36 protein-coding genes and 2 pseudogenes are annotated in these 43,106 nt (G+C 70.4%); 18 read left to right on the top strand and 20 right to left on the bottom strand.

Annotated features, from left to right (window positions below; translation table 11 throughout):
- Positions 1-733: 733 nt before the first annotated feature.
- The 3 genes and pseudogenes from purL to purS all read right to left on the bottom strand — a co-directional run.
- A pseudogene (gene purL / locus ACGFIO_RS24700) lies at positions 734-3,076 on the bottom strand (phosphoribosylformylglycinamidine synthase subunit PurL); the annotation flags it as partial.
- Positions 3,073-3,786 carry a phosphoribosylformylglycinamidine synthase subunit PurQ gene (gene purQ / locus ACGFIO_RS24695; RefSeq protein ID WP_392829036.1) on the bottom strand — a complete coding sequence of 238 codons (714 nt, stop codon included), beginning with the start codon at positions 3,784-3,786 and terminating at the stop codon, positions 3,073-3,075. The gene purQ and the pseudogene purL, both read right to left, overlap by 4 nt.
- Entirely contained in the window at positions 3,783-4,031 is a 249-nt protein-coding gene (purS, locus tag ACGFIO_RS24690) for a phosphoribosylformylglycinamidine synthase subunit PurS (RefSeq protein ID WP_392828987.1), read from the bottom strand. Before purS ends, purQ begins: the two co-directional genes overlap by 4 nt.
- Before the next feature lie 286 nt (positions 4,032-4,317).
- On the opposite strand from purS, the gene ACGFIO_RS24685 reads away from it, so the two are divergent.
- Positions 4,318-5,004: a S1 family peptidase gene (locus tag ACGFIO_RS24685; protein WP_392828985.1), complete on the top strand. Its 687-nt coding sequence runs from the start codon at positions 4,318-4,320 to the stop codon at positions 5,002-5,004.
- A 69-nt stretch (positions 5,005-5,073) separates the two neighbouring features.
- On the opposite strand, the gene purB is transcribed toward ACGFIO_RS24685, so the two are convergent.
- Genes purB through ACGFIO_RS24670 form a run of 3 tightly spaced genes read right to left on the bottom strand, consistent with a single transcriptional unit; the run spans position 5,074 to position 8,269 of the window.
- Positions 5,074-6,495 (bottom strand): adenylosuccinate lyase, encoded by a 1,422-nt coding sequence (purB, locus tag ACGFIO_RS24680; RefSeq protein ID WP_392828983.1) that lies wholly within the window; start codon positions 6,493-6,495, stop codon positions 5,074-5,076.
- Positions 6,492-7,748: an MFS transporter gene (locus ACGFIO_RS24675; protein WP_392828981.1), complete on the bottom strand. Its 1,257-nt coding sequence runs from the start codon at positions 7,746-7,748 to the stop codon at positions 6,492-6,494. The genes purB and ACGFIO_RS24675 overlap by 4 nt, the downstream gene beginning before the upstream one ends.
- Entirely contained in the window at positions 7,745-8,269 is a 525-nt protein-coding gene (locus ACGFIO_RS24670; RefSeq protein WP_392828979.1) for an ArsR/SmtB family transcription factor, read from the bottom strand. The genes ACGFIO_RS24675 and ACGFIO_RS24670 overlap by 4 nt, the downstream gene beginning before the upstream one ends.
- A 189-nt stretch (positions 8,270-8,458) precedes the next feature.
- Between ACGFIO_RS24670 and ACGFIO_RS24665 the strand changes: the two genes are divergently transcribed.
- A complete protein-coding gene (locus ACGFIO_RS24665) occupies positions 8,459-8,911 on the top strand; it encodes an SCP2 sterol-binding domain-containing protein (protein WP_392828977.1) in 453 nt (150 codons plus the stop codon).
- 49 nt (positions 8,912-8,960) lie between these two features.
- Here the strand turns inward: ACGFIO_RS24665 and purD are convergent, their stop codons facing one another.
- Positions 8,961-10,208 carry a phosphoribosylamine--glycine ligase gene (gene purD / locus ACGFIO_RS24660; protein ID WP_392828975.1) on the bottom strand — a complete coding sequence of 416 codons (1,248 nt, stop codon included), beginning with the start codon at positions 10,206-10,208 and terminating at the stop codon, positions 8,961-8,963.
- 84 nt (positions 10,209-10,292) lie between these two features.
- Here purD and ACGFIO_RS24655 point away from each other — a divergent pair, with 84 nt between their 5' ends.
- The 3 genes from ACGFIO_RS24655 to ACGFIO_RS24645 all read left to right on the top strand — a co-directional run bounded on the left by ACGFIO_RS24655 (position 10,293) and on the right by ACGFIO_RS24645 (position 14,656).
- Positions 10,293-11,576: an adenylosuccinate synthase gene (locus tag ACGFIO_RS24655; RefSeq protein WP_392828973.1), complete on the top strand. Its 1,284-nt coding sequence runs from the start codon at positions 10,293-10,295 to the stop codon at positions 11,574-11,576.
- Between the two features lie 2 nt (positions 11,577-11,578).
- Complete coding sequence (locus ACGFIO_RS24650) at positions 11,579-12,526, top strand: hypothetical protein (RefSeq protein WP_392828971.1); 948 nt, start codon at positions 11,579-11,581, stop codon at positions 12,524-12,526.
- Between the two features lie 300 nt (positions 12,527-12,826).
- The gene (locus ACGFIO_RS24645) at positions 12,827-14,656 is read left to right on the top strand and encodes a MinD/ParA family protein (RefSeq protein ID WP_392829035.1); all 1,830 of its coding nucleotides are present in this window, start codon (positions 12,827-12,829) and stop codon (positions 14,654-14,656) included.
- 30 nt (positions 14,657-14,686) lie between these two features.
- Here ACGFIO_RS24645 and ACGFIO_RS24640 read toward each other — a convergent pair whose 3' ends face one another.
- The gene (locus tag ACGFIO_RS24640; RefSeq protein WP_392828969.1) at positions 14,687-15,310 is read right to left on the bottom strand and encodes a TetR/AcrR family transcriptional regulator; all 624 of its coding nucleotides are present in this window, start codon (positions 15,308-15,310) and stop codon (positions 14,687-14,689) included.
- A 109-nt stretch (positions 15,311-15,419) separates the two neighbouring features.
- Here ACGFIO_RS24640 and ACGFIO_RS24635 point away from each other — a divergent pair, with 109 nt between their 5' ends.
- The 3 genes from ACGFIO_RS24635 (at position 15,420) to ACGFIO_RS24625 (ending at position 18,097) form a co-directional block, all read left to right on the top strand.
- Positions 15,420-16,442, top strand: a complete 1,023-nt coding sequence (locus ACGFIO_RS24635; RefSeq protein WP_392828967.1) for a medium chain dehydrogenase/reductase family protein — start codon at positions 15,420-15,422, stop codon at positions 16,440-16,442.
- A gap of 276 nt (positions 16,443-16,718) precedes the next feature.
- Positions 16,719-17,342 (top strand): ABC transporter permease, encoded by a 624-nt coding sequence (locus ACGFIO_RS24630; protein ID WP_392828965.1) that lies wholly within the window; start codon positions 16,719-16,721, stop codon positions 17,340-17,342.
- Positions 17,333-18,097, top strand: a complete 765-nt coding sequence (locus ACGFIO_RS24625) for an alpha/beta fold hydrolase (protein ID WP_392828964.1) — start codon at positions 17,333-17,335, stop codon at positions 18,095-18,097. Before ACGFIO_RS24630 ends, ACGFIO_RS24625 begins: the two co-directional genes overlap by 10 nt.
- Before the next feature lie 9 nt (positions 18,098-18,106).
- On the opposite strand, the gene ACGFIO_RS24620 is transcribed toward ACGFIO_RS24625, so the two are convergent.
- Positions 18,107-18,529 carry a DUF3151 domain-containing protein gene (locus ACGFIO_RS24620; RefSeq protein WP_392828960.1) on the bottom strand — a complete coding sequence of 141 codons (423 nt, stop codon included), beginning with the start codon at positions 18,527-18,529 and terminating at the stop codon, positions 18,107-18,109.
- 19 nt (positions 18,530-18,548) lie between these two features.
- Here ACGFIO_RS24620 and ACGFIO_RS24615 point away from each other — a divergent pair, with 19 nt between their 5' ends.
- Positions 18,549-19,727 (top strand): LOG family protein, encoded by a 1,179-nt coding sequence (locus tag ACGFIO_RS24615; protein WP_392828958.1) that lies wholly within the window; start codon positions 18,549-18,551, stop codon positions 19,725-19,727.
- 153 nt (positions 19,728-19,880) lie between these two features.
- On the opposite strand, the gene ACGFIO_RS24610 is transcribed toward ACGFIO_RS24615, so the two are convergent.
- Positions 19,881-20,411 carry a hypothetical protein gene (locus tag ACGFIO_RS24610; RefSeq protein ID WP_392829033.1) on the bottom strand — a complete coding sequence of 177 codons (531 nt, stop codon included), beginning with the start codon at positions 20,409-20,411 and terminating at the stop codon, positions 19,881-19,883.
- 121 nt (positions 20,412-20,532) lie between these two features.
- A complete protein-coding gene (gene fbaA / locus ACGFIO_RS24605) occupies positions 20,533-21,558 on the bottom strand; it encodes a class II fructose-bisphosphate aldolase (protein WP_392828957.1) in 1,026 nt (341 codons plus the stop codon).
- A 208-nt stretch (positions 21,559-21,766) separates the two neighbouring features.
- Between fbaA and ACGFIO_RS24600 the strand changes: the two genes are divergently transcribed.
- Genes ACGFIO_RS24600 through ACGFIO_RS24590 form a run of 3 tightly spaced genes read left to right on the top strand, consistent with a single transcriptional unit; the run spans position 21,767 to position 26,743 of the window.
- Positions 21,767-23,167 carry a 3' terminal RNA ribose 2'-O-methyltransferase Hen1 gene (locus tag ACGFIO_RS24600; protein WP_392828955.1) on the top strand — a complete coding sequence of 467 codons (1,401 nt, stop codon included), beginning with the start codon at positions 21,767-21,769 and terminating at the stop codon, positions 23,165-23,167.
- On the top strand, positions 23,164-25,617 hold the full coding sequence (locus tag ACGFIO_RS24595) for a polynucleotide kinase-phosphatase (RefSeq protein WP_392828953.1): 2,454 nt from the start codon (positions 23,164-23,166) through the stop codon (positions 25,615-25,617). Before ACGFIO_RS24600 ends, ACGFIO_RS24595 begins: the two co-directional genes overlap by 4 nt.
- A gap of 55 nt (positions 25,618-25,672) precedes the next feature.
- Positions 25,673-26,743: a DedA family protein gene (locus ACGFIO_RS24590; RefSeq protein ID WP_392828951.1), complete on the top strand. Its 1,071-nt coding sequence runs from the start codon at positions 25,673-25,675 to the stop codon at positions 26,741-26,743.
- A gap of 12 nt (positions 26,744-26,755) precedes the next feature.
- On the opposite strand, the gene ACGFIO_RS24585 is transcribed toward ACGFIO_RS24590, so the two are convergent.
- The 4 genes from ACGFIO_RS24585 to ACGFIO_RS24570 all read right to left on the bottom strand — a co-directional run bounded on the left by ACGFIO_RS24585 (position 26,756) and on the right by ACGFIO_RS24570 (position 31,220).
- Positions 26,756-27,460 (bottom strand): class II aldolase/adducin family protein, encoded by a 705-nt coding sequence (locus ACGFIO_RS24585; RefSeq protein WP_392828950.1) that lies wholly within the window; start codon positions 27,458-27,460, stop codon positions 26,756-26,758.
- A 241-nt stretch (positions 27,461-27,701) separates the two neighbouring features.
- Positions 27,702-28,079: a helix-turn-helix transcriptional regulator gene (locus tag ACGFIO_RS24580; RefSeq protein ID WP_014440216.1), complete on the bottom strand. Its 378-nt coding sequence runs from the start codon at positions 28,077-28,079 to the stop codon at positions 27,702-27,704.
- Between the two features lie 1,006 nt (positions 28,080-29,085).
- The gene (locus tag ACGFIO_RS24575; RefSeq protein ID WP_392828948.1) at positions 29,086-30,189 is read right to left on the bottom strand and encodes a hypothetical protein; all 1,104 of its coding nucleotides are present in this window, start codon (positions 30,187-30,189) and stop codon (positions 29,086-29,088) included.
- 116 nt (positions 30,190-30,305) lie between these two features.
- Entirely contained in the window at positions 30,306-31,220 is a 915-nt protein-coding gene (locus ACGFIO_RS24570; protein ID WP_392828946.1) for a hypothetical protein, read from the bottom strand.
- Positions 31,221-31,567: 347 nt separating this feature from the next.
- Between ACGFIO_RS24570 and ACGFIO_RS24565 the strand changes: the two genes are divergently transcribed.
- Positions 31,568-31,744 (top strand): hypothetical protein, encoded by a 177-nt coding sequence (locus tag ACGFIO_RS24565; protein WP_392828945.1) that lies wholly within the window; start codon positions 31,568-31,570, stop codon positions 31,742-31,744.
- 34 nt (positions 31,745-31,778) lie between these two features.
- On the opposite strand, the gene clpB is transcribed toward ACGFIO_RS24565, so the two are convergent.
- Positions 31,779-34,370 carry an ATP-dependent chaperone ClpB gene (gene clpB / locus ACGFIO_RS24560; RefSeq protein ID WP_392828943.1) on the bottom strand — a complete coding sequence of 864 codons (2,592 nt, stop codon included), beginning with the start codon at positions 34,368-34,370 and terminating at the stop codon, positions 31,779-31,781.
- Positions 34,371-34,472: 102 nt separating this feature from the next.
- Between clpB and ACGFIO_RS24555 the strand changes: the two genes are divergently transcribed.
- From ACGFIO_RS24555 to ACGFIO_RS24540, 4 genes are all read left to right on the top strand, one after another.
- On the top strand, positions 34,473-35,693 hold the full coding sequence (locus tag ACGFIO_RS24555) for a sugar efflux transporter (protein ID WP_392828941.1): 1,221 nt from the start codon (positions 34,473-34,475) through the stop codon (positions 35,691-35,693).
- Positions 35,694-35,703: 10 nt separating this feature from the next.
- Positions 35,704-36,201, top strand: a complete 498-nt coding sequence (locus tag ACGFIO_RS24550; protein ID WP_392828939.1) for a cation:proton antiporter regulatory subunit — start codon at positions 35,704-35,706, stop codon at positions 36,199-36,201.
- A gap of 3 nt (positions 36,202-36,204) precedes the next feature.
- Entirely contained in the window at positions 36,205-37,410 is a 1,206-nt protein-coding gene (locus ACGFIO_RS24545; protein WP_392828937.1) for a cation:proton antiporter, read from the top strand.
- Positions 37,411-37,547: 137 nt separating this feature from the next.
- On the top strand, positions 37,548-37,994 hold the full coding sequence (locus ACGFIO_RS24540; protein ID WP_392828935.1) for a hypothetical protein: 447 nt from the start codon (positions 37,548-37,550) through the stop codon (positions 37,992-37,994).
- A gap of 7 nt (positions 37,995-38,001) precedes the next feature.
- Here ACGFIO_RS24540 and ACGFIO_RS24535 read toward each other — a convergent pair whose 3' ends face one another.
- From ACGFIO_RS24535 to dnaK, 4 genes are all read right to left on the bottom strand, one after another.
- A complete protein-coding gene (locus ACGFIO_RS24535) occupies positions 38,002-38,433 on the bottom strand; it encodes a heat shock protein transcriptional repressor HspR (protein ID WP_392828933.1) in 432 nt (143 codons plus the stop codon).
- Positions 38,434-38,471: 38 nt separating this feature from the next.
- Positions 38,472-39,662, bottom strand: coding sequence for a molecular chaperone DnaJ (dnaJ, locus tag ACGFIO_RS24530; RefSeq protein WP_392828931.1), 1,191 nt, complete (start codon positions 39,660-39,662; stop codon positions 38,472-38,474).
- Positions 39,663-39,741: 79 nt separating this feature from the next.
- Positions 39,742-40,413, bottom strand: coding sequence for a nucleotide exchange factor GrpE (grpE, locus tag ACGFIO_RS24525; protein ID WP_392828929.1), 672 nt, complete (start codon positions 40,411-40,413; stop codon positions 39,742-39,744).
- The gene (gene dnaK / locus ACGFIO_RS24520) at positions 40,410-42,290 is read right to left on the bottom strand and encodes a molecular chaperone DnaK (protein WP_392828927.1); all 1,881 of its coding nucleotides are present in this window, start codon (positions 42,288-42,290) and stop codon (positions 40,410-40,412) included. Before dnaK ends, grpE begins: the two co-directional genes overlap by 4 nt.
- Before the next feature lie 107 nt (positions 42,291-42,397).
- Here dnaK and ACGFIO_RS24515 point away from each other — a divergent pair.
- Positions 42,398-43,106 (top strand): annotated as a pseudogene (locus tag ACGFIO_RS24515) (hypothetical protein); the annotation flags it as partial.

Genomic DNA, 43,106 nt, shown 5'->3' with positions numbered 1-43,106 from the left:
TGAGACGACGAGCCCTGAGACGACGAGCCCTGAGACGACGAGCCCTGAGACGACGAGCCCTGAGACGACGAGCCCTGAGACGACGAGCCCTGAGACGACGAGCCCTGAGACGGAGCGGCGCAAAAGGACCGCGCCGCCTCCGATGATCCGGGGGCGGCGCGGTCGTTCGCTGATTGAGCTACTTGGACTCGTCCTTGGGCGGGCTCTGGTTGAGGTCCGCGGTGGGGAAGTTGTCCGGCGGGGTGGTCGGCTCGGCCTTCGCCTCGGCCGGCGGCTTGACCGCGGCGACCGCGGTGACCGGCTCGCCCGCCCGCGGTTCGGTGCCCGTGCCGGGCGCCGCGGCAGACGCCTCCTCCGACGGAGCCGCAGCGGTCGCGGCCGCCTCGTCGGAGGCCGTGGGCGTGGCTCCGATCGACGCCGAGCCGTCGGGCGTGTCGCCGGTCGGCGCCGAGCCGGCAACCGGAGCGTCAGTCGCGGAGCCGGCAACCGGCGCGTCGGCCGCAGAGCCCGTGGTGGCCGGAGCGTCAGCCGCGGAGCCCACAGCCGGGGCGTCGGCCGCAGAGCCGGCGATGGTGACTGTGGTGTCGGTCGGCGCTGAGCCCCTGGCCGGGGCGTCGGCCGGCGCTGAGGTGTTAGCGGGGGCGTCGGCCGGCGCTGAGGTGTCGGCGGGGGCGTTGGGTTCGGGGTGCGCGGCGTGCTCCGGGTCGCCGTGGCGGTTGGCCAGTTCGGCCGTGCCGCCGAAGAGCCTGGGCAGGGTCTCGGTGTGCGCGGTCCGCAGCTCGTCGAGCTCGATCGAGAACTCACCGACGACCTCGAGGACCGCGTCGGGGGAGGTCGCGCCGATCGCGGTGACCGGAACGCCGAGCTCGCGGGCAGCCGCCTCGAACGCCTTGTCGTGGCCGCGCGGCACGGCGACCAGCACCCGGCCGGCCGACTCGCTGAACAGCCAGACGAACGCCGGGTGGTCGGCGGGCAGCGTCACCCGGGCGCCGATGTTGCGGCGCAGGCAGCTCTCGGCCAGCACCTGCGACAGGCCGCCGTCGGACAGGTCGTGAGCGGCGGTCACGTGCCCGGCCCGGGACGCCTGGGCCAGCAGCCGGCCGAGGGCCTGCTCGTGGGTCAGGTCGACGCGTGGCGGCTTGCCGCCCAGGTGCCCGTGCTCGACCCACGCCCACTCCGAGCCGCTCAGCTCGCAACGGGTCTCGCCGAGGAGGTAGAGCAGGTCGCCCTCGGCGGTGGGTGGCGGCGGGAAGCCCATGGGGGTACGCCGGGCCACGTCATCCAGAATTCCCAGCACACCGACCACCGGGGTCGGGTGGATGGCGGCCGCGCCGGTCTGGTTGTAGAAGCTGACGTTGCCGCCGGTCATCGGGATGCCGAGTTGCTGGCAGCCGTCGGCGAGCCCGCGGACCGCCTCGGCGAACTGCCACATCACGGCCGGGTCCTCGGGCGAGCCGAAGTTGAGGCAGTTGGTGACGGCGGCCGGGTCGGCGCCGGTCACCACGACGTTGCGGTAGGCCTCGGCCAGCGCCAGCTTGGCACCCTCGTATGGGTCGAGCCGGGCGTAGCGGCCGTTGCCGTCGACTGACAGGGCCACGCCGAGGCCGGTGCGCTCGTCGATGCGCAGCACGCCGGAGTCTTCCGGCTGGGCCAGCACCGTGTTGCCCAGCACGTAGCGGTCGTACTGTTCGGTGACCCAGGTCTTGTCGCAGAGGTTGGGTGACGCGATCATCCGCAGCAGGGTGGCGCGCAGCTCGTCCGGTGTGGTCGGCCGAGGCAGCGTCTCGGCCCGGTCGGCCTGCAGCAGGATCAGGTCGGCGGGCTCGCGGATCGGCCGGGCATACACCGGACCGTCGTCGGCGAGCGAGCCCGGAGGGACGTCGACGACGACGTGGTCGTTCCAGCTGATCACCAGACGCCCGGGAACGGTGTCGGATTCGCTCGGGGTGACCTCGCCGATCGCGGTGGCCCAGACGCCCCACTTTTCGGCGACGGCCAGCACGGCTTCCAGCTTGTCCGGTGCCACGATCAGCAGCATGCGTTCTTGCGACTCGCTGGCCAGGATCTCGGTCGGCGACATGGACGCCTCGCGCAGCGGCACGCGTTCGAGCCAGACCCGCATGCCGGTGCCGGCCGCGGCCGCGGTCTCGGTGAGCGCACAGGTCAGGCCGGCGCCGCCGAGGTCCTGAATGCCGACGATGAGGCCGGCGTCGTACAGCTCCAGACAGGACTCGATCAGCAGCTTTTCCATGAACGGGTCGCCGACCTGCACCGACGGGCGGCGCGCCTCGGCGCCCTCGTCGAAGGTGGCCGACGCCAGCACGGAGACGCCGCCGATGCCGTCGCGGCCGGTGCGGGCGCCGAGCAGCACGACGACGTTGCCGACACCGGCCGCCTCTTTGTGCTGCAGGCGTTCGACCGGCAGCACGCCGATGCTCAGCGCGTTGACCAGCGGGTTGCCCTGGTAGGTGGGGTCGAAGACGATCTCGCCGCCGATGTTGGGCAGGCCCAGGCAGTTGCCGTAGCCGCCGATGCCGCCGACCACGCCGGGCAGCACCCGGGCGGTGTCGGGGTGGTCGGCCGCGCCGAAACGCAGCGGGTCCATCACCGCGACCGGGCGGGCGCCCATGGCCAGGATGTCGCGGACGATGCCGCCGACGCCGGTGGCCGCGCCCTGGTAGGGCTCGACGAAGCTGGGGTGGTTGTGCGACTCGACCTTGAACGCGACCGCGTGCTCGTCGGAGATCTGCACGACGCCCGCGTTCTCGCCGATGCCGGCCAGCATCCGGGTGTTCTTCGGGGTCTTCTCACCGAACTGGCGCAGGTGCACCTTGCTCGACTTGTACGAGCAGTGCTCGCTCCACATGATGGAATACATGGCCAGCTCGGAGGCCGTGGGACGGCGGCCGAGGATCTGGCGGATGCGGTCGTACTCGTCGTCCTTGAGGCCGAGCTCGGTGTGCGGCTGCAGCTCCTCGGGGGTCTCGCGGGCCTGCTCGACGGTGTCGGGGCCGTCGCCGAACTCGTTGATGAGCACGTCCGTCGCGGCGAACCCGGACTGTTGCTGCGCCGTCATCGGCTCTGTCCCCCTGAGAGCTGACCGCCCGCGGTCGCCCCAGCCAGGGCCCGCAGGACGGAGGTGAAGAAGCCCAGGCCGTCGAGTGACGGGCCGGTCAGCGCCTCCACCGCGTGTTCCGGGTGCGGCATGATGCCGACGACGTTGCCGGCCTCGTTGGTGATCGCGGCGATATCGCGCTGCGAACCGTTCGGGTTGCCGCGGGTGTAGCGCGCGACCACGCGCCCCTCGGCCTCGAGCTGGTCGAGGGTGCGCTCGTCGGCCACGAAGCAGCCCTCGCCGTTCTTCACCGGGATCAGGATCTCTTGTCCGGCGGTGAAGGCGCCTGTCCAGGAGGTCGAGGTGGACTCGACCCGCAGGAACTGGTCACGGTTGCGGAAGTGTAGGTGCTGGTTGCGGGTCAGCGCGCCGGGGAGAAGGTGTGCCTCGCAGAGGATCTGGAAGCCGTTGCAGATGCCCAGCACCGGCAGGCCACCGCGGGCGGCGTCGGCCAGCGACTCCATCACCGGGGCGAACCGGGCGATGGCACCGCAGCGCAGGGCGTCGCCGTAGGAGAAGCCGCCGGGCAGCACGACCGCGTCGACGTCGTGCAGGTCAGGGTCGCCGTGCCAGAGCCGGACCACCTCGGCGCCGGCGATGCGGGCCGCGCGGGCCGCATCCCCGTCGTCGAGCGAGCCCGGGAAAGTGACCACACCGATACGCATAGTTATGCGACCTCGGCGTCCGAGGTAGTGACGACGAAGTCCTCGATGACCGGGTTGGCGAGCAGCTTGTCAGCGATCTCACGGGCCGTTTCGAGGTCGGGTTCGCCGTCGAACTCGATTTCGATCCGGCGGCCGATGCGAACCGAGGAGACACTGGTCACGCCGAGGCGAGGCAGCGCGTTCGCGACCGCCTGGCCCTGCGGATCCAAGATCTCCGGCTTGAGCATGACGTCGACGACGACGCGAGCCACGGGCACTCCTGACTGTGTAGGTGCGCAGTTTGGGTGTGCCCCTGATAAGGGGCGAGCAGCCGAAAGCCTACCCTGTCGCCCCCGCGGCACGTCCGTCGGCAGGTGTCGCGCAGCCGACCCGAACGGCCCTGACCTGCGAGGTCAGCGAGCCGGCGGTGGCGCAGTGTGATGATCGCCAAATCAGCGAGGTCATCACACGGTGATAGGGGTCAAGTGGGTTCTAGGCACGGTCATTACCCGCAAGTACGTTCCGAGGACCACCCTTCCCCTACAAAGGAGCCCCGGAATGCGCCGCCGCATCCTCGTCGCTTCGCTGGCCGCCGCGCTCACCAGCGCGTTCGCCATCCCCTCGGCCGCCGTCGCGGCCGCCGACCCGATCACACCCCAGATCATCGGGGGCGGCACCGTCTCCTCCGCCCCGTGGGCCGCGGCCGTCTTCAGCAACGGCAGCTTCACCTGCTCTGGCACGATCATCTCGGCCAACTACGTGCTCACCGCCCGGCACTGCATCAGCGGCACGATGTCGGTACGGGTCGGCAGCGTCAACCGAGCCTCCGGCGGCGTGACCCGTACGGTGAGCTCCACCACCACCCGCAACGACCTCGCGCTGATGCGCCTGAGCAGTTCGGTCTCCACCTCGTACATGCCGCTGAGCGGCGCGTACCCGCCGGTGGGCTCGACCAACTCGATCTACGGCTGGGGCATGACCTGCTACAGCGGCTGTGACGCCTCGTCCGCGCTGAAGACCGCGACGGTCCGGGTGACCAGCACGAACCAGACCGACGCGTACGGTGGCCGGGCGATCGGCAGCACCCGGGTCAACGGCAACGCCTGGCGCGGCGACTCCGGCGGTCCGCAGGTCTACAACGGCGCGCAGGTCGGCGTGGCCAGCACCGCCGACGGCACGGCCAACCAGTACTACGGCAGCGTCGCGTACAACCGGGCCTGGATCACCCAGGTCGCCGGCATCTGAGGAAGAAGGGCTCCGCCGGGGCAGGGTGTGACCCACGATCCGCCCCGCCCCGGCGGCATCAACCCCCGTTCAGAGAATCGGCGCGGGCCGGTAGGAAGCCGCGTCGGGGTGAAGCGCGACGACGTCGGAGATCCGTTGCGCGACGGCCGCCACCTGCGCCGCCGCCGCCCCGACGAAGGCACCCCGGTCGGCGACCAGGTCATCGATCTCGCCGCGGGTGAGACCGAGCCGGCCGTCCAGCGCGAGCCGGTCGAAGAGGTCGTTGTCGGCCGTACCCTTCTCGCGCATGGCCAGCGCCACCGCGACCGCGTGCTCCTTGATCGCCTCGTGCGCGGTCTCGCGCCCGACACCCTTGCGCACCGCGCCGACCAGGATCTTGGTGGTGGCCAGGAAGGGCAGGAAACGGTCGAGCTCACGAGCGATGACCGCCGGGTACGCGCCGAACTCGTCGAGCACGGTCAGGAATGTCTGGAACAGCCCGTCGGTGGCGAAGAACGCGTCCGGCAGGGCCACCCGGCGGACCACCGAGCACGACACGTCGCCCTCGTTCCACTGGTCGCCGGCCAGCTCGCCGACCATCGACAGGTAGCCGCGGACGATCACCGCCAGCCCGTTGACCCGCTCGGACGAGCGCGTGTTCATCTTGTGCGGCATCGCCGACGAACCGACCTGGCCCGGCTTGAAGCCCTCGGTGACCAGTTCCTGCCCGACCATCAGCCGGATCGTGGTGGCCAGCGACGACGGGCCGGCCACGACCTGGGCCAGCGCGGACACCACGTCGAAGTCGAGCGAACGCGGATAGACCTGGCCGACCGAGCTGAGCACCCGTTCGAAGCCCAGGTGCTGGGCCACGCTGGCCTCGAGCGAGGCGAGCGCGGCCGGGTCGCCGTCGAGCAGGTCGAGCTGGTCGGCGGCGGTGCCGACCGGACCCTTGAGGCCGCGGAGGGGATAGCGCGCGATCAGATCGTCGAGTCGCTCGTACGCGATGAGCAGCTCTTCGGCGGCCGAGGCGAAACGTTTCCCGAGCGTGGTGGCCTGAGCCGCGACGTTGTGGGACCGGCCGGTCATGGTCAGGTCGCTGTGCTCGACGGCCAGCGCGGAGAGCCGGGCCAGCGCGGCCACCACCCGCTCGCGGATCAGCTCGAGCGACGCCCGGATCTGCAGCTGCTCGACGTTTTCGGTCAGGTCGCGGGAGGTCATCCCCTTGTGCACCTGCTCGAAGCCGGCCAGCGCGCTGAACTCCTCGATCCGCGCCTTCACGTCGTGCCGGGTGACCCGCTCACGCGCGGCGATGCTGCCCAGGTCGACCTGGTCGAGCACCGCTTCGTACGCTTCGATGGCGCCGTCGGGCACCTCGACGCCGAGCTCGCCCTGCGCACGCAGCACGGCCACCCAGAGCCGGCGCTCCATCCGCACCTTTTCCTCCGGCGACCAGAGGGCGACCAGGTCGGCCGACGCATACCGGGCGGCGAGAACATCGGGGATCGTCACGGCACGGATTCTGTCACGGTGGGTTGGTCGGCCTTCGGGAGCTCGTGCGCCAGGTGACGAACGTCGCGGCTGGCCAGCATGCCGGCCACCGCCAGCACCATCAGGCCGGAGAGGCCGATCAGGGTCGGTCGCAGACCGATGTGGTCGGCGAGCGGACCGACCGAGACCTGCCCGATGGGTATGGCCAGGTACGAGCCGACCATGTCGTACGAATAGACCCGGGCCAGCTTGTCGCCCGGCACGTGCTCCTGCATCGTCGTTTCCCAGCCCACCGCGAACTGTTCGACCGCGACCCCGGTGACGAACCCGGCGGCGGCCATCAAGGCCAGGTGCGGATAGACACCCAGCACGAACACCGGCAGCGCCATGAAGATCGTGCAGGCCACCCCGAGGAAGAGCAGCCGCCGGACCCGCAGGCGGATCGCGATCAGCGCCCCGACGATCATGCCCGCGGTCTCCGCGGCGAGCACGAAACCCCAGGCCTGCCGCCCGATGGTGTGGTCGGCGATCACCGGCCCGAGCACGAACATGCCGCCGATCAGCGACGCGTTGAGCACACAGAAACTGGCCACGACGGCCCACAGCCAGGTCCGGCTGCGGAACTCCGACCAGCCGGTCCGCAGATCGTGGACGATGCCGGTCCGCTCCGACGGCTCCCGTACCGGTTCCGGTGGCAGTTTGATCAGGGCGAAGCACAGTGCGGCGAGCAGGAAGGTGGCCGCGTCGACCCCGATGCCCCAGCCCGGGCCGACCGCCGCGACCAGGACGCCACCGATCGGCGCGCCCAGGATCATGGCGCCGTTGAGGCACAGCCGGCCCAGCGCGTTGGCCTGCTGACGGATCTCGCCCGGAATGATCTGCGGGATGATCGCCGACGAGGCCGGCATGGAGAGCGCGGCGACCATGCCGTTGACGCCGGACAGCAGCATCAGCAGCGGAATCGTCGCGGTGTGGGTGAGCACTAGCGCCGCCACGGCGGCCTGGCTGGCGAAGGCGGCCAGGGAGGCGCCGACCATCAGCACGTTCTTGGGTACGCGGTCGGCCAGCGCGCCGCCGAACAGCAGGAACAGGACGTTGACCAGGGTACGAGCGCCGATTACGAGGCCCAGGTCGCTGGCCGACCCGCTGATGTCGAGCACGGCGAAGGCGAGGGCGATCGGTGCGATGCTGTTGCCGAACGCGTTCGTGGCCCGGCCGATGATCCAGGCGCGATAGGCCGGGAGCCGGAGCGGGGCGAGCGACCCCTGGATCACCGGCCGGCCTCCATGTCGAACATCGCCACGGTGGTCGACGTGCGGACAGTTCCGGGGGTACGCGGCGGTTTGGCCGCCAGGTGCAGTTCGATCGCCAGCTCGCCGATGGCCTCCTTGATTCGTTTCCAGTCGGACGGGTCGACCCAGACCTCGGCGTCGGCCATCACCTTGGGGCCGTCGAACTTCCCCTCGGCGGTGCGGCGGATCAGCTCGTTGGCGGCGGCCACGAATATCACCCGGTTGCCTTCCGGGGTCGCCGGGACGCCGCGGTCCTCGGCCGGCTCGTAGCGGTAGCGCTTGGCCACGCCGCCCCGGATCTTCTCCTCGCCGGCCAGCACGATCATGCCGCCGGCGTGCAGGGTGCGCAGGTGGTAACTGGCGTTGGCGTGGGTCAGGTCGAGCTCGCGGGCGACCTCGGCGGCGGTCAGTGGCGCGCTGGTCAGCAGGGACATGATCTGCAGCCGCACGGGATGGGCCAGGGCGCGGAGCGCGGCTTTGTTGTCCTCTTCCCCCAAAGACATGTTTGGGAGTCTGACACGCCGGAGGGTCGACTGTCCAACGGTTCTTTGGGGGTGGCAAACTGCGCGCAAATGGAATGTTCTCGCTAGGGTTACTGGCGAGTAGCGTCAGCGTCCCAGGTGATGCGTATTGGTGCTCAGAGCGCTCTGAGCACCAATACGCATCACCCGATGATCCGAAAGGTCCGCACGATGACTGAATTCACCCCGGAGTCCCTCGCGGCCCTCGGCCCGAAGGAATTCGCTCAGCTGGTCAAGGCCACGCCGGACGCACAGATCGCCGAATTCATGGCCGGTGACAACCGCGGCAAGATCCTCGACGAGATCTTCAACCGCATGCCCTCGCTCTTCCGCGCCGACCGCGCCGGCAACACCGAGGCCGTGATCCACTGGATCATCACCGGCGGCGCCGGCGGCAGCAACGACACCTACGAGACGGTGATCGAGAACGGCGCCTGCACAGTCACCAACCAGCCCGCTCGCGACCCCAAGCTGGCCATGACCATGGACCCGGTCACCTTCCTCAAGGTCGTCTCCGGCGACGGCAACCCGATGATGATGTTCATGACCGGCAAGATCAAGGCCAAGGGCGACCTCGCCCTGGCCGCCCAGGTCGCCAAGCTCTTCGACATCCCCAAGGCCTGACCTTCGCTTCCGAACGGCGTCCGGGTGTCACCCGGACGCCGTTCGCGCCTCAGGCCGGGATCGTGACCTCGCCCCGCGCGGCCTTCAGGGCGATGTCGGTGCGGTGGTGAGCACCGTCCAGCGCGACGTCGCCGACCAGGGCATAGGCCGCGGCGCGGGCCGCCGGCAGATCGGCGCCGGTGGCGGTCACCGAGAGCACGCGGCCACCGGCCGACACCAGGGCGCCGTCAGCGCGGCGGGACGTGCCGGCGTGAATGACACCGGGGCGTTCGGCGCCGGTGATGACGTCGCCGGTGCGCGGAGTGGCCGGGTAGTTGTGGCTGGCCACGACGACCGTGACCGCGGCGCCGGGGTACCAGGTCAGCGGCGGATGCGACGCCAGGGTGCCGGTGGCCGCCGCGTGCAGCAGGCCGGCCAGGGGCGTGGCCAGCAGGGCCAGCACGACCTGGGTCTCGGGGTCGCCGAAACGGGCGTTGAACTCGATCACCTTCGGGCCGCCGGGGGTCAGCGCCAGGCCGACGTAGAGCAGGCCGGCGAACGGCGTACCCATCGCACGCATCTCGGCCAGGGTGGGCTCGACGGTTTCCCGCAGCACGCGCTCGACCAGGTCGGCCGGCGCCCAGTCCAGCGGGGCGTACGCGCCCATGCCGCCGGTGTTCGGACCCTCGTCGTCGTCGCCGACACGCTTGAAGTCCTGGGCCGGCATCAGGGGCAGCGCCGTCGTCCCGTCGGTCACCACGAACAGTGACACCTCGGGGCCGGGCAGGTATTCCTCGACGACGACCTGGCCACACTCGGCCGCGTGGGCGAGCGCCTCCGCGGTCGAGGACGTGACCACGACACCCTTGCCGGCGGCCAGACCGTCGTTCTTGACCACGTACGGTGGGCCGAACTCGGCCAGCGCGGCCGAGACCTCGTCCGGGGAGGAACACGCCCGGTAACGCGCGGTCGGCACCGACGCCGCGGCCATCACCGACTTGGCGAACTCCTTCGAGCCCTCCAACCGGGCGGCCGCCGCGGACGGGCCGAAACAGGCGATGCCCTTGGCTCGTACGGCGTCGGCGACCCCGGCCACCAGCGGCGCCTCCGGTCCGATCACGACCAGGTCGGCCGCCACCTCGACGGCCAGCGCGGCCACGGCGGCGGGGTCGGTCGCGGTGACCGGGCGCAGCGTCGCCACCTGGGCGATGCCGGGGTTGCCGGGGGCGGCGATCAGCTGGTCGACGGCGGGGTCGGCGGCGAGGCTCACGGCGAGGGCATGTTCCCGCCCACCGGACCCGATCAAAAGGACGCGCACAGCCGACGATCCTACCGAGGGTAAACTTCGGCAGTACCCGGGCATTCCCGCGTACGAGGTACGCGACGGAAGGCAATCAGAAGAGTGCCAGTGATCGTGTTGGTCGGCGCCCAGTGGGGCGACGAGGGCAAAGGCAAGGCGACCGACCTGCTGGGCGACCGCCTCGACTACGTCGTCAAGTTCAACGGCGGCAACAACGCCGGTCACACCGTCGTGATCAATGGCGAAAAGTACGCTCTGCACCTGCTGCCGAGCGGCATCCTGTCACCCAACGTCATCCCGGTCATCGGCAACGGCGTCGTGGTCGACCTGTCGGTGCTGTTCGAGGAGATCGACGGGCTCGAGGCGCGCGGCTTCGACACGTCGCGGCTGCGGATCAGCTCCAGCGCACACGTGATCCCGTCCTACAACCGGTCGCTGGACAAGGTCAGCGAGCGCTATCTGGGCGAGCGGCGGATCGGGACGACCGGGCGGGGCATCGGGCCGACATACGCCGACAAGATGAACCGTCTCGGCGTACGCGTGCAGGATCTCTTCGACGAGTCGATCCTCCGGCAGAAGGTCGAGGCGGCGCTCTCGTTCAAGAACCAGGTCCTCACGAAGATCTACAACCGGACGGCGATCAAGCCGGCCGAGGTGATCGACGAGCTGCTGTCCTACGTCGAGCGGCTGCGCCCGATGGTCGGCGACACCGCGCTCGAGCTCAACCAGGCGCTGGACGACGGCAAGGTCGTGCTGTGCGAAGCCGGCCAGGCCACCCTGCTCGACGTCGACCACGGCACGTACCCGTTCGTGACCAGCTCGAACGCGACCGCCGGGGGCGCCTGCACCGGCACCGGCATCCCGCCGACCCGGGTCGACCGGGTGGTCGCCGTGCTCAAGGCGTTCACCTCGCGGGTCGGCGAGGGGCCGTTCCCGACCGAGCTGCACGACAAGTTTGGCGACTACCTGCGTGACGTCGGCCAGGAGTACGGCACCACGACCGGCCGCCCGCGCCGGATCGGCTGGCTCGACCTGGTCATCGGCCGGTACGCGCAGCGGATCAACGGCGTCACCGACTTCGCTCTGACCAAACTCGACAATTACGACGACCTGGACGAGATCCCGGTCTGCGTGGCCTACGAGGTGAACGGCGTCCGCCACGACGAGATGCCGCTGAGCCAGACCGACTTCCACCACGCGATCCCGATCTTCGAGACGCTGCCCGGCTGGAAGGAGAGCATCACCGGCTGCCGGCGCTTCGAGGACCTGCCCAAGGACGCGCAGCACTTCGTCGAGTTCGTCGAGGCCCGGATCGGCGCGCGGATCTCCATCGTGGGCGTCGGCCCCGGTCGCGAGGCCGTGATCGAGCGGCACCCGGTGCTCTGATCATGTCCGACGTCGTGGTGCTGAGCCTGGCCGAGGGCGGTTCGGGGTGCGAGGGCTGCGGGGAAGCGTGCTCACCGCGTACCCCCGTCCTGGTTTGTGCGGATGAGTTGCGCCGAGCCGGCGCGCGCGTCGAGACCGTGACCGCCCACTCGGACGCGGAAATCGACGACGTGCTCGCGCGGTTCGACGGCCCGGCGCGAGCCGACGGCCTGACCTGGCCGTCCGCGGAGACGGAACAGCGGCTGGTGGTCGCCGCGGCCACCGACGGTCAGTTGCGCGCCGTCGTGCGCCGGCTCGTCCGCCGGTACGCTCCGCCGCCCAGCAAACGGCCTGACGACCTGGCCGCCAACCGCACCGTGCCCGACCTGCCGCCGCTGGCGATCCTGCCCCTCGACCCGGCCTCGACCAGCGATCTCGCCGCCCAGCTGGGTCTTCCGCGTACGCCGCAACAGGTCGCCGCGGCGGTGCTCGGCGACTCGGTGCGCCGCCTCGACCTGCTCCGCAACGACGGCGGCTCGGTCACCATCGACGGCGCGCTGATCGGTGGCGCCGACGACGACGGGCGCGCGGTGCCGTGGCGCGGCCGGATCGAGGTCGACGACGCGGTCCTCTCCGACGGCAGCGACCCCATCCTGGCCTGCGCGATCGGCAACGGGGCGGGCTACGCCGAGTTCGACGGCCTGCGGCTGCTGTCCGACGGCGACCCCACCGACGGGCGGGTCGAGGTGGCGGTGGCGGTCCCGGTGGTTGCCCGCAAGAGGTTCCGGCCGGCGCGGGTACGGGTAGAAGTGCGTCGCGTCCGCGGCCGTGCCGTGGCCGTGCTGCCCCGCGACGGGGAGGTGCAGTTCCTCGACGACGGCGTCGGCGGCTCGACCAGCCGGAAACGATCGTGGTGGACCGAACCCGGAGCGTGGGCGGTGTACGCGGCCGGAGCCGCTGTGCAAGGCTGAGGTAGTAGGCAATCTTGCGGGTTTGCGGGTTTGCGATTTACAGGTTTGCGGGTTTACCGGTTTCCGGGTTTCGGGGGAGGAAGATTCGTGGAGGACGAGAACGCCGACCGCGTCTACGTCCCGGGCTCGAGCAACGGCGCCACGCCCGACCGGGATGTGGAACCGTTCTGGCCGCCGGAAGAGCTGGACGCCACGGTCGCCAGTGCTCCGGTGCACGGTGGGCGGCCGGTGCCGCACGAGACGCCTCCTCCCCGGCCGGTGACCTCCGTCTCGGTGCCGCCGCCGGTCCCACCACCGTCGATGCCGTCCCAGGTGGTCCCACCGCAGTCTGGGCCGCCGCCTCCGGTCCCGCCGCAGCCCGGCTCGCCTTCCGCGCCGCCGTCGGGTTCGCCCCCCGCCTCGCCGTCCGCGCCACGTTCCGGGTCGGCCTCGGCACCACCTTCGGGTTCGCCTTCGGGTCCGCCTTCGGGTTCGTCTTCCGCGTCGCCTTCGGGTTCGTCTTCCGCGTCGCCTTCGGGTCCGCCTTCCGCGTCGCCTTCGGGTCCGCCTTCCGCGTCGCCTTCGGGTCCGCCTTCCGCGTCGCCTTCGGGTCCGCCTTCCGCGTCGCCTTCGGGTTCGCCTTCCGCGTCGACCCCTTGGGCGAGCCTCGGCTCCACCGAGGACGATCCCTCGTCGCCGCCGGACCCGGACGAGAAACCGGCCCCTGACTCTCCTTGGGCCCAGCCGCCGCAACAGCGACGTGCTTCCCCGGCTCCTTCTTCCGGCCCGGTGTCCGCTGGTCCCACCGCTCCCCCGCCGCCCGCGCCGCATCCCGAGGAGCGTGCCCGGGCGACCGCCAGCGTTCCCCCACCGCGTCCGCAGGCCGAGGACGGCACCGGCCCGGTCTACCGGCCGCCGGGCCCGCAGCCGCAACCCCCACACCAGCCCGGGCAACCTCCGCATGGCGCCCCGCCGCACCAGCCCGGCCCGCCGCAGCACCAGCCCGGTCCGGCGCAGCAACAACACCCCGGCGCACCACAGCAACAACAGCCCGGCCCGCCGCAGCACTACGCCGGGCCGCCGCAACAGCACCAGCCCGGCCCGCCGCCGCAGGCTCAGCAGCAGCGCCCCGGCCCGTACCCGCCGCAGGTCGACCCGCACGCCGCCCACCAGGCCCCGCCCGAAGACCCCTACCAACAGGTCCCGTGGGGCACCGACGGCACGCCCACAGCCGAGGAGTTCGCCCGCCGCCGCCTGGCCAAGCCGGCCGAGCCGAGCGCGACCATGGGCGCCCGCGCGATCCTGCAGAAGGGCACGATGGGCCTGGTCCGGCTGGCCCCCGGCAAGTACGAGCGGGAGTACAAACAGGACGTCGAGATGGTCCGCCGCAACTTCGGCGGGCTGCGCCAGGTGACGGTGGTCAACCCGAAGGGCGGCGCCGGCAAGACCGTGGCCGTGTTGCTGCTGGCCATGACGTTCGGGCAGAAGCGCGGCGGGTACGTGCTGGCCTGGGACAACAACGAGACCCAGGGCACTCTGGGCATGCGCGCCCAGCAAGACTTCCACGCTCGTACGGTCCGCGACATGATGCGCGACCTGCACCTGTTCCGTGGCTCGCACGGCCGGGTCGGTGACCTGTCGCAGTATGTGCGGGCGCAGGGCGAGGGCATGTTCGACGTACTCGCCTCGGACGAGTCCGCGACGGCCGGCGAGATGCTCACGGCCAGCGCGTTCGCCGAGATCCGCGAGATCGTCAGCCGCTTCTACAAGCTGATCTTCGTGGACACCGGCAACAACGTCCGGGCCCAGAACTGGCAGGCGTCGATGGACGCCACCGACCAGCTGGTGATCACCATGTCGGCCCGGAACGACTCGGCCGAGACCGCGGCCCGGATGCTCGACCATCTCGAGCAGACCGGCCGCCAGCGTCTGGTCCGCCAAGCGGTCAGCGTGGTGACCATGCCGACCACCCGCAAGGACATCGACCTGCCGGCCATTCAGCGCCACTTCGCCGCGCGTACCCGGGCGGTGTTGCTGGCCCCGTACGAGAAGGTCATCGACTCGGGTGAGCCGATCCGCTACGGCGCCCTCTCCAACGGCACGAAGGACGCCTGGCTGAAGATCGCCGCCGCGGTCGCCGAGGGCCTGTGAAGCACTGCGAACAGCTGCGGGCCGAGCCGGTCACGCTCGCAGGTGGGCCAGGGATCTGATCATGCGGTCGGCCATGTCGGCCGGCCACGGAAAGACCGCGCTGACGCTGCGCTGGTGGGCCAGGCCGTGCAGGCCGAGCCAGAGGGCGACCGCGTCGGCGTACGGTTCGGTGCTGGCCGAGTCTCCGGCGGCGACGCAGGCCTCGACGGCGGCGGTGAGCAGGCCGAGGGTCGCGTCGCCGAGCCCGGCCAGGTCGGCCGCGGTCACCGAGGACTCGCCGAGGGCGGGCTTCCACACCCCGCCGAACATCACGCGGTAACGCTCCGGGTGCTGCTCGGCGAAGCCCAGGTAGGCGTGGCTGAGGAACATCAGCTTCTGCCGGGCGTCGGCGCCGGCCGCCACCACCGCGGCTCGGAGCACCGACTCGAGCTCGGTCAGGTGCTGCCGGACGACGGCCAGCATGATGGCCGGCTGGTCGGGAAAGTGCCGGTAGATCGATGGGGCCGCGATGCCGACCCGGCGGGCGACCGACCGCAGCGTGATCGCGCTCTGGTCGCCGGTCTCGTCGAGCAGCTCGACCGCCGCGGCCACGATCTCGTCTCGTAGCCGTCCGCCTTCGCCGCGCGGGTTCCGCGTACGCACCTGTTCTGTCACGCCCGTCAGCTTACACCTGAAAACTTAGGGGCGTTACCCCTTGCCTCCTCTGCGCCTACGGTCGTATGTTTACGAATGTAAGCACACGGACGTAGCCAAGGAGAACGTGATGAAGACCAGCGAGATCGTGATGCCGGGCAAGGTCGAGCCGAGCGGCCTGCAGGTGCGCGACCGAGAGCTGCCGGCACCCGGCGCGGGCCAGGTCGTCCTGCGGATGGAGGCCACCGGCGTCTCCTTCGCCGAGCAGCAGATGCGCCGCGGCAAGTACTACGACCAGCCCGCCTTCCCCTTCGTGCCCGGGTACGACGCGGTCGGCACCGTGGCGGCGACCGGCCCGGGCGTCGACCCGGCTCTGGTCGGGCTGCGGTTCGCAGCCGTGCTCAAGATCGGCGGCTGGGCCAGCCACCTGCTGGTGGCCGCGGGCGATCTGATCCCGGTGCCGGCCGGGGTGTCCGCCGCCGCGGCCGAGACCATGGCGGTCAACGGGATCACCGCCTGGCAGATGCTCCACCGCCAGGCCCGGGTGCGGCCGGGCGGAACGATCGTCGTGCTCGGGGCCAACGGCGGCGTCGGTTCGGCGCTGGTGCAGCTGGCCCGGCACGCCGGCCTCCGGGTGATCGGCACGGCCTCGCCGCGCCACCACGCGACCGTTCGCCGGCTCGGCGCCGAGCCGGTCGACTACCGCGACCCGCGGCGCATGTACGAGCAGATCCGCGAGCTCGCGCCGACCGGCGTGGACGCGGTGTTCGACCACGTCGGCGGGCCGGCCCTGGCCGAGTCGTGGCGGCTGCTGCGGCGCGGCGGGACGCTCGTCTCGTACGGCACCGCGGCGACCAAGAACGACGAGGGCAACTCGCAGCTGCCCGTGCTCAGGTCGTTCGCCCGGATCCAGCTGTGGAACCTGCTGCCCAACGGACGCCGGGCGACCTTCTACAACTTCTGGGCCGGCCGCCGCTTCCGGGCCTCGTTCCAGCGCCGGCTGCGCGAAGACCTCACCCAGGTGCTGCGGCTGGTGGCCGACGGCGTCGTGGTTCCCGAGATCGCCGCCGAGTTCCCGCTGGCCGAAACGGCCGCCGCCCTCGCGCTGGCCGAATCCCGCACCGTCACCGGCAAGGTCGTCATCGTCCCCTGACCCACCGCCATCCATCCCTCCCTCCCTGCGAAACGAAACAGTTTCGTTTCGCAGGCCGACGCCGCGCTTCCTTCCGACAAGAGCCCTCGCCATACACAGGCCGACGCCGCGCCTCCCTCCCGACAAAAGCCCTCGCCATACACAGGCCGACTCCGCGCCTCCCTCCCCGACAGGAGCCCTCGCCATACACAGGCCGACGCCGCGCCTCCCTCCCGACAAAAGCCCTCGCCATACACAGGCCGACGCCGCGCCTCCCTCCCGACAGGAGCCCTCGCCATGACCGCCATCGCCGCCACCCGCCCCGGTGATGTGAATAACTTCGCCACCTACGTCAGCTTCGGCCTCGCGTACGTCCTCGGTCATGGCGCCACCGCCCTCGCCCAAGGCACCAACCCCCTGGTGGCCATGCCCGGCTGGCTGCCGCAGGCCATCCTCATCGCCGGGCTGGCCGCCGGCAGCGTCGCCGCCACCCTCGCCGCCGCCCGGGCCCAGCGCGGCGCCGACCGGTCCGACCGGCTGGCCGGCCAGCTTCTCGGGCTGTCCTGGATCGTCGGGTTCGGGGCGCTGTTCCTGGCCCTGGCCGCGCTGAGCCTCTCGCCAACGGCGGCCGACCTGCGAACCGTGCTCATGCCGGCCGGCTCGGGCCTGGTCGTGGGCCTGCTCTACTTCGGCGAGGGCGCGGCCCGCCGCAACGTCCTGCACTGGGGGCTCGGCGTGTGGCTGGCCCTGATCTCGGCGGCTGGGCTCTTCCTCGGCTCGGCCGGACTGTTCTGGGTCCTCGCGCTGGCCGGCGGCGGCGGGTACGCGGCGGCCGCCCTGCTCGAACGCCGCCGCCGGGCCGGCACCTATTCGGATGCGGGGCCGGCCGAGCCGGTGCGAGACTCCCGCGTGTGGAACTGACCATCACTTCGGCCGACGGGACCCGGCTGGCGGTGCGGCGACAGGGCCGCGGGCCGGCCGTCGTCCTCGTGCACGGTTCGGCCGGCGGGCTCGACTCGTTCGATCCGATCGCGCCCTACCTCGAGGAACAATTCGAGCTCTGGGTGTACGCGCGACGCGGCTACGCCCCGAGCGACACGTGCCGGCGCCCGAAGATCTTCGACGACGACGTGGCCGACCTGCGGGCCGCCATCGCCGCCACCGGACGCGAAGCCCACGTCGTCGGGGCGTCGTACGGCGCCATGGTCGCCCTGCACGGCGCGGCCGAGGCCCGGTCGGTCGCGCTGTTCGAGCCTCCACTGTTCGCGGCCGGCGACGGAACCGCGCTGAAGCCGTACCGCCGGCTCGTCCACGAGGGGCGCATCGGCGCGGCCAACCGGCTCTTCGCCGAGCAGGTGGCTCGGGTGCCCGCCGCGATGCTGGGCGACGGTGAGATCGAGGGCGACCCGCGGGAGGCGATCGGGTGCCTGCACGACCTGGAGGCGATGGCCGCCGACGACCCGGCCGTCAGCCGCTGGGCCGCCGTCAGTGTCCCCACCTTGATCATGCAGGGCGGGGACACCTGGGCACCGATGCCGGCCACGATGGACGCCCTGGCCGCAGCGATACCGAAAGCGACACGCGTGGTATTGCCGGGCCAGTCCCACTTCGCGACCCACACCGCGCCGGAGCTGTTCGCGGCCGAGCTGACGAAGTTTCTGACCGCGGCGGTTTGATAACCCGTCTCAGCTGAGGGCGTCGGCGGCGGCCGGGTCGCTGTCGCGGAGGAACTGAGCACACCGGGCCGCCTCGTCGGCCTCACCGATCGCGTCGGCGGCCAGTGACAGGGCGTGCAGGCAGCGCAGGAATCCCTGGTTGGGCTCGTGCGACCAGGGGACCGGGCCATGGCCCTTCCAGCCGTTGCGGCGCAGGGCGTCCAGGCCGCGGTGGTAACCGGTGCGGGCGTACGCGTAGGCGGTCACCGGCTGCGCGGCGGCCAGGGCCAGCTCGGCCAGCGCGGCCCACGCCCCGCTGAACGACGGGAAGCGAGCGGCGACCGTGGCGTACGCCTCGGCGGTGCCCACGCCGCGCGCCTCGGCCAGCGCGGCATCGGCGTCGTCCTGGGCCGGCAGCAGCGTGGCGGGCGGCTCGGGGAGAAGGTTGTGCATGACTCAGTAACCTACCGGCATGTCCGGTGACCCCCTGCAGCCCGTGGTTGGTGGCGATCAGCCGTTCGACGCCACCGCCGACGAGATCGAGTCGCGTGCCGAGTTCGACACCCATCACGCCAAGCGCTCGCTGGCCGGCCTGGTCCTGCTGGGCCTGCGGCTGGATGTCGACCCACCGGACTTCACCGGCGTCGACGTACGCGAGACGCTGTTCCTCGGCTGCCACATGGCCTCCGACGAGGTTGAGATCGATCTCACCCGCCGGGGCGCGCACGTGGTCCCGCCCTTCGAGACGCGGCCGTACCCGACCCATCCGGCCATGCTCTACACGCCTGAGGATCTCGCCGCCGGGTTCGGGGAAAAAGGCTTCGCCGGGATGTACGACACCGTCGTCTACCAGCACTTCCTCGACCATGGCGGGGCGACTCCAGACATCCGGGAGGCGATCGCGCAGCGGCTGCACGACGCCGGCATCGACAACGCGCTGGGCAAGGCGCTGTCCGGCTGGGCCGCCACGCACGACGCGAACACGCCCCGGCCGGTCGGGATCATGGGCGGCCACGCCGAGCCGCGCGGGTCGGCGGCCTACCGGATGGCGGCCGAGTTGTCGTGGCGGCTGGCCGGCAGCGGCCGGCTGATCGTCACCGGCGGCGGTCCCGGTGTGATGGAAGCCGCGAATCTCGGCGCCTACTTTTCTCATCGCGAGCTCTCGGAACTGAGCATGGCCATCGATGCGATGCGGGAAGCACCGGACTTCCGCGACCACGACCCGTTCACCGCCGCGGCGCTGGCCGTGCGGCGTGCGTACCCGGCGGAAGGAGGACTGACCAACGGCGGCCTGGCCCTGCCCACCTGGCTCTATGGTCATGAGCCGGCCAATCTGTTCGCCGGGCAGATCGGCAAGTACTTTTCGAACGCGGTGCGCGAGGACTCGATCCTGCGGCTGTCGCGGGGCGGGATCGTCTTCGCGCCGGGCTGGGCCGGCACGGTCCAGGAGATCTTCCAGGCCGCGACCAAGACCTTCTACCGTACGGACGGCCCGTCCGGTGCCTTCGTCTTCCTGGGCGTCGACCATTGGGCCGAGCTGCCGGTCGAGGCCCTGCTCCGCCCCCTGCTGGCCCGCTCCCCCTTCGGCGACCAGTCCGACCTGATCGTCGTCACCGACTCCTTGGACGAGGCGGTCGCGGCCCTGAGTTGAGGCCGCCACAAAACTCCGTCCCGCGATTGCCCCGTCGTTGAGATGGCTCGTGATTTTCTGACGCCCGTCGGGTTTTGCCGGCGTCAGAAAAGCGCGAGTCATCTCAACGGCATCGTGGGGGCAATCGCCGCGGAGCGAAGCGGAGCCGGCAACTCAAGCAACGTGGACGCGGCGATAGTTGTTGGGAACGGGCAGTTCGTCTTCGGGTACGTCGGTGAGGCCGTTCTCGTCCATCGCGTTGTAGACCGCGAGGCGGGCGCCGTCGAAGAGGAACTCGACCGCGTGCAGGATGCGCGGGCGCCACTCGGCCGTGGTGACCAGCTCGATGACATTGACCGCGCGGAGCACCTTGCCGCGGGCGTTGCGCAGGGCGACGTGTGGGTCGGGGCGCCAGTCGAAGTGCTCGTACCAGTCGATCGGCACGCGCATGTCGATCTGGTCCCAGGTCACAGCGCACTCGTCGAACTTACGGTGGGTTACCTCGACGTGCGTCTTGCCGAACTGGAGGATGACCGGGCCGTCGGCGAACCAGCCGCGCTCGGCGACATCCCACATCAGCCAGCCGGATTTCAGCGGACGCCCGATGAGCTTGGTGAACCGGTGGCGATGCACAGCGGCGAGGGCTTCGGCGTCGTGATGCCAGACGGGATCGTAACCATCGATACCGAGCACGTTCACCCCCATCCATCGGAGACGGAGGACGATCGTACCCATACCAGTCCGTAACCGTGCAACACGACAACGGCCGGCCTCCGTCAAGGAGACCGGCCGAACAACCGGGACCGGTCCCCGGTTGGCAGCGTGATTACTTCGAGAGGGTGGTGCCGGTCGAGCGGAGGTTCTCGCACGCCTCGACGACGCGCTTGGCCAGACCGTTCTCGGCCAGCTTGCCCCAGGCCCGCGGGTCGTACGCCTTCTTGTTGCCGACCTCGCCGTCGATCTTGAGAACGCCGTCGTAGTTCTTGAACATGTGGTCGGCGACCGGGCGGGTGAACGCGTACTGCGTGTCGGTGTCGACGTTCATCTTCACCACGCCGTAGTCCAGGGCGCCGTGGATCTCCTCCAGCAGCGAGCCCGACCCGCCGTGGAAGACCAGGTCGAACGGCTTCTCCTTGCCGTACTTGGCGCCGACCGCCTCCTGGATCTCCTTGAGGATCTCGGGGCGCAGCTTGACGTTGCCGGGCTTGTACACGCCGTGCACGTTGCCGAAGGTCAGGGCGGTCATGTAGACGCCCTTCTCACCCAGACCCAGCGCGGCCGCGGTGGCCAGGCCGTCCTCGACGGTGGAGTACAGCTTGTCGTCGATAGCGGCCGAGACACCGTCCTCCTCGCCACCGACCACGCCGACCTCGATCTCCAGGATGATGTGCGCCTTAGCGCACTCGGCCAGGAGCTCCTCGGCGATCTGCAGGTTTTCCTCGACCGGCACGGCCGACCCGTCCCACATGTGCGACTGGAACAGCGGCGCCTGGCCCCGGTTGACCCGCTCCTGCGAGACGACCAGCAGCGGCCGGACGTACTTGTCGAGCTTGTCCTTGGGGCAGTGGTCGGTGTGCAGCGCGATGTTGACCGGATAGTTCTTGGCCACCTCGGTGGCGAACTCGGCCAGCGCGACAGCGCCGGTGACCATGTTCTTGACGGTCGGGCCGGAAACGTACTCGGCGCCGCCGGTGGAGATCTGGATGATGCCGTCGCTGCCCGCCTCGGTGAACCCCTGCAGGGCGGCGTTGAGGGTCTGCGAGGACGTCACATTGATCGCGGGGTACGCGAACGCGCCGGCCTTGGCGCGGTCGAGCATCTCGCGGTAGACCTCTGGGGACGCGATGGGCATCGGACTTACTCCTTAGATCTCCGTACGTGTAGAGGGCAGGACCGCGTCATGGCCGAGCGAAGCGAGGTCATGATCGCGCGTACTTGCTCGTCAGTGAGGCAGCACTGTTGTCCCTCCAGGCCGAAGTATTCCGCAGTCATCGAGGAGATCGGCAACCGGGCGGGAAATTGGGTCTCCGACGGAACGGCCACGCTGGGATCATGTCCCGGTGCTGTTGACCCTGACCACCACGCACCGCCCCGCCACCGACCTCGGCTACCTGCTCGTCAAGCATCCCGATCGGGTGCACACCGCCGACCTGCCCACCGGTACGGCGTACGTGCTGTACCCGGAGGCGACCGACGAGCGGTGCACGGCGGCCCTGCTGCTCGACGTCGACCCGCAGCGGTTGCGCGGTCGGTCGGATGCGTTCGCACTGGGTCAGTTCGTCAACGACCGACCGTACGCCGCCTCCAGCCTGCTGGCCGGTGCTCTGAACAAGGTGTTCCGCTCGGCGTTGCGCGGTCGCTCGAAGGACCGGCCCGAGCTGGCCGAGCAGGCGTTGCCGCTGGAGCTGCGGGTGCCGGTGTTGCGCGGCACGCCGGAGCTGGCCGAGCGGCTGTTCACCCCGCTCGGCTGGCAGGTGGCGGCCACGCCCATCCCGCTCGACGACGTCGGAGAGTCGCATCCGCTGGCCGGGCCCAGCCCGTACCTCAATCTGGTCTTGACCGGGAGCCTGCGCGTGGCCGACGCGCTCAACCACCTCTATGTCCTGCTCCCGGTCCTGGACGACGCCAAGCACTACTGGGTGGCGCCGGACGAGATCGACAAGCTGCTCCGCTCGGGTGAGGGCTGGCTGGCCGGCCACCCGGAAAGGGTCCTGATCACCCGGCGTTACCTCGTGCACCGCAAGTCGATGGCGGCGAGCGCGCTGGAGCAGCTCGACCGGACCGACCCGGACAGCGTGGACGCGCCGGCCGACACCGCCGCCGACGAGGAGGCCGAGCTGCCGGTCGCCCGCCGCCTCTCACTGGCCGAGCAGCGGCGGGACGCGATCGTGGCGGTGCTCCGTGAGGTCGGCGCGGGCCGGGTCCTGGACCTCGGCTGTGGTGGCGGCGCCCTGCTCGGTGCCCTGCTCAAGGACACCCGGTTCACCGAGATCGTCGGCGTCGACGTGTCGTCCCGGGCCTTGGAGCTGGCCGAACGCAAGCTGCGGCTGGACCGGATGCCCGAGCGCAAGCGGGCCCGGCTCCGGCTGTTCCAGTCCGCGCTCACCTACCGTGACGACCGGCTGCGCGGCTACGACGCGGCGGTGCTGATGGAGGTCATCGAGCATCTCGACGAGCCCCGGCTGCCCGCGCTGGCGGCGAGCGTGTTCGGGCACGCGCAGCCGGCCACGGTCGTCGTGACGACGCCGAACGCCGAGTACAACGTCAACTACGAGGGGCTGACCGGCCTGCGGCACTCGGACCACCGCTTCGAGTGGACCCGCACCGACTTCAAGGACTGGGCCTTCGCAACCGGCGAGACCTACGGCTACGCGGTCGAGCTGCGCGGCGTCGGCGAGACCGATGATGCGACGGGTACGCCCACCCAGATGGCGATCTTCCGGAAAGGAGACGACGCATGACCGAGATCGACATCCCCGACCTGGCCCTGGTGGCCCTGGTCGGCGTCTCCGGGTCCGGTAAGTCCACGTTCGCGCGCAAGCACTTCAAGCCGACCCAGGTGCTCTCCTCCGACTTCTTCCGGGGCCTGATCGCCGACGACGAGAACGACCAGTCCGCCTCGGCCGAGGCGTTCGAGGCCCTGCACTACATCGCCGGCAAACGCCTGGCCGCCGGCAAGCTGACCGTCGTCGACGCCACCAACGTGCAGCAGCACGGCCGGACCGAGCTGGTCAAGCTGGCCAAGGAACACGACGTGCTGCCGGTGGCGATCGTGCTCGACGTGCCCGAGAAGCTGGCCTGGGAACGCACCGAGCAGCGACCGGACCGCGACTTCGGCCCCCAGGTGATCAGCCGGATGACCCGTGAACTGCGGCGTTCCCTGGGCCGGTTGAGCCGGGAGGGCTTCCGCAAGGTGCACGTGCTGCGCGGGCCGGAGGAGATCGAGAACACCACCATCCGGTACGAGCGGCTGTTCAACGACCGCCGCGACCTGGCCGGTCCGTTCGACATCATCGGCGACGTGCACGGCTGCCGGTCCGAGCTGGATCTGCTCCTGGCCAAGCTCGGCTACCAGGTCGAGCACGACCGGGCCCGGCACCCCGAGGGCCGCATCGCGGTCTTCGTCGGCGACCTGGTCGACCGCGGCCCGGACTCGCCGGGCGTGCTGCGCCTGGTGATGAACATGGTGGCCGACGGGACCGCGCTGTGTGTCGCCGGCAACCACGAGCAGAAGCTGGGCCGCAAGCTGAACGGCCGCAACGTCCAGCTCACCCACGGCCTGCCCGAGACCCTTTCGCAGCTGGAGAAGACCGACGACTCCTTCGTGGCCGAGGTTCGGCGGTTCATCGAGGGCCTGATCAGCCACTACGTGCTGGACGGGGGCAAGCTGGTGGTCGCGCACGCCGGCCTGAAGGAGGCCTACCACGGCCGGGCCTCCGGCCGCGTCCGCTCGTTCGCGCTCTACGGCGAGACCACCGGCGAGACCGACGAGTACGGGCTGCCGGTGCGCTACCCCTGGGCCCGTGACTACCGGGGCCAGGCCGCTGTCGTGTACGGCCACACGCCCACGCCCGTCCCGGAGTGGATCAACAACACCATCTGCCTGGACACCGGCTGCGTGTTCGGCGGCAACCTGACCGCGCTGCGCTGGCCGTCCCGCGAGATCGTGGCGGTGCCGGCCGCCCATGAGTACTACGCGCCCGCACGCCCGCTCGTCGCCCCGTCGCGCCCAGCCGACGAACTGGACATCGCCGACGTGACCGGCCGACGGCACATCGATTACGGCTACGGCCGCACGACGATCCCGGCCGAGAACGCGGCGGCGGCGCTGGAGGTGATGGGCCGGTTCGCGATCGACCCGGGCACCCTGGTGTGGCTGCCGCCGACCATGGCCCCCTGCTCCACCTCGACGCTGGACGGCTACCTCGAGCACCCGGCCTCGGCCTTCGCCGACCTCCGGGCGGCCGGCGTGACCAGGGTCGTGTGCGAGGAGAAGCACATGGGCTCCCGCGCGGTGGTCAAGGTCTCCCGTTCCGGCGGCGCGATCTGGACCCGGACCGGGCGGCCGTTCTTCCCCGACTCGTCGGCGCTGCTCGACCGGGTCCGGGCCGCCGCCGAGCCGCTCTTCGACGAGCTCGGCACCGACTGGCTGCTGCTCGACACCGAGCTGCTGCCCTGGTCGGCCAAGGCGGCCTCGCTCATCCGGACCAGGTACGCCGGGGTGGGAGCGGCCGGCCGGGCCGCCCTGCCGGCCGCGCTCTCGGTTGTCTCGGCCGCCGCCGCGCGTGGTCTCGACGTGTCCGCCCTCCGGGACCGGCTCGCCCTTCGTTCCGCCGAGATCGACGGCTACTCGGCGGCCTACCGGACCTACGCGACCGACGACCCGGTGACCATCGCGCCGTTCGCGGTGCTGGCCGGGCAGGGCGTCTCGTTCGCCGACCGCGACCACGGGTGGCATCTGGCCGTGGCCGACCGGCTCGTCGCCGCCGACCCGGAACTGTTCACGTCGACCCGCCGGATCGTCGTCGACCTGGGCGACGAGGCGGCGGAGGCGGCGGCGACCGAGTGGTGGCTGGCGCTCACCGAGGCCGGAGGCGAGGGGATGGTCGTCAAGCCGTACGCCGGCCTGAAGGTCGTCGACGACAAGGGCCGGCTCGTGCAGCCCGGGGTGAAGTGCCGTGGTCGCGAGTACCTGCGGATCATCTACGGCCCGGAGTACACCCGGCCGGACCAACTGGCCGGGTTGCGCCGGCGCTCGCTGGGACGCAAGCGCAACCTGGCGCTACGTGAGCACGGGCTCGGCCTGGCCGCCCTGGACCGCCTGGCCGAAGGGGCGGCCGGCTGGCGCATCCACGAACTGGTCTTCGCCGTTCTGGCCTGCGAGTCCGAGCCGGTCGACCCGAGGTTGTGACACCTCAGGTTGCACACAGCCAAGCCGCAGGAAACGCCCGGTACCCTGGCTCCCCGTGGACTTCCGTGCGCTGGACGAGTACGTCGCCCTGAACCCCCTGGACCCGAAGGATCTGTTGCAGACCTTCGGCCTCTACGGGGTCTGGGCGATCCTCTTCGCGGAGACCGGCCTGCTGGTCGGCTTCTTCTTCCCCGGTGACTCGCTGCTGTTCCTGGCCGGGATCGCGGCATCACCGGTGGCCGACGCGATCTTCGGCGCCGGCACCAAGATCTCCATCGTGGGCCTGCTGATCGGTGCGCCGGCCTTCGCGGTCGCGGGCGCTCAGTTCGGGCACTTCCTGGGCAAGAGGTACGGGCGGAAGATGTTCGAGCGCCCCGACTCGCGCCTGTTCAAGCGGGAGTACGTGGAGAAGGCGGAGTACTACTTCGAGAAGTTCGGGCCGGCCAAGGCGGTCGTGCTGGCCCGCTTCATCCCCATCGTGCGGACGTTCCTCAACCCGGTGGCCGGCACGCTCGGCATGCCGGCCCGGCAGTTCCTGCTGTGGAACATCGTCGGCGCCGTCCTGTGGGCGGACGGCATCCTGCTGATCGGGTACCTGCTGGCCGACTCGATCTACAAGGCGATCGGCGACCACATCGACCGGTACATCCTGCCCGTGGTCGCGCTGATCGTGCTGATCTCGGTGCTGCCGATCGCGATCGAGATGATCCGGGAGCGGAAGGCGAAGCAGCGGAAGGCGGCCGAGGGTGCCGGCGAGGACGCCGACGCCGGTCCGGCGACGGCGATCGGTGTGGTGGCGGCGGCGACCGTGGCCGGCATCGCCGACGCGATCCAGGACGAGTTCGAGGAGCACCGTCCGCACCAGCACGACCAGTCCTACCAGCCCGAGCAGTCCTACCCCGGCCAGCCTTACCCCGACCAGCCTTACCAGTCGCCGGATCCGCACCGGCCGGAAAATCCGGCCCGGGGCCAGGTCTACGGCGGCGGCCACCAGCAGGATCAGCGCTACGACGGCAATCCGCCGGACCAGCCCTTCGCGCCGCCGACCGGGACCGGATACGACGGTTATCCACAGGACCAGCGCTACGACGGCCATTCGCGGGACGATCAGCGGTACGGTCGCTGACGCCGGCGGCCCTCAGACGGTGACGACCGCCGTGCTCTGCAGGCGGTCGAGAAATTCTTCCGGGACCTCGCGCAGTCCATCCAGGCGGCCGGCGGTCAGGGCGCGGTAGGTCAATTGCGCCGCCTCTTCCAGGTTGCGGGCGCGTTTGTGGGCCAGCTCGACCGACTCGGCCATGACCACACTGCCGTGCTGGCTGAGCACCAGGCAGTCGGTGCCGTCGGCGGCCATCGCCGCGGTCAGCGCGGCCAGTTCGGTGGTGCCGGGCAGCCGGAACGCGACAGTCGAGACCCGGCGCAGATAGAACGCGTGGTCGGTGGTGACGATCCGGATGTGCTCGCCCAGCGCGTCCAGCAGCAGCGCCGTCTGCGGGTGCAGGTGGACGATCGCGTTCACGTCCTCCCGCGTCCGGTAGAGCGCCAGATGCAGGGCGAGCTCGCTGGTCGGCTCGAGCGCCGACCGGCCGCGGGGCACGGGCGTCTCGGAATGCCCCGACGTCAGACCAGCCGTCGCCGGTTCACCGTCCGAGATGCGCACCGCCGTGAAGGTGCTCCGGCTCAGCCGCTCCAGCCAGGCACCGCTCACGGTGACCCAGCAGGCGTCCTCGCCGGGGATGCGAGCCGACAGGTTGCCGCCCGATCCACAGACCAGGCCGGCCTGGACCACGTCGTATCCCACATGCGCGAGCTGATCGCGCAGATCACCGGGGACGTAGTTCACTCCACAACTCCCACGTGCTGGTCGCGCAAATCACCCGGGACGTAGCTCACCCGACAACTCCCACGTGCTGGTCGCGCAAATCACCCGGGACGTAGCTCACCCGACAACTCCCACGTGCTGGTCGCCCAGATCACCCGGGACGTAGCTCACCCGACAACTCCCACTGATCCTCAAGCCTGGCGTCACGCCGCAGACGTGGTGACGCCAGGCGGTGCCTGCACCCCCTGGCGGAGGGCAGTGCTCAGCGCGCCTTCTTGGTCGCCCGCTTGCGCGGCGGGGTCAGCAGGTCGGCGATGGTCGCGATCGCCGTCGGCACCAGGCGGTAATACGCCCACACGCCGCGCTTCTCGCGCTCGAGGAGCCCAGCCTCGGTCAGGATCCGCAAGTGGTGGCTCACGGTGGGCTGCGAGAGGCCGAGCGGGGCCGTAAGGTCGCAGACGCACGCCTCACCGTCCGTTGCGGACTGGATGAGGCTGAGCAGCCGCAGCCGTGCGGGGTCGGCGAGTGCTTTGAGCACTCCCGCCAGACGCTCGGCGTCGGCACGTTCAATCGGCTCGCCCGCGAGGGGCGAGATCTGAGGCATTGTCATTTCCGCCAACGCAGTTCCCACGATCTCCATCCTTCCACCAACTGCATCGATTCTCCTGCATGTAAGCAGGAACGAACCGGCTGACTTCCAGGCCGTAAGGCCGACATCGATCACCGGGTTGGTCTATCTCTTCGACTTCCCGTAGCCCCTGCGGGTTCCGCTGGTCGTCCATTCCTCGGTACCGACTTCGGTCTCTGCCTCCTGCAACGCCTCAGCCGCCGTCTGGTCGCTGTCCAACTTCGTCAAGCTCTCGATCCGACACCTCGGAGTGAGACGCTTCACATTGTCGATTTGTCGATCGTCAGGCTGCGTTGCCGCCAGCGGCCCTCCGCCATCCGCGCCGCGAAGCTCGGCCCTGGTGCTGCGCCGGCACCCTTGCCGTCCCCTTGCTTCACGACCCGATGAAAGCACGCCACAACGCTGTGCAACGACCCTTTAGTCGATGAATTTACGCAGGTCGTAGCGTCCTTCCCTGCCATCGAGAGTACTGGCAGCCGGAAACCGGACCGTTCCGCCCCGCCGGGGCGGAAAGGGAACTATTGACCATCGCCAGTACGACGCCCTATTGGAAATATTGTTTACTGAATGGTTGTCGATTTAGGGTGATCCGTGAGGGATAGACGCAGCTCAAAGCACCTATCCCCGGCGCGCGGGCGGGACCGGACCTTGAACGCAGCCGGAACAACCGCGTTCACCGCCCGAAAACACCTTTGGCCGTACGTCAGGAAACACCCGCCGATAAGGCTGGCCCGAGGCTGGCCGGACGGCCGTACCCCACCCATCCTCGGTGGTCAACGGTACCCGTTCGGGTGAGCCACAACCATCAATGTCCGATCCCGTGCGGGTGACCGTGCACACGGCGTCCCACCTCGGAGGACGCACACGGCGATTGTGCCGATCAACGCTCGGTAACCATTGTCCGGGCCCATCCGGGACCGGTTCCGGCAGCGAACTCACAGCGATCTTTACGCCGATACGCAGCCAATGGCGCGAGTCGATGCCTCAGAGTGCCCGAATGACTCCCAGGTGACCTAAGTCACACCGACTTCTCATCGTCCAAGGACTGAGATTTGGAGGCCGGCTCGGCATAGGGCGGGGCCACCGGGGTGGGCGACGATGCCGCGGGCGGCAGGGTTGCCGGCTCCTGCGACCAGGCCTCGTCGGAGGCGAGGCGCGCGCCCGGCTCCGTATCCGGGGAATCAGGACCAGCACCCGGCGCGGGCCGACCAGGTGACGCAGGCTGGACGGCCGCAGGGGGCTGACCAGGCGACGCGGGGTGGATCGCAGGCGCGGGGTGAGCCGCGGGCGCGGCGTGAGCCCCAGACGTCGGGTGAGCCGCAGGAGCGGGGTGAACGGGCGGGGCGGTTGCTTCGGACGGCGCGGGGCGGGACCAGAAGGCCTGGTCCTCGGCGGTCGGAGCGGGAGCGCCGGGGTATGTCGGCTGAGGCGCCCCATAAGGCGGCTGGGCTGCGACCGGCGCTCCGTACGGCGGTTGAGGGGTGGCATAGGGCGGCTGGGCCTGGGACGGGGGGAAGGCCGGCGACGCCGGGAAGGCGGCCGCCGGATTCGGGCCCGGCGCGCCGGACACCGGCTGCGCATAGGCGTTAGCCGACCCATATGTCGGCAATGCGACATATGACTGAGAACCTCGTCCGGGGTCGCCGGTCTTGCGGAAGAACGAACCCGACCCGAAAGCCAGCAGCAGAATCACGATCAGGTACCCGACGACCTGCGCGATCACCAGCCCGACGTTCAGGCTGATCCAGGACTGCGGGTACGCCCCCGACAGCGCGAAGCCGAGCGTTCCCGGCGCACCCTCGCCGGCTTTTTGTGCTCCGACCGCGATCCCCGAGCCGCAACCGAACAGCACGCCCAGCCCACACAGCACCCAGGTCGCGACGCGCGCGCCGCCGCTGCCGCGGCGCAGCCCGAGCGCCAGCACGATGTAGAGCGCGAACAACACGACGGCCAGCACCGTCCCGATCGCCGCGAACATCCACACCACTGTCACGTAGCCATCGACGTCGGCCGTTCCGGCGGTCCCGGCGGCGGATCGGAAGCGGTCGATCACGCCTGGGGTCACGGCCAGGGTGACGACCGCGTAGACCAGACCGATCAAGGCCATGACCAGCAGCAACACGGCGGCCAGCTGGACCGCGGCCGGGCGGCGGGGCTGATCCGCGGTGGGCGGAGGCGCCTGCGGGGGATACGTCGCGGCGTAGGACATGAGGGGAACCTACCCGGGTGACTGCCGGGTCAGGGCTGCGCGGTCGGATCCGACGGCGGCCGCTGCTCGTCCTCGGGCCGGCTCCACGGGTCCGACGATGGCGGAGGCGGCGGCTGAGCGGGCGGCTGGGCCGGAGATTGAGCCTGCGGCTGGGCCGGAGGCTGAGCCTGCGGCTGGGCCGGAGGCTGAGCGGACGGCTGGCCCTGCGGATAGGTGGGGTAGACCGGATATTGCGGCGCTCCGGCCGGCGGCCCGGACGGCTGACCCGGCGGGTAGGACGGCTGACCGGGGTAGGACGGCTGACCGGGAGAGGACGGCTGACCCGGCGGGTACGGGGGCTGGCCACCGGGATAGGCCGGGTACGGCAGGGACGGGTCGAAGCCCCGCGGCGGCTGGCGGAAGTACGCGTTCGACGCCGGCAACGCCAGCAGGATGACCGCCCCGAGGATGGTCAGGAACGAGATCACCGACAGAGTCGTGGTCACCGGCGTATACCAGGACGGCAGGGCCGCCTCCAGCGCCGCCTGCAACTCGGCCGAAGTCGGCCCGCTGGCCGAGCCGGTCGACTCGAGGCCGCTCAGCTGGTTGGTGAAGGCGTTGCCGGCCAGGCCGAACCCGCCGCAGCAGAGCATCAGGCCACCGATCACCCAGGTGGTGATGCGGGCGCCGTTGCGGCCGCGGTTGTTGTAGATGGCCAAAATCACCAGACCGGCCGAGAACAGGACCTGGAGCACGACGCCGAACACGCTGGCCCCGACGATCAGCGACTCGGTGCCCTCGGCGACCGTGCCCCGGTAGAGGTCGGCGTACGCGTCGGAGAGCTTGCCCACCGTGGTCAGCGACAGAACGCTCCCGATCAGGGAGACCGCAGCCGTGCCCCAGAGCAGATAGGTCGACGCGCTGACCGTGGCCGGGCGCTGACCCGGGTACGTCGGACTGGTCACGATCCCCCCTCGTTGATCCGTTCACGGTATCGGGCGAGCGCCATGCTCGCGACCACGGCACACGACCCCCGCACCTGTGGCAACATCGCCCGAGATGATGGATTTGGCCCGAATAAGTCGGCCCTTCAGGGGACGCCATCGACCGACTCCGCCCCCTACACTTCGGTTTCGTGGCGCCCAGCTGGCAGCAGAGACCTCCAGCGGCCCACCGTGCCCATCCGAGTCGCCGCCCGCGCACCTTTGACGCCGGGGAACAGGCAGACCGGATCCGGGCACCCACCCGATTGCGCCGGCCGCGTGACCACACCGCGGCCGCCCCAGACATGCGAAGGACCGGTGAGTCCCACATGCCACACGCAGACACCCTGACCGTTGTGCACCATGACGACACCAGGACCCGCTACACGGACGTTCGTTACCAGCTCGTCCGGGGCGGGATCAGGATCTGGTCCGATGAGGGCGAACACGCCTTCGAAGACATCCTGATGACCCACGCCTACCGGCAACGGGAGGCGCGCGACTGACAGAGAAAGCCCCGGGCGTCGCCCGGGGCTTTTCTCATGCTCGGCGTACGCCGAGGGTGTCCTTCTCGTCAACGATGTCGACCAGCACGGTGTCGCCGTCACTGATCTCCCCGGCCAGCAGGGCCCGGGCCAGCGAATCCCCGATCGCCGACTGCACGAGTCGCCGCAGCGGGCGGGCGCCGTAGATCGGGTCGTAGCCGTACTCGCCCAGCCACTGCACCGCGGCCTCGCTGACCTCGAGGTGGAGCCGCCGGTCGGCGAGCCGCTGACGCAGCCGGCCGAGCTGGATCTCGACAATCCTGGCCAGGTCCTGAGCGGTCAGCGAGTGGAACACCACGATGTCGTCGAGCCGGTTGAGGAACTCCGGCTTGAAGTGGTCGCGGACGGTGGCCATCACCTGTTCCCGGCGGGTGTCCTCCCCGAGCGTGAAGTCGGAGATGAACGAGGAGCCCAGGTTGGAGGTGAGGACCAGGATGGCGTTGCGGAAGTCGACCGTACGGCCCTGTCCGTCGGTGAGCCGGCCGTCGTCGAGCACCGCGAGCAGCACGTCGAAGACGTCCGGGTGGGCCTTCTCGACCTCGTCGAGGAGCACGACACTGTATGGCCGCCGGCGCACCGCCTCGGTCAGCTGACCGCCCTCCTCGTAGCCGACGTAGCCGGGCGGGGCGCCGACCAGGCGGGCGACCGAGTGCTTCTCGGCGTACTCGCTCATGTCGATCCGGATCATGGCCCGCTCGTCGTCGAACAGGAAGCCGGCCAGCGCCTTGGCCAGCTCGGTCTTGCCGACGCCGGTGGGGCCGAGGAAGAGGAAGCTGCCGGTCGGGCGGTCGGGGTCGGCCACTCCGGCCCGGGCCCGGCGTACCGCACCGGCCACCGCGGCCACTGCCTCGGCCTGGCCGACCACCTTGGCCTGGAGCGATTCCTCCATCCGGAGCAGTTTCGCGGTCTCGCCCTCCAGCATCCGGCCGGCCGGGATGCCGGTCCACGACGAGATCACCTCGGCGATGTCGTCGGCGCCGACGTCCTCCTTGACCATCGGCGGTTCCTCGGGGGCGTCGGTCTCGGCCGCGGCGGCCGCGTCGATCTCTTTCTTGAGCTCGGGGATGACCTGGTAGAGCAGCCGGGACGCCTTTTCCAGGTCGCCGTCGCGCTGGGCCCGCTCCTGCTCGGCGGAGGTCTCGTCGAGCCGCTTCTTGAGCTCACCGACCAGGTTGAGGCCGCCGCGCTCGCGCTCCCACCGGGCGGTCAGGGCGGTCAGTTCCTCCTCGCGGTCGGCCAGGTCGCGTTCCAGCTTTTCCAGCCGGGCCTGGGACGCCGGGTCGGTCTCCTTGGCCAGGGCCAGCCGCTCGACCTGCATCCGGTCGACCTGGCGGAGCAACTGGTCGAGGGCCACCGGTCGGGAGTCGATCTCCATGCGCAGCCGGGACGCGGCCTCGTCGATCAGGTCGATGGCCTTGTCGGGCAGGAACCGGTCGGTGATGTAGCGGTCGGACAACGCGGCCGCGGCGACCAGCGCGCCGTCGGTGATCTGGACCCGGTGGTGGGCTTCGTACCGGCCCTTGAGGCCGCGGAGGATGCCGATGGTGTCCTCGACGCTGGGCTCGCCGACCACAACCGGCTGGAAGCGCCGCTCCAGGGCCGGGTCCTTCTCGATGCGCTCGCGGTACTCGTCGAGGGTGGTCGCGCCGACCATGCGGAGCTCGCCGCGGGCCAGCATCGGCTTGAGCATGTTGCCGGCGTCCATCGAGCCCTCGGCCTTGCCCGCGCCGACCACGGTGTGCAGCTCGTCGAGGAAGGTGACGATCTTGCCGTTGGAGTTGCGGATCTCTTCCAGGACCGACTTGAGCCGTTCCTCGAACTGGCCGCGGAACTGCGCCCCGGCCACCATCGCGCCCAGGTCGAGCGAGACCAGCCGTTTGTCGCGCAGCGACTCGGGCACGTCGCCGGCCACGATGCGCTGGGCCAAGCCCTCGACGATCGCGGTCTTGCCCACGCCGGGCTCACCGATCAGGACCGGGTTGTTCTTGGTCCGCCGGGACAGCACCTGGACGACGCGGCGGATCTCGGCGTCCCGACCGATGACCGGGTCGATCTTGCCCTCGCGGGCCTGCGCGGTGAGGTCGATGCTGTATTTCTCCAGCGCCTTGTAGGTCTCCTCGGGCTCCTCCGAGGTCACCCGGCGGTCGCCGCCACGCACCTGGGGGAAGGCCGCGACCAGCGACTCCTCGGTGGCACCGGCGCCACGCAGGGTCTTGCCGACGGCACCGCCGACCCGGGCCAGGCCGGCCAGCAGGTGCTCGGTAGAGACGAACTCGTCGTTGAGCGTCTTGGCCAGCTGCTCGGCCTCGCCGATGGCGTTGAGGAACTCGCGGGACAGGTTGGGCTCGGCGATGCTGGAGCCGCGGGCGGACGGCATCTGCTCGAGGGCGCGTACCGCGGCGCGACGGATGTCGATCGGGTTGGCGCCGACCGCCTCGAGCAGACCGCGCGCGGTCGACCCGGTGGTGCCCAGCAGCGCCAGAAGCATGTGCCAGGGCTCGACGGTGGCGTGGCCGCGCTGCCCGGCGTCGGCGGCGGCCGCCTTGATGACGTCACGGCTCTTGGTCGTGAGACGGTCGGCGTTCATGTGCTCCCCTGTGGAAAAAACCCGGACTCGCAAACTTGAGCCTAGTCCGCTCAACCCTAATTCGTCGACACAATGTCGGGGGGCCGCCGTAACGTCTGAGGAATGCCGACCCTGACCGCCCGTACGCCGGGGTTCGCCGGCGGGCCGGGGTTCGCCCGGATGTTCGTACCCCTCGGACTGGTCTTTCTGACCGTCGGCATCTCTGTCGCCCTGGTGCTGCCGTTCCTGTCGCTGTTCCTGAGCACCGAGGTGCGGGCGAGTCCACTGCAGGTCACGGTGGCGCTGGTCGTCGGCCCGCTCTCGGGCGTGCTGGCCGGCACGCTGATCGGCCGGCTCTCCGACCGCCGCCCGATCCGGCGCAAACTGCTGATCGGTGCGGCCGTGTTCGGCCTGGCCGGGACCGCGCTGTTCGCGGTGATCCGCGACTACTGGGTGCTGATGGTCGTCCAGATCACCATCGTGGCCATCGCCGGCTCGCTGTTCCCGCAGTCGTTCGCCTACGCCCGGGAAGCCCTCGAGCGGGCCGTGCCGGGCCGATCGGCGATGGGGATCACCAGCCTGCGGACGGTCTTCTCGATCGCCTGGGTGGCCGGTCCCCCACTCGCCGCGGTGCTGATCGAGGTGGGTGGCTTCCGGCTGGTCTACGGCTGCGCCGCGCTGATGTACGGGCTGGCCGCGTTCCTTTCCACCGTCGCGCTCCCGGACGTCCGCCCCCTCGACCCGGTCCCGGACGACGTGCTCCCGGACGACCCGACGCCACCCCTCAGCCGCGGCAAGGCCCTGCTGATCACCGTGATCTTCACCGCGCTCCAGTGCCCGATGACCCTGAGCGTGCAGGCGCTGCCGCTGCACATCAGCACCAACCTGGGCGGCGAGGTGTCCGACGCCGGGCTGGTGCTCGGACTGTGTGCCGCGCTGGAGATCCCGCTGCTGCTCGGGCTGGGCTGGCTGGCCACCCGCTTGCCGGTGCGGGCGGTGATCATCGGAGGCGCGGTCTGCGGCGTCGGCTACTTCCTGATCGTCTTCACCGCCGGCGAGGTGTGGATGCTGCTGGTCGCCCAGCTGCTGAACGCCCTGTTCATCGCGGCCGTGTCCGGCCCGTCGATCAGCTTCGTGCAGGACATGCTCCCGTCCGAACCGGGCCGGGCGACCACCCTGTTCACCAATACCTTCCCGATCGGGGCGATGCTGGCCGGGCCCCTGTTCGGGGTGGCTCAACGCTTCGACTACCGGCTGGCCTTCCTGATGTGCGCCGCCCTGCTGGTGGTGGGCGTGGTGTTGCTGGCGGTCATGCGCACCGAACGACGGCAGCCGGTGGGTTAGCGTTGATGACGTGCGCGTACGGGTAGAACAGACTCCGCTGCCGGGCATCGGTGTCCGGCACGACCTGATCACCTCGTCGGGTCGTACGGTCGGGGTGGTCTCGCACCGCAACGGCCGTCGCGACCTGGTCCTCTACGACGTGGACGACCCGGATGCCTGCCTCGCCGCCATACCGCTGACCGACGACGAGGCGGAGGCCTTGGCCGACGTCCTCGGCGCCTCCCTGATGCTGGGCCAGCTGGCCGGGCTCCGGCAGCAGGCGGCCGGCCTGCTCACCGAGCAGATCGCCCTGCCCGCCGGCTCGCCGTTCGTCGGGCGCAAGCTGGGCGACACCCGAGCCCGCACCCGGACGAGCGCCTCGATCGTCGCCGTGCTGCGCGACCGTGAGGTGATCGCCTCACCCGGGCCGTCGTTCGTCTTCGAGGCCAACGACGTGGTGGTCGCGGTCGGCACCCGGGCGGGGCTCGACGGCGTGACCGCGATCCTGGCCGGCGAGACCGACGACTGAATCGTGCACGAGACGACGATCCTCCTCATCGAGGTCGGCGCCCTCCTCTTCGCGCTCGGCATGCTGGGCCGGCTGGGCCGCCGGATCGGGCTCTCCCCCATCCCGCTCTACCTGCTGGCCGGGCTGGCCTTCGGGCACGGCGGGATGCTGCCGCTCTCGGCCAGCGAGGAATTCATCGAGGTCGGCGCCGAGATCGGCGTGATCCTCCTGCTGGTCATGCTCGGCCTGGAGTACTCGGCGACCGAGCTGGTCGGCAACCTGCGCGCCTCGGCTCCCGCCGGCGTGCTCGACATGCTGCTCAACGCGCTGCCCGGGGCGGGGTTCGCCTTCCTGCTGGGCTGGGGCTGGGAGGCGGCGCTGGTGCTGGCCGGCATCACCTGGGTGTCGTCGTCCGGGGTGATCGCCAAGGTGCTGGGCGACCTGGGCCGGCTCGGCAACCGCGAGACGCCGGTGATCCTGTCCGTGCTGGTCATCGAGGACCTGGCCATGGCCTTCTACCTGCCGCTGGTCACCGCGGTGCTGGCCGGGGTGGGCCTGATCGGCGGGCTCGAGGCGCTGGCGGTCGCGGTGGTCACGGTGATCGCGGTGCTGGTCGTCGCGATCCGGTACGGCGGGGCCATCTCCAGCTTCATGTCGGTCCGCGACGCCGAGGCCCTGTTGCTCAGCGTGCTCGGTCTGACGTTGTTCGTCGCCGGGGTGGCGGCCGAGCTCAAGGTGTCCGCCGCGGTCGGCGCGTTCCTGGTCGGCATCGCGCTATCCGGCCCGGTGGCGCACCACGCCACCCAGATGCTGTCGCCGCTGCGTGACCTGTTCGCGGCCGTGTTCTTCGTGTTCTTCGGGCTGTCCACCAACCCGGCCGACATGCCGCCGGTGCTGCTGCCCGCGTTCGGGCTGGCCGTATTGACCATGCTGACCAAGCTGGCCACCGGCTACATCGGCGCCCGGCGGGCCGGCATCGCGTTGCCCGGCCGGGTGCGGGCCGGCATCGCGCTGATGCCGCGGGGCGAGTTCTCGGTTGTCATCGCCGGCCTGGCCGTCGCCTCCGGGGTCGAGCCGGAGCTGGCTCCGCTGGCCACGGCCTACGTTCTGATCACGGTGGTTAGTGGTCCGCTATTGGCGCGTCTGCCGGATTATGCGTGGTTCAAGGCATTCATCCGGCGCAAGATGGCCGTTTCCCCGCCTGCCGCACCGCTGGCCGCCCCCGACTGACTGGCGATCAGGTCCGCACGCTGCACAAAGCTACTTGTCAGTATCAGATTGTGAACGGGTAGACCTTTCGCATCCGGGTTGCCGCACGCTAGCGTTCCGCTGACAGTTTCGTGTTTTGGGACACTCAGGCGGCGAACGTGAGCTTGCGTGAATCGGCATTCATCGGATTCGCGAACCCGGTCGACCCGCGCCCGGACGAGCTTCAGGCGTGGGCGTACCACCCGGAGGCCGTACCACTGGACTCCATGCCCCCGGACTGGGACCTGCTGATCGCCGGGGATGTACTCGGCCCGGTCCTGTTCGAACTGGCCATGGACAGGCAGTGTCCGGCGCGGCGGTTCGCGCTGCACTGCATGTATATCTACGCCGCCGACGGCGTCCGTCCCAACGCGTCCTCGCAGCGCAAGCGCCGGCTCAAGAAGTACGTCGAGCGGGCCGAAGAGGTCGGCGACGAGCCGATGCAGATCTGGGCGCACAACTGTCGCGTGCTGATGACCCGCCCCGAGCTCTTCGACTACGAGGAGTGGATCGAGGGCGGCCTGGTCCGGCACCCGCGCCGCCTCGGCCTCTTCCACCGCCGCTGACGCGGGCTCAGGGCTTACGCGGGCGCCACACCACCAGAGCGGTGGACGGGCGCTCGTGGCGCACCAGGTCACGCCCCGGATAGGCGGCCATCGCCTCGGCCTGGGCGACCCGCGTGTAGGCCTCGTCGAGCTCGGCCTCCAGCTCGGCCACCCGCTGCTGCAGGTCGCCGACCAGCTGCTCGAGCGCGATGATGCGCTTGATGCCGGCCAGGTTGACGCCGTCGTCCTGGCTGAGCCGCTGCACCTCGCGGAGCAGGGCGACATCGCGCTCGCTGTAGCGCCGGCCGCCGCCCCCGGCCCGGCCGGCCTGCACCAGACCCAGCCGGTCGTACTGCCGGAGGGTCTGCGGGTGCATGCCGGCCAGCCGGGCGGCGACCGAGATGATCAGGACCTTCGCATCGGAGGCCTGCTCCATCGAGATGTGGATCTCTTCATACATGTGCCACCTCCTTAACGATCGATCCTCATCACTGAAACCTACCCAAGCCGGCGCAGTCGCGCCTCTATCCGATCGCGTCCGGCGGCCGGCGTGAGCTTGGCAAACTGCTCGAGAGCGTCTCGCGCCTCGTCGGAGACCTGGGCCGGCACCTGCACGTCGACGGTGACGATCAGGTCGCCCGCCTCGCCGTTGCGGCGCTGCACACCCTTACCCCGGGCGCGCAGCTTGCGGCCGCTCGGAGTGCCCGGTGGGACCCGCAGCGTGACCGGGGTGTCCATGGTCGGCACCCGCAGATCGGTGCCGAGCACGGCTTCGGCCATGGTGATCGGCACGGTCAGCGTGAGGTCGTCGCCGCTGCGGCCGAACAGGTCGTCCGGTCTGACCTTGACCTGCACGTAGAGGTCGCCGGCGGGACCGCCCCGCTCGCCCGGCTCACCACGGCCGCTGAGCCGGATGCGCTGCCCGTCGCCGACGCCGGCCGGGAACCGCACGTTGATCGTGCGGTTCTTGGTGACGCCGCCGGTGCCACGGCACTCCGGGCACTTCTGGTCGACGATGCTCCCCGCGCCCTGGCACTCGCGGCACGGCTCGGAGAAGCTGAACGACCCCTGGTTACGCGAGATCAGCCCGGTGCCGGCGCACTGCGGGCAGGTCCGCGGCACGGTGCCCGGCTTGGCGCCGTTGCCGTGACAGGTGTCGCAGACGCCCGGCGACCGCAGCGTCAGCGGCAGCGTCGTGCCCTGGACGGCGTGCACGAAGTCGAGGGTGACCTCAGCCTCGACGTCACGGCCCCGCTGCGGCCCGCTGCGCCGGGGACCGGCTCCACTGGGACCGCCGCCCGAGAAGATCGAGCTGAAGATGTCGGAGAACCCGGCCCCGCCGAACCGGCGGTCGCCGGCCGAACCGCCCCCGCCCGGCCCGGTGAAACCACCGAACAGGTCGGACGGGTCGAACCCGCCGCCGGAGCGCGCGCCCCGGCGGAACGCGCCCGAGCCGAACAGCGAGCGCATCTCGTCGTACTCTTTGCGCTTCTTCTCGTCCGACAGCACGTCGTAGGCCTCGGACGCGGCCTTGAACTTGTCCTCCGCCTCCTGGTTGCCCGGGTTGCGGTCGGGGTGGAGCTCACGTGCCAGCTTGCGGTACGACTTCTTGATCTCGTCGGCGGAGGCGGACTTGCTCACCCCGAGGACGGCGTAGAAGTCCTTCTCCAGCCAGTCCTTCGAACTCAACTCATCCACCTCCGCTGCGATGCTGCTTCACTCCACGTCCCGTCCGCCGGCGAACCGGCGGACGGGACCAGCTGCGGAGTCACTCCGGGTCGGCGACCGCGACGAGGGCGGGCCTCAGCAGCCGCTCGCCCAGCGTGTAACCCCTGCGCATCACCTCGACGCAGGTCGGCTCCTTGACGTCCGGGGACGTCAGGTGGGCCACCGCCTCGTGCCGGGTCGGGTCGAAGGGGTCACCCTTCTCACCGAACGCCGCCAGCCCGAACTTGCCGGTGGCCGCGGTCAGCGCCTCGGCCACCGTCGCGAACGGCCCCTTGAGGTCGTCGTGCTCCCGGGCGCGGTCGATGTCGTCGAGCACCGGCAGCAGTGCGGAGAGCACCGAGCCGGTGGTCTGCTCGGCGGCCGCGCCGCGGTCCCGGTCGACCCGCTTGCGGTAGTTGGCGTATTCCGCCGTCACCCGCTGCAGGTCGCGCGTGCGCTCCTCCAGGTCGTGCCGGAGCGCTTCGAGCTCCGCGCCGAGCGCCGGGGGCGGCGACGGGGTCGCCGCCCCCGGCTTCTCGGGAACGACCTGGGTGCCCTCCTCGGGGTCGGCGGCGCGGTGCGCGCCGGCCCGCTTGGGCTCCTTCGCCTTCGACTCCTTGGCGTCGCTCACGGACTCCCCTGGTGCCTTGCCGTTCGGGTTGATCTTGCGCCGGTCGCGGATGACGACCCGCTCGGTCGCCTGACCGTCGTTCTCGTCGTCCGCGCCGCTCACTTCTTGTCGTCCTCGACGATCTCGGCGTCCACCACGTCATCCTGACCGCCGGCGGCCTGACCCGACGGACCACCTGTCGCACCGGCGGCGCCGGGGGCCTGGGTGCCGTCCGGTCCGGGCGCACCCTCGGTGCCGTCGGCCTGCTGCTGCGCGTAGAGCAGCGAGCCGGCCTCCTGGGACACCTTGGCCAGTTCCTCGTGCGCGGTCTTGATCTTTTCGATGTCGGTGCCACCGAGCGCGCCACGCAGCTCGCTGAGCGACTCCGAGATCTTGGTGCGGCTGTCCTCGGGAAGCTTGTCGCCGCTCTCGGCCAGGAACTTCTCGGTCTGCCACTGAAGCTGCTCGGCGAGGTTGCGGGTCTCCGCGTCCTCCTTGCGCTTCTTGTCGTCGTCCGCGTGGTCCTGAGCGTCGCGCATCATGCGCTCGATGTCGTCCTTCGGCAGCGCCGAGCCGCCGGTGATCGTCATCTTCTGCTCTTTGCCGGTGCCCATGTCCTTGGCGGCCACGTGCACGATGCCGTTCGCGTCGATGTCGAAGGTGACCTCGATCTGCGGCACGTTGCGCGGCGCCGGCGGCAGGCCGGTCAGCTCGAAGGTGCCGAGCTTCTTGTTGTACGCCGCGATCTCACGCTCGCCCTGGAAGACCTGGATCAGCACGGACGGCTGGTTGTCGTCGGCCGTGGTGAAGACCTCGGAGCGCTTGGTCGGGATGGTGGTGTTGCGCTCGATCAGCTTGGTGAAGATGCCGCCCTTGGTCTCGATGCCCAGCGACAGCGGGGTCACGTCGAGCAGCAGGACGTCCTTGACCTCGCCCTTGAGCACACCGGCCTGCAGCGCGGCGCCGACGGCCACGACCTCGTCCGGGTTGACGCCCTTGTTCGGCTCGCGGCCGGTCAGGCTCTTGACCAGGTCGGACACGGCGGGCATGCGGGTCGAGCCGCCGACCAGGATCACGTGGTCGACATCCGACACCTTGACGCCGGCGTCCTTGATCGCCTGCTCGAACGGGGCCTTGGTGCGGTCCAGCAGATCCTGCGTCATGCGCTGGAACTCGGACCGGCTCAGGCTCATGTCCAGGTGCAGCGGCCCGTCCGGGCCGGCCGTGATGTAGGGCAGGTTGATGCTGGTGGTGCTGGCCGCGGACAGCTCGATCTTGGCCTTCTCGGCGGCCTCACGCAGACGCTGCAGGGCCATCTTGTCCTGGCTCAGGTCGATGCCGTTGGCGCCGCGGAAGGTCTTGACCAGGTGGTCGATGACCCGCTGGTCCCAGTCGTCGCCGCCCAGGTGGTTGTCACCCGAGGTCGACTTGACCTCGATGACGCCCTCGCCCAGCTCCAGCAGCGAGACGTCGAAGGTGCCGCCGCCCAGGTCGAAGACCAGAACGGTCTGCTCCTTGGAGCCCTTGTCGAGCCCGTACGCCAGCGCGGCGGCGGTGGGCTCGTTGACGATCCGCAGGACGTTGAAGCCCGCGATCTCGCCGGCCTCCTTGGTCGCCTGCCGCTGAGCGTCGTTGAAGTACGCCGGGACGGTGATCACCGCGTCGGTGACCGTCTCGCCCAGGTAGGCCTCGCTGTCGCGCTTGAGCTTCATCAGCACCCGCGCGGAGATTTCCTGCGGGGTGTACTTCTTGCCGTCGATGTCGATGTTCCAGTTGGTGCCGACCTCACGCTTGACCGAACGAATGGTCCGGTCCGGGTTGGTCACCGCCTGGCGCTTGGCGACCTCGCCGACCAGCACCTCCCCGTTGCGTGCGAAGGCGACGATGGACGGGGTCGTCCGGGAGCCCTCCGCGTTGGCGATGACGGTGGGCTCGCCTCCTTCCAGAACGCTGACGCAGGAGTTCGTGGTGCCGAGGTCGATGCCGACCGCACGTGCCATGTTGGTAGTCCTCGCTTCGCTTCGCTTCGTGTCTCGGGACCACAAGTTGAGTGGACCGGACTCAATAATGCCACGGGGGCGCACGTCGTCAAGTTGAAGTTGAGCGGATGCGACGCAAGTTCGGTCGGCTATGTTCCTGTCCGGTCACGGCACACGGGTACCTGTTGTCTGTGTCGTATAGATCGGGCACGCTTTACGGCGTGACGACGCAGGGTGACGCGGCAGGTCGGGCGGCCTCCGCCGAACCAGGCAATCCATCGACCTCATCAGAAGATCAAAAATCAACTTCCAAGAGCGAAAAATCATTGGGTACGCGGACAGAAGAGTCCCGTGATGTCGACCAGCCGGCACCTGCCGACGACGCGCCGTCGTCAGCCGCCGGGCTGAAGAGCGGGTCGAGCCCCGAGCCGGACGATGAACCCACGGTGGCCGAGCCGCCAGAGGAATCGCCCGCCCCTGACCCCGCCGACACAACCGAGGACCCCACACCCGAGCCGACCGCCGAACCACCGACCGACTCCTCACCCGAGCCGGCCGACGCGGCACCGGCCGAGCCATCACCCGAGCCCGTCGCCGAGGCACCCGCCGAGCGCGACCCCGTCGCCGAGGCATCCGCCGAGCCCGAGCCGGCCGAGGCGGCACCTTCCGAGCCCGACTCTCCCGCCGAGCCCGAAGAGACCACATCATCCGACAATTCCGATAAAACGGATATGGCGGAGTCCACTCCGGACGAACCCACGCTGGTCGAAACCGAACCTCTCACCGAGCCGATCGAGGCCGAAGAGCCACCGACCGAGCCGATCATGGCCGAAGAGC

It is taken from the genome of Actinoplanes sp. NPDC049265, from assembly GCF_043197135.1.
Taxonomy (GTDB): Bacteria; Actinomycetota; Actinomycetes; order Mycobacteriales; family Micromonosporaceae; genus Actinoplanes.
The sequence above is the reverse complement of the archived record's forward strand: the minus strand, read 5'-3'. Positions and strand labels throughout refer to the sequence as shown.

What these genes read in the sequence shown, in the direction of transcription:
- ACGFIO_RS24630 (WP_392828965.1), top strand. Translation starts at nt 16,719, where the DNA reads ATGACCGCCATCGCCGCCACCCGCCCCGGTGATGTGAATAACTTCGCC.
- ACGFIO_RS24595 (WP_392828953.1), top strand. Translation starts at nt 23,164, where the DNA reads ATGACCGAGATCGACATCCCCGACCTGGCCCTGGTGGCCCTGGTCGGC.
- ACGFIO_RS24645 (WP_392829035.1), top strand. Translation starts at nt 12,827, where the DNA reads ATGCCGTCCCAGGTGGTCCCACCGCAGTCTGGGCCGCCGCCTCCGGTC.
- ACGFIO_RS24535 (WP_392828933.1), bottom strand. Translation starts at nt 38,433, where the DNA reads ATGTATGAAGAGATCCACATCTCGATGGAGCAGGCCTCCGATGCGAAG.
- ACGFIO_RS24670 (WP_392828979.1), bottom strand. Translation starts at nt 8,269, where the DNA reads ATGTCTTTGGGGGAAGAGGACAACAAAGCCGCGCTCCGCGCCCTGGCC.
- fbaA (WP_392828957.1), bottom strand. Translation starts at nt 21,558, where the DNA reads ATGCCCATCGCGTCCCCAGAGGTCTACCGCGAGATGCTCGACCGCGCC.
- ACGFIO_RS24610 (WP_392829033.1), bottom strand. Translation starts at nt 20,411, where the DNA reads ATGGGGGTGAACGTGCTCGGTATCGATGGTTACGATCCCGTCTGGCAT.
- clpB (WP_392828943.1), bottom strand. Translation starts at nt 34,370, where the DNA reads ATGAACGCCGACCGTCTCACGACCAAGAGCCGTGACGTCATCAAGGCG.
- ACGFIO_RS24665 (WP_392828977.1), top strand. Translation starts at nt 8,459, where the DNA reads ATGACTGAATTCACCCCGGAGTCCCTCGCGGCCCTCGGCCCGAAGGAA.
- ACGFIO_RS24615 (WP_392828958.1), top strand. Translation starts at nt 18,549, where the DNA reads ATGTCCGGTGACCCCCTGCAGCCCGTGGTTGGTGGCGATCAGCCGTTC.
- ACGFIO_RS24555 (WP_392828941.1), top strand. Translation starts at nt 34,473, where the DNA reads ATGCCGACCCTGACCGCCCGTACGCCGGGGTTCGCCGGCGGGCCGGGG.
- ACGFIO_RS24580 (WP_014440216.1), bottom strand. Translation starts at nt 28,079, where the DNA reads ATGGAGATCGTGGGAACTGCGTTGGCGGAAATGACAATGCCTCAGATC.
- dnaK (WP_392828927.1), bottom strand. Translation starts at nt 42,290, where the DNA reads ATGGCACGTGCGGTCGGCATCGACCTCGGCACCACGAACTCCTGCGTC.
- ACGFIO_RS24635 (WP_392828967.1), top strand. Translation starts at nt 15,420, where the DNA reads ATGAAGACCAGCGAGATCGTGATGCCGGGCAAGGTCGAGCCGAGCGGC.
- ACGFIO_RS24620 (WP_392828960.1), bottom strand. Translation starts at nt 18,529, where the DNA reads ATGCACAACCTTCTCCCCGAGCCGCCCGCCACGCTGCTGCCGGCCCAG.
- ACGFIO_RS24650 (WP_392828971.1), top strand. Translation starts at nt 11,579, where the DNA reads ATGTCCGACGTCGTGGTGCTGAGCCTGGCCGAGGGCGGTTCGGGGTGC.
- ACGFIO_RS24565 (WP_392828945.1), top strand. Translation starts at nt 31,568, where the DNA reads ATGCCACACGCAGACACCCTGACCGTTGTGCACCATGACGACACCAGG.
- ACGFIO_RS24685 (WP_392828985.1), top strand. Translation starts at nt 4,318, where the DNA reads ATGCGCCGCCGCATCCTCGTCGCTTCGCTGGCCGCCGCGCTCACCAGC.